The organism is Kocuria sp. UCD-OTCP, assembly GCF_000349605.1.
GTDB lineage: Bacteria > Actinomycetota > Actinomycetes > Actinomycetales > Micrococcaceae > Kocuria > Kocuria rosea.
Window position 1 is genome coordinate 1 of record NZ_AOSQ01000037.1, and the last position, 57,671, is coordinate 57,671.

General features: G+C 73.8%; 45 protein-coding genes (1 of these 45 running past the window's edge). 25 read left to right on the plus strand and 20 right to left on the minus strand.

Features of this window, described 5'->3' with window-relative positions; translation table 11 throughout:
• On the plus strand, positions 1-379 hold a 379-nt coding region (locus H488_RS37185), incomplete at its 5' end, for an ATP cone domain-containing protein (protein ID WP_017834142.1).
• A gap of 237 nt (positions 380-616) precedes the next feature.
• On the opposite strand, the gene ppgK is transcribed toward H488_RS37185, so the two are convergent.
• Both ppgK and map read right to left on the minus strand, forming a co-directional pair.
• Positions 617-1,429 (minus strand): polyphosphate--glucose phosphotransferase, encoded by an 813-nt coding sequence (gene ppgK, locus H488_RS31215; RefSeq protein WP_017834143.1) that lies wholly within the window; start codon positions 1,427-1,429, stop codon positions 617-619.
• 58 nt (positions 1,430-1,487) lie between these two features.
• Complete coding sequence (map, locus tag H488_RS31220) at positions 1,488-2,387, minus strand: type I methionyl aminopeptidase (protein WP_017834144.1); 900 nt, start codon at positions 2,385-2,387, stop codon at positions 1,488-1,490.
• Between the two features lie 131 nt (positions 2,388-2,518).
• Here map and H488_RS37190 point away from each other — a divergent pair, with 131 nt between their 5' ends.
• Complete coding sequence (locus H488_RS37190) at positions 2,519-2,695, plus strand: SPOR domain-containing protein (RefSeq protein WP_017834145.1); 177 nt, start codon at positions 2,519-2,521, stop codon at positions 2,693-2,695.
• A gap of 64 nt (positions 2,696-2,759) precedes the next feature.
• Here H488_RS37190 and panB read toward each other — a convergent pair whose 3' ends face one another.
• Positions 2,760-3,596 (minus strand): 3-methyl-2-oxobutanoate hydroxymethyltransferase, encoded by an 837-nt coding sequence (gene panB, locus H488_RS31225; RefSeq protein WP_017834146.1) that lies wholly within the window; start codon positions 3,594-3,596, stop codon positions 2,760-2,762.
• 137 nt (positions 3,597-3,733) lie between these two features.
• On the opposite strand from panB, the gene glnA (H488_RS31230) reads away from it, so the two are divergent.
• Entirely contained in the window at positions 3,734-5,074 is a 1,341-nt protein-coding gene (gene glnA / locus H488_RS31230; protein ID WP_017834147.1) for a type I glutamate--ammonia ligase, read from the plus strand.
• Positions 5,075-5,092: 18 nt separating this feature from the next.
• Positions 5,093-8,158, plus strand: a complete 3,066-nt coding sequence (locus H488_RS31235; protein ID WP_017834148.1) for a bifunctional [glutamine synthetase] adenylyltransferase/[glutamine synthetase]-adenylyl-L-tyrosine phosphorylase — start codon at positions 5,093-5,095, stop codon at positions 8,156-8,158.
• A 120-nt stretch (positions 8,159-8,278) separates the two neighbouring features.
• Here H488_RS31235 and glnA (H488_RS31240) read toward each other — a convergent pair whose 3' ends face one another.
• Positions 8,279-9,703, minus strand: coding sequence for a type I glutamate--ammonia ligase (glnA, locus tag H488_RS31240; RefSeq protein ID WP_017834149.1), 1,425 nt, complete (start codon positions 9,701-9,703; stop codon positions 8,279-8,281).
• Positions 9,704-9,899: 196 nt separating this feature from the next.
• Here glnA (H488_RS31240) and H488_RS31245 point away from each other — a divergent pair, with 196 nt between their 5' ends.
• The gene (locus tag H488_RS31245) at positions 9,900-10,346 is read left to right on the plus strand and encodes an RDD family protein (RefSeq protein ID WP_017834150.1); all 447 of its coding nucleotides are present in this window, start codon (positions 9,900-9,902) and stop codon (positions 10,344-10,346) included.
• Positions 10,347-10,454: 108 nt separating this feature from the next.
• On the opposite strand, the gene H488_RS31250 is transcribed toward H488_RS31245, so the two are convergent.
• From H488_RS31250 to lipB, 3 genes are all read right to left on the minus strand, one after another.
• Positions 10,455-11,252: a DUF4191 domain-containing protein gene (locus tag H488_RS31250; protein WP_017834151.1), complete on the minus strand. Its 798-nt coding sequence runs from the start codon at positions 11,250-11,252 to the stop codon at positions 10,455-10,457.
• Positions 11,253-11,378: 126 nt separating this feature from the next.
• Entirely contained in the window at positions 11,379-12,386 is a 1,008-nt protein-coding gene (gene lipA, locus H488_RS31255) for a lipoyl synthase (RefSeq protein ID WP_017834152.1), read from the minus strand.
• A 70-nt stretch (positions 12,387-12,456) separates the two neighbouring features.
• Positions 12,457-13,158, minus strand: coding sequence for a lipoyl(octanoyl) transferase LipB (lipB, locus tag H488_RS31260; RefSeq protein WP_017834153.1), 702 nt, complete (start codon positions 13,156-13,158; stop codon positions 12,457-12,459).
• Positions 13,159-13,253: 95 nt separating this feature from the next.
• Here lipB and H488_RS31265 point away from each other — a divergent pair, with 95 nt between their 5' ends.
• Positions 13,254-14,918 (plus strand): hypothetical protein, encoded by a 1,665-nt coding sequence (locus H488_RS31265; protein ID WP_017834154.1) that lies wholly within the window; start codon positions 13,254-13,256, stop codon positions 14,916-14,918.
• 49 nt (positions 14,919-14,967) lie between these two features.
• Here H488_RS31265 and H488_RS31270 read toward each other — a convergent pair whose 3' ends face one another.
• The 4 genes from H488_RS31270 to H488_RS31285 form a co-directional block, all read right to left on the minus strand.
• The gene (locus H488_RS31270) at positions 14,968-15,315 is read right to left on the minus strand and encodes a hypothetical protein (protein ID WP_017834155.1); all 348 of its coding nucleotides are present in this window, start codon (positions 15,313-15,315) and stop codon (positions 14,968-14,970) included.
• 132 nt (positions 15,316-15,447) lie between these two features.
• Positions 15,448-17,541, minus strand: coding sequence for a 2-oxoglutarate dehydrogenase, E2 component, dihydrolipoamide succinyltransferase (gene sucB, locus H488_RS31275; RefSeq protein ID WP_031283342.1), 2,094 nt, complete (start codon positions 17,539-17,541; stop codon positions 15,448-15,450).
• A gap of 109 nt (positions 17,542-17,650) precedes the next feature.
• Positions 17,651-19,018, minus strand: a complete 1,368-nt coding sequence (gene lpdA, locus H488_RS31280) for a dihydrolipoyl dehydrogenase (RefSeq protein WP_017834157.1) — start codon at positions 19,016-19,018, stop codon at positions 17,651-17,653.
• 143 nt (positions 19,019-19,161) lie between these two features.
• On the minus strand, positions 19,162-20,715 hold the full coding sequence (locus tag H488_RS31285) for a leucyl aminopeptidase (RefSeq protein ID WP_017834158.1): 1,554 nt from the start codon (positions 20,713-20,715) through the stop codon (positions 19,162-19,164).
• 229 nt (positions 20,716-20,944) lie between these two features.
• On the opposite strand from H488_RS31285, the gene H488_RS31290 reads away from it, so the two are divergent.
• The 4 genes from H488_RS31290 to H488_RS31305 all read left to right on the plus strand — a co-directional run bounded on the left by H488_RS31290 (position 20,945) and on the right by H488_RS31305 (position 26,504).
• Entirely contained in the window at positions 20,945-21,862 is a 918-nt protein-coding gene (locus H488_RS31290; protein WP_017834159.1) for a proteasome assembly chaperone family protein, read from the plus strand.
• 93 nt (positions 21,863-21,955) lie between these two features.
• Entirely contained in the window at positions 21,956-23,251 is a 1,296-nt protein-coding gene (locus H488_RS31295; RefSeq protein ID WP_017834160.1) for an MFS transporter, read from the plus strand.
• Between the two features lie 120 nt (positions 23,252-23,371).
• Complete coding sequence (locus H488_RS31300; protein WP_017834161.1) at positions 23,372-24,820, plus strand: DUF4192 family protein; 1,449 nt, start codon at positions 23,372-23,374, stop codon at positions 24,818-24,820.
• 187 nt (positions 24,821-25,007) lie between these two features.
• On the plus strand, positions 25,008-26,504 hold the full coding sequence (locus H488_RS31305) for an RNA polymerase sigma factor (RefSeq protein WP_031283343.1): 1,497 nt from the start codon (positions 25,008-25,010) through the stop codon (positions 26,502-26,504).
• Between the two features lie 159 nt (positions 26,505-26,663).
• Here H488_RS31305 and H488_RS31310 read toward each other — a convergent pair whose 3' ends face one another.
• A complete protein-coding gene (locus H488_RS31310) occupies positions 26,664-26,864 on the minus strand; it encodes a DUF7455 domain-containing protein (protein ID WP_017834164.1) in 201 nt (66 codons plus the stop codon).
• A 266-nt stretch (positions 26,865-27,130) separates the two neighbouring features.
• Here H488_RS31310 and H488_RS31315 point away from each other — a divergent pair, with 266 nt between their 5' ends.
• Entirely contained in the window at positions 27,131-29,239 is a 2,109-nt protein-coding gene (locus tag H488_RS31315; protein ID WP_017834165.1) for a DNA gyrase/topoisomerase IV subunit B, read from the plus strand.
• Between the two features lie 94 nt (positions 29,240-29,333).
• Positions 29,334-30,386, plus strand: coding sequence for a malate dehydrogenase (locus tag H488_RS31320; RefSeq protein ID WP_017834166.1), 1,053 nt, complete (start codon positions 29,334-29,336; stop codon positions 30,384-30,386).
• Positions 30,387-30,389: 3 nt separating this feature from the next.
• Here the strand turns inward: H488_RS31320 and H488_RS31325 are convergent, their stop codons facing one another.
• Positions 30,390-32,891 (minus strand): DNA gyrase/topoisomerase IV subunit A, encoded by a 2,502-nt coding sequence (locus tag H488_RS31325; RefSeq protein ID WP_017834167.1) that lies wholly within the window; start codon positions 32,889-32,891, stop codon positions 30,390-30,392.
• Between the two features lie 127 nt (positions 32,892-33,018).
• Here H488_RS31325 and H488_RS31330 point away from each other — a divergent pair, with 127 nt between their 5' ends.
• From H488_RS31330 to H488_RS31345, 3 genes are all read left to right on the plus strand, one after another.
• On the plus strand, positions 33,019-35,715 hold the full coding sequence (locus H488_RS31330) for a bifunctional acetate--CoA ligase family protein/GNAT family N-acetyltransferase (RefSeq protein WP_017834168.1): 2,697 nt from the start codon (positions 33,019-33,021) through the stop codon (positions 35,713-35,715).
• Positions 35,716-35,730: 15 nt separating this feature from the next.
• Positions 35,731-37,326 (plus strand): serine/threonine-protein kinase, encoded by a 1,596-nt coding sequence (locus H488_RS38250; protein WP_051063801.1) that lies wholly within the window; start codon positions 35,731-35,733, stop codon positions 37,324-37,326.
• Between the two features lie 871 nt (positions 37,327-38,197).
• On the plus strand, positions 38,198-39,364 hold the full coding sequence (locus H488_RS31345; RefSeq protein WP_017834170.1) for an alkaline phosphatase family protein: 1,167 nt from the start codon (positions 38,198-38,200) through the stop codon (positions 39,362-39,364).
• 161 nt (positions 39,365-39,525) lie between these two features.
• On the opposite strand, the gene H488_RS31350 is transcribed toward H488_RS31345, so the two are convergent.
• Both H488_RS31350 and sepH read right to left on the minus strand, forming a co-directional pair.
• Complete coding sequence (locus H488_RS31350; RefSeq protein ID WP_031283350.1) at positions 39,526-40,263, minus strand: hypothetical protein; 738 nt, start codon at positions 40,261-40,263, stop codon at positions 39,526-39,528.
• A 157-nt stretch (positions 40,264-40,420) separates the two neighbouring features.
• The gene (sepH, locus tag H488_RS31355) at positions 40,421-41,854 is read right to left on the minus strand and encodes a septation protein SepH (protein WP_017834171.1); all 1,434 of its coding nucleotides are present in this window, start codon (positions 41,852-41,854) and stop codon (positions 40,421-40,423) included.
• 299 nt (positions 41,855-42,153) lie between these two features.
• Between sepH and H488_RS31360 the strand changes: the two genes are divergently transcribed.
• On the plus strand, positions 42,154-42,453 hold the full coding sequence (locus H488_RS31360; protein ID WP_017834172.1) for a DUF4193 domain-containing protein: 300 nt from the start codon (positions 42,154-42,156) through the stop codon (positions 42,451-42,453).
• A gap of 94 nt (positions 42,454-42,547) precedes the next feature.
• Here H488_RS31360 and H488_RS31365 read toward each other — a convergent pair whose 3' ends face one another.
• Positions 42,548-43,069 carry a DUF3093 domain-containing protein gene (locus H488_RS31365; protein ID WP_017834173.1) on the minus strand — a complete coding sequence of 174 codons (522 nt, stop codon included), beginning with the start codon at positions 43,067-43,069 and terminating at the stop codon, positions 42,548-42,550.
• A 111-nt stretch (positions 43,070-43,180) separates the two neighbouring features.
• On the opposite strand from H488_RS31365, the gene dut reads away from it, so the two are divergent.
• The 4 genes from dut (at position 43,181) to H488_RS31385 (ending at position 45,542) form a co-directional block, all read left to right on the plus strand.
• Complete coding sequence (gene dut, locus H488_RS31370) at positions 43,181-43,609, plus strand: dUTP diphosphatase (RefSeq protein ID WP_031283352.1); 429 nt, start codon at positions 43,181-43,183, stop codon at positions 43,607-43,609.
• Between the two features lie 71 nt (positions 43,610-43,680).
• Positions 43,681-44,412, plus strand: coding sequence for a DUF3710 domain-containing protein (locus tag H488_RS31375; protein ID WP_031283353.1), 732 nt, complete (start codon positions 43,681-43,683; stop codon positions 44,410-44,412).
• A gap of 3 nt (positions 44,413-44,415) precedes the next feature.
• On the plus strand, positions 44,416-44,820 hold the full coding sequence (locus H488_RS31380; protein ID WP_051063802.1) for an OB-fold nucleic acid binding domain-containing protein: 405 nt from the start codon (positions 44,416-44,418) through the stop codon (positions 44,818-44,820).
• Complete coding sequence (locus H488_RS31385) at positions 44,817-45,542, plus strand: DUF3159 domain-containing protein (protein WP_017834177.1); 726 nt, start codon at positions 44,817-44,819, stop codon at positions 45,540-45,542. Before H488_RS31380 ends, H488_RS31385 begins: the two co-directional genes overlap by 4 nt.
• 15 nt (positions 45,543-45,557) lie before the next feature.
• Here the strand turns inward: H488_RS31385 and H488_RS31390 are convergent, their stop codons facing one another.
• On the minus strand, positions 45,558-46,241 hold the full coding sequence (locus H488_RS31390; protein ID WP_017834178.1) for a potassium channel family protein: 684 nt from the start codon (positions 46,239-46,241) through the stop codon (positions 45,558-45,560).
• Positions 46,241-46,987, minus strand: a complete 747-nt coding sequence (locus tag H488_RS31395) for a potassium channel family protein (RefSeq protein WP_017834179.1) — start codon at positions 46,985-46,987, stop codon at positions 46,241-46,243. Before H488_RS31395 ends, H488_RS31390 begins: the two co-directional genes overlap by 1 nt.
• Before the next feature lie 86 nt (positions 46,988-47,073).
• Here H488_RS31395 and H488_RS31400 point away from each other — a divergent pair, with 86 nt between their 5' ends.
• The 4 genes from H488_RS31400 (at position 47,074) to dxs (ending at position 55,683) form a co-directional block, all read left to right on the plus strand.
• On the plus strand, positions 47,074-49,074 hold the full coding sequence (locus H488_RS31400) for an APC family permease (RefSeq protein WP_017834180.1): 2,001 nt from the start codon (positions 47,074-47,076) through the stop codon (positions 49,072-49,074).
• Positions 49,071-50,483 (plus strand): class I SAM-dependent RNA methyltransferase, encoded by a 1,413-nt coding sequence (locus H488_RS31405; protein WP_017834181.1) that lies wholly within the window; start codon positions 49,071-49,073, stop codon positions 50,481-50,483. Before H488_RS31400 ends, H488_RS31405 begins: the two co-directional genes overlap by 4 nt.
• Before the next feature lie 167 nt (positions 50,484-50,650).
• Complete coding sequence (locus H488_RS31410; protein ID WP_017834182.1) at positions 50,651-53,476, plus strand: aconitate hydratase; 2,826 nt, start codon at positions 50,651-50,653, stop codon at positions 53,474-53,476.
• A 167-nt stretch (positions 53,477-53,643) separates the two neighbouring features.
• A complete protein-coding gene (dxs, locus tag H488_RS31415; protein ID WP_017834183.1) occupies positions 53,644-55,683 on the plus strand; it encodes a 1-deoxy-D-xylulose-5-phosphate synthase in 2,040 nt (679 codons plus the stop codon).
• 7 nt (positions 55,684-55,690) lie between these two features.
• Here dxs and H488_RS31420 read toward each other — a convergent pair whose 3' ends face one another.
• Positions 55,691-56,128, minus strand: coding sequence for a Rieske (2Fe-2S) protein (locus tag H488_RS31420; RefSeq protein ID WP_017834184.1), 438 nt, complete (start codon positions 56,126-56,128; stop codon positions 55,691-55,693).
• Between the two features lie 246 nt (positions 56,129-56,374).
• Here H488_RS31420 and H488_RS38030 point away from each other — a divergent pair, with 246 nt between their 5' ends.
• Positions 56,375-56,818, plus strand: coding sequence for a hypothetical protein (locus tag H488_RS38030; RefSeq protein ID WP_017834185.1), 444 nt, complete (start codon positions 56,375-56,377; stop codon positions 56,816-56,818).
• A gap of 130 nt (positions 56,819-56,948) precedes the next feature.
• On the opposite strand, the gene H488_RS31430 is transcribed toward H488_RS38030, so the two are convergent.
• A protein-coding gene (locus tag H488_RS31430) for an HRDC domain-containing protein (RefSeq protein ID WP_373419177.1) crosses the window boundary here: on the minus strand, positions 56,949-57,671 show its 3' portion. Its footprint extends 624 nt past the window's final position; only the last 723 of its 1,347 coding nucleotides appear in the window; its start codon lies beyond the right edge, outside the window; the stop codon is at positions 56,949-56,951.

Consider the following 57,671-nt stretch of genomic DNA (forward strand, 5'->3'; position numbering starts at 1 on the left):
CAACGGGGTGCGCAAGGCCTGCCAGGGGCGGCCGGTGAGCGAGGACGACCTCGCGATGCTCGCCCAGGAGGTCGAGGAGACGATCCGGGCGCTGGGCGCCGCGGAGATCGAGGCGCACGAGGTGGGGCTCGCGATCCTGGCCCCGCTCCGCCGGCTGGACGTCGTGGCGTACCTGCGCTTCGCCAGCGTCTACCAGGCCTTCGACGGCCTGGGGGACTTCGAGGAGGCGATCGACCTCCTGCGCCGGCAGCAGGCCGAGCAGACCGGGCAGCAGACCATCCCCGCCACCGTGGAGCCCATCGGCGCCGCCCGGAAGCGCAGCGGCCGGCGGCCGCGGGGCAAGGGCCTCGAGGGCGTGTCCCAGCCGAGGCTGCTCTGACGACCCGCCCGTGCGGTGCACCGGCTCCGGCCGCCACGTCCCGGCGTGTCCCTTGCCGCAGGCCGGATGAGGACCGTAGAGTGGGGTCCACAACAAGCTCCCGCCGGGGGCTGCGGAGGGGAAGCCGCGGCCCCCGGCGGGTTTTTTTCTGCCCCCGGCCGGATCGTTCCCGCCCGGTCACGACGACGCCCGGTCACCTCCTCGCGGAGGTGACCGGGCGTCGTCGTCGGACCGGGCTCAGCTCTCGGGCGCGTGCGGGATGCCGGCCCACAGGGCGGCGCCCACGATCCCGGCGTTGTTGCGGAGCTCGGCGACCTTCACGGGCGTGCGCAGCTCGATGAAGGGGAGGAACTTCTCCGCCTTCTTCGACACCCCGCCGCCGACCACGAACAGGTTGGGCGAGAACAGGAACTCCACGTGGCTGAAGTAGCGCTGCAGGCGGGTGGTCGCCCACTTCTTCCACGGCATGTCCTCGCGCTCGCGCGCGGCGGCGGACGCCTTCGTCTCGGCGTCGTGGCCGTCGATCTCCAGGTGCCCCAGCTCGGCGTTCGGGACGAGCTTGCCGTTGAGGATCAGGGCGGAGCCGATCCCGGTGCCCAGGGTGATCACGATGACCAGGCCCTTGACGCCCCGTCCGGCGCCGTAGACGGCCTCGGCCAGCCCCGCGGCGTCGGCGTCGTTGAGGGCCTCGACCGGACGGCCGAGCCGTTCGGTCATGAGGCCGTCGACGTCCGTGCCGATCCAGGACTTGTCGATGTTCGCCGCGGACAGGGCCACGCCCTCCTTGATGATCGCCGGGAAGACGATGCCCACGGGCGAGTCGGGAGCGGGAGCCTCGGGACGGGACTGCAGCTCCGCGACGATCTGCTGCATCACCTCCGCGACCTTCTCGGGGGTGGCCGGGCGGGGCGTGGCGATCCGGAAGCGCTCGCCGACGAGCTCGCCCGTGTCGAGGTCCACGATCCCGCCCTTGGTCCCGGTGCCGCCGAAGTCGATGCCGATGACGCGGCGGTTCGGGACGGCGGCGACGTCGCGGTCTGGTGTGGTCATGGGGCGGTCCTCTCGTGGGGCCGTGGTCGGATGATCAGTGGGCAGTCTACGGCAGGGCCTACGGAAGGGTGAGGACGTCCGCCCCGTCCTCGGTGACGGCCATGGTGTGCTCGAACTGCGCGCTGCGCCGCCGGTCGCGCGTGGTCACGGTCCAGTCGTCGTCCCACTGCTCCCACTGGATCGTGCCCAGGGTCAGCATGGGCTCGATCGTGAAGACCATGCCCGGGACCATCGGGGTGGAGTAGGACGGCGCGGCGTCGTAGTGGGGGACGATCAGCCCGGAGTGGAACTCCCGGCCCACCCCGTGGCCGGTGAAGTCCCGCACCACGCCGTAGTCGAAGCGCCGGGCGTACTTCTCGATGACGCGGCCGATGACATTGATCTCCCGGCCCGGGCGGACGGCCTTGACGGCCCGGTTCAGGGCCTCCTCGGTGCGCTCGACCAGCAGGCGGGACTGCTCGTCGACCTCGCCCACCAGGAACATCCGGTTGGTGTCGCCGTGGAAGCCGTCCTTGTAGGCCGTGACGTCCAGGTTGATGATGTCGCCCTCCTCCAGCACCGTGGAGTCGGGGATGCCGTGGCAGATCACCTCGTTGAGGGACGTGCAGATGGACTTGGGGAAGCCCCGGTACCCCAGGCAGGAGGGGTAGGCCCCGTGGTCGCACAGGTACTCGTGGGCGATCCGGTCGAGCTCGTCCGTGGTCGTGCCCGGCACGGCGGCCCGGCCGGCCTCCTGCAGGGCGCGCGCCGCGATCCGGCCCGCCGCGCGGATGAGCTCGATCTCGTCCGGGGTGTAGACGTTGCCGCCGCGGCCCTCGTCCGGCTCCGCCCGGCCCACGTACTCGGGGCGGGGGATGGACGCCGGCACGGGCCGGCCGGGGGTCACGGCGCCGGGGGCGAGGGCGCCGACGGGGGCGGTGCCGCCGGGGGCGGGAGCGGTGAGGTTGTGCGTGGGCACGGGGGTCTGGACCTCCTGGATCGGGTGGGCCGGCCCCGTCCGGGCCGGTCCGGGCCTAGGATCTACCCTAGCGCGCCGGGCACGGGGCCGGTCCGGTCACCGGGGCCCGGCGGCCGTCGAGAGGAGAGGTCATGGCCGAGTACTGGTTCAACACCTACACCCACCAGGTCGAGGAGGGCCCGCAGTCGGACTACCGCAAGCTGCTCGGGCCCTACGCCACGCGCGAGGAGGCGCAGAACGCGCTGAAGCTCGCCGCGGAGCGCACCCGGCAGTGGGACGAGGAGGACCGCGCCTTCGAGGAGGGCTGATCCGCCGCGGGCGCAGCACCCCGACGGCCGGGGCGCCCCGGAACGGTGCGCCGGGCGCGGCGGCTCAGAAGCCGTGCTCCGGGGCCGGGAAGGCCCCCGAGCGCACGTCCTCGACGTAGCGGCCCACGGCGTCGGAGACCACCCCGTGCAGGTCCGCGTACTGCCGGACGAAGCGCGGCATCCGGCCCCGGCGCAGCCCCAGCATGTCCTGCCACACGAGCACCTGGCCGGTGGTCGCGGGCCCGGCCCCGATGCCCACGGTCGGGATCTCCAGGGCGGCGTCCACGGCCGCGGCGGCCTCCGCCGGGACCATCTCCATCACCAGGCAGAAGGCCCCGGCGGCCTCGAGGGCGCGGGCGTCCTCCACGAGCGTGCGCGCGTCGTCGCCGCGCCCCTGCACCCGGTACCCGCCCAGGGCGTGCTCGCTCTGCGGGGTGAAGCCGATGTGGGCCACGACGGGCACCCCGGCCTGGACCATGGCCCGGACGTGGGGGGCGAACCACGCCCCGCCCTCGAGCTTCACCGCGTGCGCGCCGCCCTCCTTGAGGAAGCGCACCGCGGTGGCCACCGCCTGTTCGGGGGAGGCCTCGTAGGAGCCGAAGGGCAGGTCCACCACCACGAACGCGCGCTCGACGGCGCCGGACACGGCACGGCACATCGGCAGCAGCTCGTCCACGGTGACGGGCAGGGTGCTGGAGTGGCCCAGGACGTTGTTGCCCGCGGAGTCCCCGACCAGCAGCGAGTCGACGCCGGCCGCGTCGAAGATCGCCGCCGTCAGGGCGTCGTAGCACGTGAGCATCGTGAACTTCTCGTCACGGCGCTTGGCCTCGCGCAGGTGGTGCGTGCGCACCCGGCGCACGTCCAGCGCGCCCGGTGCCGGACGGGGTGTCTCCTGGGTCATGGCCCCACCCTATCGGGCGCGCCCGTCCGCGCCGTCCGGTCCGGCGGGCGCGGCGGGACAGCGCGTTAGAGTGGGCGGGACAGCAGGCGTGCCCGGGCGGCACAGCACTCCCGGGCAGGAAGACGAGGAAGACAACCATGGACCGTCAGCAGGAGTTCGTCCTCAGGACCATCGAGGAGCGCGACGTGCGCTTCGTGCGCATGTGGTTCACGGACGTCGTCGGGAGCCTCAAGTCGGTGGCCCTGGCCCCCGCCGAGGTCGAGGCGGCCTTCGAGGAGGGGCTCGGCTTCGACGGCTCCTCCATCGAGGGCCTGTCGCGGGTCTCCGAGGCGGACATGCTCCTGCAGCCGGACCCGTCCACGTTCCAGATCCTGCCCTGGCGCAGCGAGACGGAGCCCACCGCCCGGATGTTCTGCAACATCCTCACCCCGGACGGCGAGCCCTCGTCCTCGGACCCGCGCGGGGTGCTCAAGCGGGTCCTGGAGAAGGCCTCGGACATGGGCTTCACCTGCTACACGGCGCCGGAGATCGAGTTCTACCTGCTGAAGTCCGCGGACCTCGACGCCGAGGGCCGGCCCACGCCCGTGGACCACGAGGGGTACTTCGACCACGTGCCGGGCGGCGTGGTGCAGGACTTCCGGCGCAAGGCCGTGAACATGCTGGAGGCCGTCGGGATCTCCGTCGAGTTCTCCCACCACGAGGCCGGCCCCGGGCAGAACGAGATCGACCTGCGCTACGCCGACGCCCTGCAGACGGCCGACAACATCATGACGTTCCGCACGGTCATCAAGGAGGTCGCGCTCTCGCAGGGGCTGTACGCGACCTTCATGCCCAAGCCGTTCACCGAGCACCCCGGCTCCGGCATGCACACCCACTTCTCGCTCTTCGAGGGGGACACCAACGCCTTCTTCGAGGCCGGGTCCGAGTTCCGCCTCTCCCGCACGGCCGGGCACTTCATCGCCGGCATCCTGCGTCACGCCCCCGAGTTCACGTCGGTGACCAACCAGTTCGTCAACTCCTACAAGCGGCTGTGGGGCGGGGGAGAGGCCCCCTCCTACCAGTCCTGGGGCCACAACAACCGCTCCGCGCTCGTGCGGGTGCCCCTGTCCAAGCCGGACAAGGTGCAGGCCGCGCGCATCGAGTACCGCGGCATCGACTCCGCCACGAACCCCTACCTCTCCTACGCCGCGCTGCTGGCCGCGGGTCTGCGGGGCATCGAGAACGAGTACGAGCTCCCGCCCGTGGAGCTGGACGACGTCGCGGCGATGAGCTCCGCGGAGCGCCGCGCCCTCGGCCACAACCCGCTGCCCTCGAGCCTGTACGACGCCATCCGGGAGACCGAGGAGTCGGAGTTCATGGCCGAGCTGCTCGGGGAGCAGGTCTACGACTACTTCCTGCGCAACAAGCGCCGCGACTGGAACGACTACCGCCGGGTCGTCACGCACTTCGAGCTCAAGAACAACCTCGGCATCCTCTGACCCCGGACGGACCGTCCCATGACACACCCTCCCCAGTCCGCGGCCCCGGCGGGCACCGTCCCGTCCGGCCGTCTCATCAAGGTCGGCTTCGCGGACACGGGCAACGCCCAGCGCTGGCTCGGCTTCCCGGAGCTCGCCGAGGTCGACCTCGACCGGCTGCTGGAGGGTCTGGCCCTGGCGGCCTCGCCCGATGTCGCCCTGCGGCTCACCGTCCGGCTCCTCGAGGGCTCCCCGGAGCTCGCCGAGCGGATCAACGCCGGCCCTGAGGCCTCCGAGGCCATGTTCCGGCTACTGGGCTCCTCCGAGGCGCTCGGGGAGTTCCTGCTCCGGCGCCCCGAGCACCTGGACCTGCTCGCGGAGCCCGCCGCCGCCGAGCCGGCGGAGATCCCCGGCGAGCAGTTCCGCGACGCGCTGCTGACGGCGGTCGGCGCGGACCCCGCCGCCCGGACCCCGGTGGCCTCCGGGACCGGTGACGCCGCCTGCAGCGCCCTGCGCGCGGCCTACCGGCGGGAGCTGACGCGCATCGCGATCCGGGACGTCGGGGCCCTCTACCCCGCCGACCACATGCCCGCGGTGGGCCGCCAGCTCGCCGACCTGGCCGCCGCGGCCCTCGAGGGGGCGCTCGCCGTCTCCCGGGCGGAGGCGGCGGGGACCTGGGCCCCCGAGACCGTCGACCGGGTGCGGCTCGCCGTGATCGGGATGGGCAAGTGCGGCGCCCGGGAGCTCAACTACATCTCCGACGTCGACGTCGTCCACGTCATGGCCGTCGAGGACCCGGACGGCGCGGAGCCCCTGGACGGGGCGGAGGCCACCGTCATCGCCACGGCCCTCGCCACGGGCACCGCCCGGGCGCTCATGGCCCGCGGCGCGGAGCCCCCGCTGTGGGAGGTGGACGCCAACCTCCGGCCCGAGGGCAAGGACGGGCCGCTCGTGCGCACCCTGGACTCGCACGTGCGCTACTACGAACGGTGGGCCGAGTCCTGGGAGTTCCAGGCCCTGCTCAAGGCCCGGCCCGTGGCCGGGGACCCGGAGCTCGGGGCGGCCTACCGCAAGGCCATCGAGCCGTTCGTGTGGCGCAGCTCCGGGCGCGAGGGCTTCGTCGAGTCCGTGCAGGCCATGCGCCGGCGGGTCACCGACAACATCCCGGCCGCCGAGGGCGAGCGCCAGATCAAGCTGGGCCCCGGCGGGCTGCGCGACGTCGAGTTCACCGTCCAGCTCCTCCAGCTGGTGCACGGGCGCACGGACGAGCGGGTCCGGACCCAGGCCACGACCGAGTCCCTGGCCGCGCTCTCCGAGGGCGGCTACATCGGCCGCCGGGACAGCGAGCAGTTCTCCGCCCACTACCGCTGGCTGCGCCTCCTGGAGCACCGCATCCAGCTGTTCCGGCTGCGCCGCACCCACCTCATGCCGCGGGGCGAGCAGGAGCTCACGGTCATTGCCCGCTCCCTGCGCGGCGCCGCGGACACCGCCCGCCCCTCCGGCGACTCGCTGCTCGAGGAGTGGCGCAAGGTCAAGCGCAGCGTCCGGGGGATGCACGAGCGGATCTTCTACCGGCCGCTGCTGGCCGCGCTCGCCCACCTGCCCGAGACCGACACCCAGCTCTCGGCGGAGTCGGTGCGGGACCGGCTCGCCGCGCTCGGCTACCGGGACCCGAAGGCCGCCGTGCGCCACATCGAGGCGCTCACCCGCGGCGTCAGCCGGCGGGCCGAGATCCTGCGCACCCTGCTGCCCGTGCTCCTGGCCTGGCTGGCCGACGGCGTCGACGCCGACGCCGGGCTGCTGGGCTTCCGGCGGCTCTCCGAGTCCCTCGGGACCACCCCATGGTTCCTGCGCCTGCTCCGCGACTCGAACGCCGCCGCCGAACGCCTGTGCCAGATCCTCTCCAGCTCCCGGTACGTCACCGACCTGCTGGAGAACTCTCCGGAGGCGACCGCCTGGCTCGGCCAGGACGACGAGCTGTGCCCGGTGTCCTTCGAGACGCTATGGAGCGAGATCCGCGCCCAGATGGCCCGTCACCCCGACCCCGGGGAGGCCGTGCGGATGATCCGCCTCATCCGCCGCCGCGAGGAGCTGCGCGTCGCGCTCGCGGACACCTCCGGACTGCTCGACGTCGAGCAGGTCGTGGCGGCGCTGTCCGACATCGACCGGGTCTGCGTCCTGGGCGCCCTGCACGTGGCCGAGCGGGAGGTCTACGACCGGGCCGGCCGGCTCGCCGACGTCCTCGTCGTCGCGATGGGCCGGCAGGGCGGGCGGGAGATCGGCTACGGCTCCGACGCCGACGTCATGTACGTCTACGCCCCGGTGGGGGACGCGGACCCCGCCGCGGCCCGGGAGCAGGCCGAGACCCTGCTGCAGCGGATGGTGCAGCTGCTCAAGGCGCCCTGCACGCCGCCCATCGTGGCGGAGCGCGTGCTGGAGATCGACAACGACCTGCGCCCCGAGGGCAAGCAGGGGCCCATGGTGCGCTCCGTCGAGTCCTACGCCGAGTACTACGCCCGGTGGGCGCAGACCTGGGAGTTCCAGGCGCTCACCCGGGCGCTGCCCCTGGCCGGCAGCGACGAGCTGGCCGACGCGTTCCGGCGGGTCGTGGACCCGCTGCGCTACCCGGCGGAGTTCACGGAGCGCCAGCTGCTGGAGATCCGGCGGATGAAGGCCCGCGTGGAGAACGAGCGGATGCCGCGCGGCGCGGACCCGGCCCGGCACCTGAAGCTGGGCCGCGGCGGGCTCTCGGACGTCGAGTGGCTCGTCCAGACGCTGCAGCTCCAGCACGGGCACCGGATCCAGGGGCTGCGGACCACGAACACCTTGTTGGCCCTGCACGCCGCCGAGGAGGCCGGTCTCGTGAGCGCCGAGGACGCCCTGGCCCTGTCCGCCGCGTGGCGGCTGGCCACGGCGGTGCGCAACGGCAACGTCCTGCGGACCGGGCGCCGCTCCGACGCCCTGCCCGCCAAGCGGGCCGACCTCGAGGCGGTGGCCCGCTGGTGCGGGTACCCCCACGGTTGCGCCGGCCGGCTCGAGGAGGACTACCTGCGCACCACCCGCAAGGCCCGCGCCGTGTTCGAGCGGCTCTTCTACGGCCACTGATGGCTGCCATCGTCGGCGGCCACCGACGGTGTCGTCGTCGGACTGTCGGCGGCACGGGGAAGGCCCCGGACCCCTTCGTGGGGTCCGGGGCCTTCCCCGTGCAACGGTCGAATCTGTGGCTCAGACGCCGTAGTACATCGAGAACTCCAGCGGGTGCGGGACCACGGACAGCGGCTTGAGCTCGAACTCGCGCTTGTACTCGATCCAGGACTGGATGGTGTCCTCGGTGAAGACGTCACCGGCGAGCAGGAACTCGTGGTCCGCCTCGAGGGCCAGCAGCGCCTCCTCGAGCGAGGCCGGGGCCTTCTTGATGTCCTTGGCCTCCTCGGCGGGCAGCTCGTAGAGGTCCTTGTCGATCGGGTCGGCCGGCTCGATGCGGTTGCGGATGCCGTCGAGGCCCGCCATCAGCTGGGCGGCGAACGCCAGGTACGGGTTGCACGAGGGGTCCGGGGCGCGGAACTCGAGGCGCTTGGCCTTCGGGTTGGTGCCCGTGATCGGGATGCGGATGCCGGCGGAGCGGTTGCCCTGCGAGTACACCATGTTGACCGGCGCCTCGAAGCCCTTGACCAGGCGGCGGTAGGAGTTCACCGTCGGATTGGTGAAGGCCAGCACGGCCGAGGAGTGCTCCAGGAGGCCGCCGATGTACCAGCGGGCGATGTCGGACAGGCCCGCGTAGCCCTTCTCGTCGTAGAACAGCGGCTCGCTGCCCTTCCACAGGGACTGGTGGCAGTGCATCCCGGAGCCGTTGTCGTTGTAGACGGGCTTGGGCATGAACGTGGCCGACTTGCCGAAGGCGTCCGCGGTGTTCTTGATGACGTACTTGAACTTCTGCAGGTCGTCGGCCGCCCGGGTGAGGGTGCTGAACTTGTAGTTGATCTCGGCCTGACCGGGAGCGCCCACCTCGTGGTGGGAGCGCTCGACCTCGAGGCCCACCTCGTCCAGGGCCACGCACATCGCGTCGCGCAGGTCGGCCTGCTTGTCGACCGGGGAGACCGGGAAGTAGCCGCCCTTGGTGGCGGTCTTGTTGCCCAGGTTGCCGCCCTCCTCCTTGCGCCCGGTGTTCCAGGCGGCCTCGTCGGAGTCGATGGCGTAGAAGGAGCCCTGCGGCTGGATGTCGTAGCGGACGTCCTCGAAGATGAAGAACTCGGCCTCGGAGGCGAAGTTGGCGACGTCCGCGATGCCGGTCGACGCCATGTACGCCTCGGCGCGCTCGGCGACGCCGCGGGGGTCGCGGTGGTAGGGCTCCCCGGTGCGGGGGTTCACGATCGAGCAGGTGACCACGAGGGTCTTCTCGACGCGGAACGGGTCCACGAAGGCCGACGTCGGGTCCGGGATGAGCTGCATGTCGGACTCGGCGATGCCCTGGAAGCCCCGGATGGAGGAGCCGTCGAACAGCTGCCCGTGCTCGAAGAAGTCGTCGTCCACGGACTTGGCGGGGAGGTTGAAGTGCTGCTGCACGCCGGGCATGTCCGTGAACCGGACGTCGACGAAGACGATCTCCTCGTCCTTGATGAACGTGAGGACTTCCTCGGGTGTCTGGAACATGTGCTGTTCTCCTTGTTAGGTGGGCTGGACCGCCGTGCCGGGAATGCTCGTGCGGCGTCCGTTTCCGGGGACAACGCTACGGACCGGGCATTAAGGCTCCGTGTCCCGGGTGTTTCCTCGGTGTTACGCGGAGGACCGCCGGGGAGCCACGGTCTCCCGTCAGTCTAGGGGAGTCCCGCCCCGATACCCTGAGGGGATGATCGACAGACGTGACGTGGGCTCGTGGCTCGAGGGACCGGGGACCGGCCGGCAGCAGTACCCGGGGCAGCGCCTCGGGCGACCGGAGCACGGGCCGGGCTCCGTGGGACGCGTGGGGCGGCGGATCGTGGCCCTGGTGGTGGACTGGTTCCTGTGCTGGGGCCTCGCGGAGTGGCTCGTGCCCCAGTGGAACGAGCAGGGCCTGATGACCCTGGCGTTCCTGTTCGTGCTCAACGTGCTGCTGGTCGGCGCGACCGGTCACACCCCCGGGCACCTGCTCCTGGGCTTCCAGGTGCAGGCGCTGGCGGGTCGCCCGGCGGGGTTCGCCCGCGCCGCGGTCCGCTCCCTCCTGCTGTGCCTCGTGATCCCGGCGGTCGTGTTCGACCCGGACCAGCGCGGCCTGCACGACCGGGCGGCAGAGACGATCCTCGTCCGCACGCGCTGAGCGCAGCGCCGGGCGCGGCACCCGGCACCACGACGACGGAGCCCCCCGCCTTCCGAGGAAGGCGGGGGGCTCCGTGCGTGTCGTGATGCGTGACGCGGGGCCTGCGGCTCAGCGGCCGCGCATGGCCCGGCGGTCCGGGCGGGCGCGCATCGGGTCCACGCCCTTGGGGATCGGCAGGCGGTTGCCCAGGGTGCTGATCCGCTTGTGCACGGTCTGCACCTCCTGCTGGGTGAGCTTCTTGTCGAGCTTCTTCATCCGCTTGGACAGCTCCCGCAGCGGGACCTGCCCCTCGCCCTTGCCGGTCTTGATGACGTGGATCGGCACGTTCTGGATCACGGGGCCGATCCGGCGGCGCTCCTTGGCGACGAGCTTGTCGACCCGCCCCGCGGGGCCCTCGGTCACGAGGACCACCCCGGGCCGGCCGATGGCCCGGAAGATGAGGTCGCGGGTGCGCGGGTCCATGGCGGCCGGCTTGTCCTCCACGATCCAGCCGCGACGCAGCGCGGACAGCGCGGCGCCGGCGGCCCCGGGCTGGTCCTCGATCCGGGCGAACGCGGCGCGCTCGGCCCGCCGGGACAGGTAGAAGGAGGCGGCCAGCAGGGCGAACGGCAGGCCGATGAGCAGCCCGGTGATCCAGTTGCCGAGGAGCGCGCCGATGAGCAGGAAGACCAGCAGCACCCCGAGGCCGATCAGCAGCATCCACCAGCCGATGTTGGGCTCGACCTCGCGGGTCATCTTGAAGACCTGCTTGATCTGGCCGAGGAAGCCGGGCCCCTTGGTCGCCTTCCGCTGCTTCTTCGCCTCGCGCTTCTGCGCCCGGGTGGGCTTCCCGGCCGGCTTGCCCGCCGGCTTCCCGGGGGAGGTGGATCGCGACGCGGGGCGCGACTTGGCGTGGGAAGGTGACACGGTGAGACCTCGTCCTGTGGTGCGGTGGCGGTGTTCCGGGGGACCCGCGGCGTCAGGGCGTCAGGGCGCCCGGCCGTGGTCCGTCCTCCAGTTTAGCGGGTGGGCGGGGCCGCGCCCCGCCGGACCTCAGCGGAGTCGCTGGACGAGCGAGGAGGCCTCCTGGGAGGCGCTGCCGGTGTCCTCGATGTGCGCCAGGTGCTCCGGGATCGCCCGGCCCGACTTCTCCATGGCGCGGGCCCACAGCCGGCCGGCGCGGTAGGAGGAGCGGACCATGGGGCCGGCCATGACGCCCAGGAAGCCGATCTCCTCGGCCATCTCGGAGAGCTCCACGAACTCCTCGGGCTTGACCCACCGGTCGATCGGGTGGAACAGCGGGGAGGGGCGCAGGTACTGGGTGAGCGTGATGATGTCGCACCCGGCGTCGTTGAGGTCGCACAGCGCCTCGTAGATCTCCTGGTTCGTCTCGCCCATGCCGAGGATGAGGTTGGACTTGGTGATCATCCCGGCGTCCTTGCCCTGGGTGATGACGTCCAGGGAGCGCTCGTAGGTGAACGCGGGCCGGATCTGGCGGAAGATGCGCGGGACCGTCTCGACGTTGTGCGCGAAGACCTCCGGCGCGGCGTCGATGACCTGCTGCAGCCGGTCCGGCTTGCCCTGGAAGTCGGGGATCAGGATCTCCACACCGGTGTTCGGGTTCAGCGTGTGGATCGCGCGGATGGTCTCCGCGTAGAGCCAGGCGCCGCCGTCGTCGAGGTCGTCACGGGCCACGCCCGTCACGGTCGCGTAGCGCAGGCCCAGCTCCTTGACGGACTCGGCCACCTTGCGGGGCTCGGTGACGTCCAGCAGGTCCGGCTTGCCGGTGGCGATGTCGCAGAAGTCGCAGCGGCGGGTGCACTTGGATCCGCCGATCAGGAACGTGGCCTCCCGGTCCTCCCAGCACTCGTAGATGTTGGGACAGCCAGCCTCCTCGCACACGGTGTGCAGGCCCTTGCCGCGGGCCAGCGACTTCAGCTCCTGGAACTCGGGGCCCATCCGTGCGGTGTTCTTCAGCCAGGACGGCTTCTTCTCGATCGGCGTCTCGGCGTTGCGCGCCTCGACGCGCAGCAGGCGGCGGCCCTCGGGGGCAACGGTCATGGTCGGTCTCCTTGTCGAGATGTCGACGGTGGTGCGCTCACGGTCCCGGCGGTCCCGGGGGCGGCGCAGGTCAGCTGACGGCGGTGGGCCAGGGCAGCGGACCCGGGGTCCCTGACGGGACGAACTGTTCGCACAACTCGTCCCGGCGGGCGGATATTTCCTGCTCCACGCGCGCGACCACCGTCTCCGGGGTCACGAGCCGGCCCGTCTCCTGCGAGAGGCTCGTGACGGAGGCGTCCGTGATGCCGCAGGGGATGATCCTGCCGAACGGCCGCAGGTCGTTGGAGCAGTTCAGGGCGAAGCCGTGCATGGTGACCCGCTTGGAGACCTGCACGCCGATGGCGGCGATCTTGCGGTCCGGCCCGTGCTCGTCCGCGAGCACCCAGGCCCCGGAGCGTCCCGCCACGGTGGTGGCCTCCACCCCGAGGTCCGCGACGACAGCGATGATGATCTCCTCGAGCAGGCGCACGAAGCGCACGACGTCGATGGGCGTGGTCAGCCGGACGACGGGATAGCCCACGAGCATCCCCGGGCCGTGGTAGGTGAGCTTGCCCCCGCGTCCGATCTCCACGACCTCGGTCCCGTCGGTGGGGTACTCGTGGGGCTCGGCGCGCCGTCCAGCCGTGTAGACCGGGGGGTGCTCCAGCAGCAGCACGGTGTTGTCCCGCTCGCCCGCGACGACCTCCCGGTGCACGTTCTTCTGCAGCTCGAGCGCCGAGCGGTAGTCGACGAGGTGCGGGTCGAAGCCGAGCCGTTCGAAGCAGATGGACATGTCCCCAGCCTATCGCGCGGCGGGGACAACGCGCGCCGGGCGGGGGCTGTGGACGGCGCCCACGGCCCGGGGCGACGGGCGGGCATGCTGGGGGCATGGAGCAGCGCCCCGCCGCGCACGGCGGCCACCACGAGCCCTCCCGGGCCCCGTCAGTCTCCGCCCGGGCGCGGCTCGCCGCGGCCGTCCGGGACGACGGGCCGGGCCCCCTCCCCGGCACGCGGATCGAGGACACGCCTCCGCGGCTCCCGCCGGAGGACGGCCTGGAGCCGGTGCGCCGCCTGGGCGGCCGATCGTGGCTGGTGCGGGAGGCCCGGTCGGGGGAGCACTTCGTCCTGCGGCCCTGCCCGGAGGAGCCCGCACCGGAGCGCGACCGGTCGAGGACCGCGCTCCGGTCGCTCGCGGTCGCCCTGGCGGGCCGGGACGAGGCCTGTCTCGTGGCCGTGCGCGGCCTGCTTGGCCCGGCGGCGGCACCGGCCGGGCTGGTCGAGGACTTCCTGCGGGGCGGCTCCCTCGCCGACCGGCTGGCCGAGCGCGGCCGGCTGGCGCCCGCCGAGGCCGCCGCGGTGCTGCGGGACGCCGCGACCGGCCTGGCCGCCCTGCACGCCCTCGGCCGGTGCCACGGGGAGCTCTCCGCCCGGCAGGTCCTGTTCCGCGGCACCGTGGCCCCTCCGGAGAGCCCGGCCGCGGGCCCGGCGGAGAGCACAGGGGAGCGCACGGCGGCCGCGGACGGCGCGGGGCACGTCGCCGCGGTGCGCGCGGGCACCGCGGCGGGGAGCCCGGAGGAGGACGTCCGCGCTCTCGGGGCCCTCGGGTGGGCGGCGCTCACCGGGCGGGCCCCGGCCCGGGAGGCGCGGCGGGCGCCCCTGTCCCTGCTGTGCCCCGGCGCCCCGCCCGGCCTCGTGCGGGCGGTCGAGGCGGCCCTCGACCCCGACGCCTCGGCCCGGCCCACGGCGGCGGAACTGGCCGACCGGTTCGCGCGGGCCCAGGAGCCGGACCCCGGCGGGCGGCGGGTCGCCGCCGCCCGTCCGGAGCCGGTCCGGACGGGCGGCGGCCGCCGGGCCGTGCTCGTCGGGGCAGCGCTGCTGCTGGCCGCCGGGGGCGCGGTCCTGCTCCCCCTGGGCGGGGCCGGCCCGTCGCCGGACCCGGCGGCCGATCCGGCGAACGCGCCGGCGGCCACGACGCCCCCGGCGCGGTTCCCCTCTGCGGCGCGGTCGGGCCCGGTGGCGCCGGGGTCCGTCGTCGACCCGCCGCAGGACGCCGTCGAGGACGCGGACCCCCGGCGGGCGCTGGGAGAGCTGGTGGCGCGGCGGGGAGAGGCCCTGCGCACCGGTGACGCCCGGCTGCTGGACGAGGTGTACGCCCCCGGCGCCCGGGCCGCGGCGGCGGACCGGGACACCATCGCCCGGGCGGACGGCGGTTTTCCCGGCCTCGTCCTCGAGGCCGAGAGCGTCCGCGACGGGCCGGCGGGGTCCGCGCCGCCGGGCGGGGTCGTGCTGGTGGCCGAGGTGCGGGTGGACGGCCACCGCGGCGGGCCGGGCACGGTCCCGTCCGTGGTGCCGGCCGGGGACGGATGGGTGCAGACGGTCCTCGTCGAGCTGGTCCACGGGGAGCAGGGCTGGCGGCTGGCCGAGGTGGAACCTGCGGCGGGGGCGACGGCCCCGCCGGGAACCGGCTCGGACGGGCAGCTGCGGAACGGACGGGGGCCGGACGGGCAGGAGCCGGACGGACCGGAACCGGCACGGCAGGACCCCCGGGGCTGACGGGCAGCGCCGGGGGTCCGGTCCTCGATGGTGCGGTGGCGGGCGGGGCTCACCAGAGGGTGGCGACCGCCATGTTGATCAGCGCCAGCCCGCCCACGGCGTGGGCGAGACCGGTCGAGACCGTCTCCCCGCGCCTGGTCCTCCGCTGGCCCACGAAGGCGGCGACCGCCACGGCGAGGGCGACCAGCAGCTTCACGGCGACCTTGGCGTGGTTGACGTCAGCCTCGCCCATCTCGTAGACCGCCACGAGCAGAAGACCGGTCACCAGGCTCAGCAGCGAGGCGTGGAACTGCCCGGGGGACACCGTCGGTCGCTTCATGGTGTAGATCCAGGTGCCCACGATGATCGCGGCGCCGACGAGGTGCAGGAAGACGAGGAGTCCGGTCAGGAAGGTCATGCCGTCGAGCCTATCGGAGCGCCGCCGGCGGACGCCGAGAGGGCGTGCCCCTGTGACCAGGAACACGCCCTCTCGGCGTCCGCCGACCCTCCGCAGGTGCTCAGCGGGGGCCGTGGACCGGCACGGGGCCGGTCAGAGGCCGACCTCGGACTCGAAGCGGCCCTCCTCCAGGCGCGCCTTGAGCGCCTGGAGGAAGCGGCCGGCGTCCGCGCCGTCGACCAGGCGGTGGTCGTAGGTCAGCGACAGGTAGCACATCTGGCGGATGGCGATGGTGTCGTTGCCGTCGGCGTCGGAGACCACCATGGGGCGCTTCACGATCGATCCCGTGCCGAGGATCGCGACCTGCGGCTGGTTGATGATCGGGGTGTCGAACAGGGCCCCGAACGACCCGAGGTTCGTGATCGTGAAGGTGCCGCCGGTGAGGTCGTCCGGCGTGATGTTGCCGTCCTTGGCCCGGGAGCCGAGGTCCGCGATCTGCTTGGCCAGGCCGCCGAGGTTGAGGTCGCCGGCGTTCTTGATGACCGGCACCAGCAGGCCCTTCGGGGTGTCCACCGCGATGGCGATGTTCTCCGAGCCGTTGTAGACGATCTCCTTCTCGGCCTCCTTGAAGGTGGCGTTGAGCTTCGGGTGGGCCTGCAGGGCCTCCGCCACGGCCTTGGCGAAGAACGGCAGGTAGGTGAGCTTGGCGCCCTCCCGCTCCTGGAACTTCGCCTTCGCCCGGCCGCGCAGCACGGCCACCCGGGTCATGTCGACCTCGGTCACCTGGGTCAGCTGAGCGGCCTCCTGCAGCGACTCGCGCATGCGCTGGGCGATCGTCATCCGGATCCGCGGGGCCTTCTCGGTGGTCCCGCGCTTGGCGTCCGCCTTCGGCGCGGCCGGGGCGGCCTCCTTCGCCGGGGCGGCCGCGGCCGTCTCGGCCGGGGCCTCGGCGGCCGGTGCGGCCGCGCTCTTCTGCTGCTCGGCGGCGGCGAGCACGTCCTGCTTGCGGATGCGGCCGCCCACACCGGTGCCGGTGAGCGCGGAGAGGTCCACGCCCTCCTTCTTGGCGAGCTTGCGCACCAGCGGGGTCACGTAGGACGAGTTGTCGCCCGTCGGCGCCTCCGCGTTCTCGGTGCGGGCGCCGTCGCGCTGGGCGGCGTCCTGCTGCTCGTCCCCGGAGGTGTCGGCCAGCACGGGCTCGTCGGTCTCGACCAGGGCCTCGTCGCGGGACGGCGCCTTCTCCTGCTTCCCGGAGGAGGAACCCTCGTAGCCCTCGCCGCCGGCGGAGGACTGCTTCGCCGGCTTCTCCTCGGCGGAGGTGTCCGCGGCGGGCTTCTCGGCGGGCTTGTCCCCGGACGGGGCGGAGCCGGAGCCGATGACCGCCAGGACCTGGCCGACCTCGGCGTCCTCGTCCTCCTGCACCCGGATCTCCAGCAGNGCGGAGGTGTCCGCGGCGGGCTTCTCGGCGGGCTTGTCCCCGGACGGGGCGGAGCCGGAGCCGATGACCGCCAGGACCTGGCCGACCTCGGCGTCCTCGTCCTCCTGCACCCGGATCTCCAGCAGGGTCCCGGCCACGGGGGAGGGGACCTCGGTGTCGACCTTGTCGGTGGAGACCTCCAGCAGCGGCTCGTCGACGGCGACCTCGTCACCGACCTGCTTGAGCCACCGGGTCACGGTGCCCTCGGTCACGGACTCGCCCAGGGCGGGCAGGGTGATCTCGCTGCCCTCGCCCGTCTGCTGGGCCTCGGCCTGCGGGGCCTGCTCCTGACCGGAGGACTCCTGGCCGGAGGACTTCTGCTCGGCGGCCTCGTCGGTCGCCTCGGGGGTCTCGGCCTCGGTCGCGGCGTCCTCGGCCTCCTNGGAGGACTCCTGGCCGGAGGACTTCTGCTCGGCGGCCTCGTCGGTCGCCTCGGGGGTCTCGGCCTCGGTCGCGGCGTCCTCGGCCTCCTGGGCGGAGGTGTCCGCGGCGGCCTCGTCCTGGCCGGACCCGCCGCCGGAGCCGGAGCCCGAGCCGTCACCGATGACGACCAGCGGCGCGCCGACCTCGACGTCCTCGTCCTCCTCGACGAGGATCTCCTCGATCACGCCCGCCACGGGGGAGGGGATCTCGGTGTCGACCTTGTCGGTGGAGACCTCGACCAGGGGCTCGTCGACGGCGACCTCGTCACCGACCTGCTTGAGCCACCGGGTCACGGTGCCCTCGGTCACGGATTCGCCCAGTGCGGGCAGGTTTACGGTTTCTGACATGGTCCGACCGTCTCTCTTTCGGTGCCTTCGATGGTGCGGTCCGGGCGCCGGGCCCGGGTCCGGGGTAGTGGGGGAGGCCCCGCCCGGGAGGGGCGGGGCCTCGACGCGGTCAGCCGTGCAGCGGCGTGCCCGCGAGTGCCATGGCGGCCTCGCCGATGGCCTCGTTCTGGGTGGGGTGCGCGTGCACGAACGCGGCGACGTCCTCGGGGTAGGCCTCCCAGTTGACGATGAGCTGGCCCTCGCCGATCTGCTCGCTGATGCGCTTGCCGATGGCGTGGAAGCCGATGATCGGCCCGTCCTTCTCGCGCACCAGCTTGATGATGCCGCCGGTGCCCAGGATCGAGCTCTTGCCGTTGCCGGCGAGGTTGTACTCGGCGACCTCGACGTTGTCCTCGCCGAACTTCTCCTTCGCCTTCGGCTCGGTGTAGCCGACCGAGGCGATCTCCGGCTCGGTGAAGGTCACCTTGGGGATGTTCACGTCGTCGACGACGGCGGGGTTCAGACCGGCGATCTCCTCGGCCACGAACCGCCCCTGCTGGTAGCCGCGGTGGGCGAGCTGGACCCCGGGGACGATGTCGCCGATCGCGTAGATGTTGCCGACGCCGGTGTGCAGGCGCTCGTTCGGGGTGACGAAGCCGCGGTCCATGGGGATGCCCTGCTCCTCGTAGCCCATGTCGGCGGTGTTCGGGCCGCGGCCCACGGCGACCAGCACGATGTCGGCCTCGAAGACCTTGCCGTCGGCCAGGGTGACCTTCGCCCCGTTGTCGTCCTGCTCGACCTTCTCGAAGAAGGTGCCGAGGCTGGACTTGATGCCGCGCTTCTTGAACTCCCGCTCGAGGATCTTGATGAGCGCGGGGTCCTCGTTGGCGACCAGGTGGGGGAGGCCCTCGATCACGGTGACGTCCACGCCGAAGGACTTCCACATGGAGGCGAACTCGCAGCCGATCACGCCGCCGCCGAGGACGATGGCGCTCTTGGGCACAAAGTCGATCTCCAGCGCCTCGGTGGAGGTCATGATCCGTCCGCCGATCTCGACGCCCAGGGTCTTGGAGATCGAGCCGGAGGCCAGCACGATGTGCTTGCCGGTGTAGGTGGTGCCGTCGACCTCGACGGTGTTCTCGCCCGTGAGCTTGCCGACTCCCTCGATGACCTTGATCTTGCGCATCTTCATCAGACCCGTGAGGCCCTTGAACTTGCCGGCGACGATCTTGTCCTTGTACTCCCGCACGGCCGCCATGTCGATGGAGTCCAGCGTGGTGTGGATGCCGTACTTGGAGCTCTCGCGGGCGTCCTCGGCCAGCTCGGCGGAGTGCAGGTACGCCTTGGTCGGGATGCACCCCCAGTGGAGGCACGTGCCCCCGAGCTTGTTCTTCTCCACCAGCGCCACGGTGAAGCCGAGCTGGACGGCCCGCAGCGCGGCGGCGTAGCCGGCACTCCCTCCGCCGAGGACGAGGATGTCGAATTCGTTGTCGGCCACGTGTTTGGCTCCCTTGCGCGTTGACGTCGTTCCGGGTGGGTCGCACCCGTCCCGTGACGGGTTCGTTTCGTACATACCTTAGCCCTACGCCGGAGGGAGCGACCAGGCGGGCGCTCCCTCCGGCGCAGGGGTGTCGCGGGACCTCAGCCGCGGTCGGCGGCCGCGTCCTCGAGCAGCCGCACGAGCGTGCGCACGCCCGCGCCGGTGCCCTCCGCCGGGGTGTAGCCGTAGGGCGATCCCTCGTTGAAGGAGGGGCCGGCGATGTCCACGTGCGCCCAGGGCACCCGTGCCCCGTCACCCCCGCCGACGAACTCGCGCAGGAAGATCCCGGCGACGAGCATCCCGCCGTTCTTGTCCCCGATGTTCTTGAGGTCGGCGACCTTGGAGTCCAGGGACGGGCGCAGGTGCTCGGGCAGCGGCATGGGCCAGCCGTCCTCGCCGGCGGCGCGGGCGGCCTCGGCCACGGCGGTGCGCACTGTCTCGTCGCCCATGATCCCGAACGTCCGTGCGCCGAGGGCCACCATCTGCGCGCCGGTCAGCGTGGCGATGTCGACGACGGCGTCCGGGGCCTCCTCGCACGCGGCCACGAGACCGTCGGCCAGCACCAGGCGCCCCTCGGCGTCGGTGTTGAGCACCTCGACGGTGCGGCCGCCGCGGATGGTGATGACGTCGCCGGGGCGGGTGGCGGTCGACGAGGGCAGGTTCTCGGCCAGGCACAGCCACCCCGTGACCTTCACGGGCAGGCCCAGCTCGGCGGCGGTGAGGACGGTCGCGAGCACGGCGGCGGCGCCGGCCATGTCCGACTTCATGGTCATCATCGAGGCCGGGGGCTTGAGGGAGAGGCCGCCCGAGTCGAAGGTGATGCCCTTGCCCACGTAGGCGTAGTGCTTCGCGGCCCGCGCCGGGGCGTACTCCAGCTTGACGAGGCGCGGGCCGTGCACGGAGCCCTGTCCCACTCCCAGGAGCCCCCCGTAGCCGCCCTTGGCGAGCTCCTTCTCGGCGAGCACGGTCACGGAGACCTTGGTGCCCCTGGCGGCCCGGCGGGCGTAGTCCGCCACGGCCTCCGGGTACATGACGTTGGGGGAGAGGTCCACGAGGGTGCGGGCCGCGCGGACGCCGCGGCCCAGGGCAGCGGCGCGGTCGAGGCACCGGCCCAGCGCGGCGCGCGCCACGCCCGGGGCGTGCACGACGGCGGAGGCCAGCGGGTCCTGCACGGCACCGGCGGTCGCCGCGCGCTGGTGGGCGAAGGCGAAGGCGCCGAGGGCGGCGCCCTCGGCGACCGCCGCGGCGTCCTGCTCGGAGTCCACGGGCAGGGCGAGCACCGCGGAGTCGGTGCCGGCGAGCCGCCGCACGGCGGCGCCCACGGCCCGGCGCAGCACCTCGGCGCGCTCCGCGGTCCCGGCGGGCAGGGCGCCGACCCCGGTGAGGACCACCACGGCGAACGGCAGCCCGGACGGGGCCGGCACCACGGTCACCTCGTCGGCGGCACCCTTCACGCGCAGCGCCGCCGCGGCCTCCACCACGGGGGCGAGCCGTCGCTGCTCACCGGCGGGGAGCAGGACACGGCCCGAGCCGTCGCCGTCCTGTCCCTTCGCCACCCCGAGCACGAGCGCGTGGGCCGGCGTCCGGCCCAGGGCCTTGTGCGTGGCGGTGAGCTCGATGCCACGGGGTTCGAGCAGGTCCTGTACGTCGGGCATGGATCGTCCTTTCGCTGAGGTCTGGACCGGCCCAGCAGGCGTGCTGTCGATCCTATCCTCGGCCGGCGCGCCGCCGGGGCCCGGACGCACGGGGCGGGCCCCGCGGGATCGGCGGGGAATAACGCGGTGCCCGCGGACGGTTGACATGATCCGGGCCCGCCGTAGCAGGCGTGCTCCCACCGGTCTCCCCACGGACGCCCGGAACCGACCCACCCCAGGAGGAAGAGCTGTGCTGGACCCCACCTCGCTGTACCTGAGCAACCCCGCTCTGCTCGAGGACGCCCGGGTTCGCGGACTGCCGCTGATCGTCGCCCTGTCCGGCTACGCGGAGGCGGGGCACGTGGCCGTGCAGATCGAGCACACCATCACCGAGGCCCTCCCGCACGAGGTCGTGGCCCGTTTCGACCTGGACCAGCTCTACGACTACCGGGCCCGCCGCCCGCACGTGAGCTTCGTGGAGGACCACTTCGAGGGCTTCCAGACCCCCGAGCTGTCCCTCCGGCTCGTCACGGACGGTCTGGGGCGCAGCTTCGCGCTGCTGACGGGCCCCGAGCCGGATCTGCAGTGGAACCGGTTCACCGAGGCCGTCGTGGGCCTGGCCCGGCGGATGGACGTGTCCCTCGTGGCCATCGTCTCGGGAATCCCCATGCCCGTCCCGCACACCCGTCCGTTCATCGTCTCGGTGCACGGCAACCGGGCCGACCTGCTGCCCGCCGAGCACGCGTGGAAGCCGGTCGTGGAGATGAGCTCGTCGGCCGCGCAGCTCCTCGAGATCCGGCTGGGCGAGGCGGGGATCGACAACATCGGCTTCACCGTGCACGTCCCGCAGTACCTGGCCGAGGCGCACCTGCCGCACGCCGCCGTGGCCGCCCTCGAGCACATCAGCGCCGTGACCTCGCTGACCCTGCCCTCGGACGAGCTGCGCGAGGCGGCCCGCGAGATCGAGCGCCAGATCGACCAGCAGGTCGGCGCCTCGCCCGAGGTGCAGGCGGTCGTGGCAGGACTGGAACAGCGCTACGATGACGTCGTCGACGCCTCGGTCCCGCGCTCCCTGCTGGTGGGGGACGAGTCCGAGCTCCCCGACGCCGACGAGATCGGCGCCGCGGCCGAGGCCTTCCTCGCCGCCCAGGAGGACGACCAGGACTGAGCCCGGCCGGCGCGCGGGGCGGTCCGGCGCCGTCCGGGGCGGCCCCGCCGTCCCGGGTCCCGGCCCGGCCCCGTCCCCCCGAGAGCGAAGTGCATGCCGTCCGACCGGTACCGGGCCCACGAGCCCGGCAAGGACTCCCGCCGCGCCTACCTGGTCTTCGCGATCGGCACCTTCGCCTACTTCAGCGCCGTGGCGCAGCGCACCAGCTTCGGCGTGGCGTCGGTCGACGCGGCCGAGCGCTTCGGCACCGCGGCCTCCGCGCTGTCGATGTTCTCGCTCATGCAGGTCCTCGTCTACGCGGCGCTGCAGATCCCCGTCGGCGTGCTCGTGGACCGCTTCGGCTCCCGCGTCATGGTCGCAGCCGGGGCGCTGCTCATGACGGCCGGGCAGGTCCAGCTGGCCCTGGCCGACACGGTCGGCGAGGGCGTGGCCGCCCGCGTGCTCGTGGGCGCGGGCGACGCGACCACCTTCGTGTGCGTGATGCGCCTGATCCCCGCCTGGTTCTCCGCGCTGCGCGTGCCGCCGCTGACCCAGTTCCTGGGCGTGGTCGGCAACCTCGGCCAGCTGGTGTCCGTCATCCCGTTCGCGTGGCTGCTCGAGCTCACCGGGTGGTTCCCGTCCTTCGCGGCGCTGGCCTCCCTCGCGCTGCTCGCCGCCGTGCTCGCCGCGACCCTGCTGCGCAACGCGCCCCCCGGGGTGGAGGTCCTGAACCCGGCGCTGGGCCTGCGGCGGACCGGCCGGGTGCTCCGGGAGAGCGTGGCCGAGCCCGGCACCCGGCTCGGCTTCTGGGTGCACTTCACCACCCAGTTCGCGGGCAACACGTTCGTGCTGATGTGGGGCTACCCCTATCTCGAGTACGCCCAGGACCTGTCGGACACCACGATCTCCCTGGTGATGACCTCCTTCGTGGTGACCAACCTGGCCGTGGCCCTCGGCCTCGGCGGGCTCTCCGCCCGCCACCCGCACCGCCGGGTGCGGCTGTCGCTGGGGGTGACCGCCGTGATCTTCGCGGCGTGGACGGTCCTGCTGGTCTGGCCCGGGACGGCCCCCGTCCCGGTGGTGCTGGCCGCCGTGTGCGTCATCGCGATCAGCATGCCGGCCTCCATGATCGCCTTCGACATCACCCGCAGCTTCAACCCGGCCCGCCGCTCGGGCACCGCCACGGGCATCGTCAACGTCGGTGGCTTCACGGCCTCGGTGCTGGCCATCTTCGTCACCGGCTTCGTGCTCGACGTGCTCCACGCCGCGGGCTTCCGCGACGAGCTGTACGCTCCCGACGCGTTCCGGGTCGCGATCGCGGCGCAGTTCCTGGTCGCTGCGGCGGGCGCCGCGGGCGTGCTGGCCACCGTCCGGCGGGTGCGCCGGCAGCACGGGCACGACGCCGCCTGACCGGCCGGCCGGTCCCGTCGGCACTGCACCGCGCCGGGCGCCGGGCCCCCGACCCGCCGGCCGTCCACAGACCGCGCCCCGGCGCGTGCCCCTGTACCGGCCGGTGCCCAGGCTGGGCACATGAGACAGCACCCCATCCGAGACCCCTTCGTCCCCGTCGTCCGGTGCGCGGCCGACCTGCTCGCCGTCGTGCCGCACACGCTCGGCTACTGGCCCGCCGACTCCCTCGTCCTGTTCGCCGCCGGCGGCGGGACGGCAGGGGCGTGCGTGCGCGTCGACCTCCCGGCCGGCCCGTCCGACGAACGCCTCGGGGAGGCCTTCGTCGCCGAGCTCGCCGACCTCGTCGCCCACGACACCCTGAGCGACCGGGTCTTCGTCATCGTGTACACGTCGCCGCCGCCCGGGGACCCGTCCGGGGCCGCGGCGCCACCCGCCGCGGTGGACGGTGTGCTCGCCGTCGTGGACGAGGCCGCCCGACGCGCGGGGCGGGCGGTGGCGGCGCGCTGGATCGTGGCCGGCGACCGCTGGTGGCCGGCCGAGGACCCGGCCGACGTCCAGGACGTCGCGGACATCGAGGACAGCGCCGTCAACGCCGCGCTCGTGGCCTCGGGCAGCTCCTACGCGGCCGCCCCGCGGCTCGCCATGGACCAGGAGTACGGGGCGCTGCCCGCCGGCACCGCCCGAGCCGCCGGGCAGGCCGCGGTCCGCTGGGCACGGGCCGGTGCGGACGCATGGCACCACCTGGACCGCCTCGGGCCCGCACTGTCCGTCTGGACCGACGTGCTCGCCACGGTCCGGGGCGCGCCGGGGGATGCGGTGCCCGCGGTGCTGGACCACGACGACGACCTGCTCGGCTTCCTGGCCGCGAGCCTGGCCGACCCCGTGCTCGCAGACCTGCTCCTGGCCGCCTGCGCCACGGACGACCTCGACGGCGTCCTCGCGGCCGCCGCGATGTGGGCCGAGCTGTGCGACGACGTCGACGACCGGGTGGACGGACCCGACGCCCCGGGCGTTCCGATCGGACCGACCCGGGCGCCCCTCCCACCGGGCGTCCCGCCGGTGCCCCGCCGACCGGCGGCCGGTCGCGGCGGCACCACGTCCGGCCCGGCCGCCGCCCGGGTGCCCGTGCCGGACGCGGGGGAGCTGGTCCGGCTCTCCCGCGTGCTCTCCGGCGAGTGGGCGGAGACCCCGCACTGGTCGCTGCTCGACACCCTCTACCGGGTGCTCCAGGTGCTCGGCTGGCTCTTGGAGCCCACGGGGCTGGGACCGGGGCCCGGACCGGGGCCCGGTGCGGGGGCGGCCGGCGGAGCGGCCGAGGACTCCGCGGGGACGGGCGACGCGGCGCGGACGGACGACGAGGCGCGGGGCCGGGCCGTGCTCGCGGGCGTGCTGGTCGAGCTCGCGCAGCTCAACCGGTTCCGGGCGCGCGGCTCCCACACCGCGCACTTCGTGCGCCGGGCCACGGCGCTGCTCCCCGGACACCCGCCCGCGCTGCGCGTGCTCCGCCTCGCCGACGCCCGGCCCGTGCCGCTCTGGGCCCGGGACCGTACCACCGCCTGGCACTCCTGAGCCCCGCGCGACGAGCTTTTTCGGGTCCGTCCGGTCGAGCGGGAACAAATCCCGCCCACGGGTGGTTCCGGCTGTCAGGACCCTTCAAGCCCGCCGCGCCGGACACTGCCCGGCGCACGGACTTGACAGGGTCATAGGCGTGTTGCCCCGAGGGCGGACGCCGTGACCGCTCAACGAAAGGCTCTCAGTGTCACCTGCCGCCAGCAACAAGACGACGGACACCGCCGCCGAGACCCCGGGCACCGGGGACGCTCGGTCGCCGTCCGGCACCACGGGCACGTCGCCGCGGGCGAAGACCGCCGCTGCGAAGTCGACCGCGACCAAGAAGACCGTGGCCGCGAAGAAGACCACGGCGGCGAAGTCCACCGCCGCGAAGTCCACCGCTCCCAAGAGCGCCACCGCGGCCGCCTCGACGAAGTCCACCGCCGGCCGGTCGACCGCGACCAGGACCGCCGCGAGCAAGCCCCCGGCCGCACCGAAGGCCGCGGGCCGCAAGAAGGCCGCGGCCCCGGCGGACAAGGACGCCCTGGCCGTCGCCGGGGAGCCCGAGGAGGACGTCGTCGTCACCGACGACGCCGACATCGAGACCGCCCTGACCGACGAGGCCGGGGTGATCGAGCCCGACGTGGACGAGGACGCCGACGCGGAGGAGGAGGCCGCGCCCGAGGACGCGCCGGCCGTCCCAGCGCCCAAGGACGAGAAGACCTCCGGCTTCGTCATCACCAACAACGACGACGACGACGCCCCGGCCCAGCAGGTCGTCTCCGCCGGCGCCACCGCCGACCCGGTCAAGGACTACCTCAAGCAGATCGGCAAGGTCGCGCTGCTGAACGCCGAGCAGGAGGTGGACCTGGCGCTGCGGATCGAGGCCGGCCTGTACGCGGAGCACAAGCTCGCGGACGGGAAGGACAGCCTCGACCCGCAGACCCGCAAGGAGCTGCGCTGGGTCATCCACGACGGCAAGCGCGCCAAGAACCACCTGCTCGAGGCCAACCTGCGCCTGGTCGTCTCGCTCGCGAAGCGCTACACCGGTCGCGGCATGCTGTTCCTGGACCTCATCCAGGAGGGCAACCTCGGACTGATCCGCGCGGTCGAGAAGTTCGACTACACCAAGGGCTTCAAGTTCTCCACGTACGCCACCTGGTGGATCCGCCAGGCCATCACCCGTGCCATGGCCGACCAGGCCCGCACCATCCGCATCCCGGTGCACATGGTCGAGGTCATCAACAAGCTCGCCCGCGTCCAGCGCCAGATGCTGCAGGACCTCGGCCGGGAGCCCACCCCGGAGGAGCTGGCGAACGAGCTCGACATGACGCCCGAGAAGGTCGTCGAGGTGCAGAAGTACGGCCGTGAGCCGATCTCGCTGCACACCCCGCTGGGGGAGGACGGCGACTCGGAGTTCGGCGACCTCATCGAGGACTCCGAGGCCGTGGTCCCCGCGGACGCCGTGAGCTTCACGCTCCTGCAGGAGCAGCTGCACTCGGTCCTGGACACCCTCTCCGAGCGGGAGGCGGGGGTTGTGGCGATGCGCTTCGGCCTGACCGACGGCCAGCCCAAGACGCTCGACGAGATCGGCAAGGTCTACGGCGTGACGCGTGAGCGCATCCGGCAGATAGAGTCCAAGACGATGTCCAAGCTGCGCCACCCGTCCCGCTCGCAGGTGCTGCGCGACTACCTCGACTGACCGGCCGTCCCCGCGCCCGGAGATCCTCCGGGCGCGGGGCGACCACGTCCGGGACCCGCGCACCGCTCCGGTGACCGGGGCGAGGACCGGACACGCAGGAGGGCCCCGACACCAGGTGTCGGGGCCCTCCTGCGTCGACCGCCCTGGGCGGCCGCCCGGTCAGGAACCGATGCGCTCGGTCTCGTCCTGCCAGGTGGCGGCCAGCGGCCGCAGCTTCTGCTCGTTCTTGCGCGCGTGGTGAGCGCAGAACAGCAGCTCACCGCCCGTCGACTCGAGGATCACTCGGACGTAGGCCTGGGCGCCGCACGCGTCGCAGCGGTCGGTCGCATTGAGCTCTCGGCTCTCCAATGTTGCGTTCACGGGATCCTCCTCCTGGGTCGTACTCGTTGCACGGGGCACGGGGCCGCCGGTGCGGGTACCCGGGGTCTCGTGGACGCGTCGGGGTACTGCTCTATACAACCACGACCCTCGGACAATCGATTCCGGCGGAGGCCGTTTTTCGCCCCGGGCGTAGGTCACGGTGCCGGCCGGGGTCGCGTCCGCGTGACCCGCGCCCGGGCCTGCGGTGTCCGCCGCCGGGACTACAGTGGTGGGGAATCCCGCCGTCCCCCAGGAGTCGTATCCCCGTGACACCGTCCCGTTCCGAGTACAACGCCCGCCACCTCTCCGTCCTCGAGGGCCTCGAGGCCGTCCGGAAGCGGCCGGGCATGTACATCGGCTCCACCGACTCCCGCGGGCTGATGCACTGCATGTGGGAGATCATCGACAACTCCGTGGACGAGGCCCTCGCCGGCTTCGGCCACCAGATCACGGTGGTCCTGCACGCCGACGGCGCCGTGGAGGTCCACGACGACGGCCGCGGCATCCCCATCGACCTCGAGCCGCGCACCGGGCTGACCGGCGTGGAGGTCGTCTTCACCAAGCTGCACGCGGGCGGGAAGTTCGGCGGCGGCTCCTACAGCGCCTCCGGCGGCCTGCACGGCGTGGGCGCCTCGGTGGTCAACGCGCTCTCCGCCCGCCTGGACGTCCAGGTGGACCGCGGCGGGAGGACCTACCAGATGTCCTTCCGGCACGGCGAGCCCGGCCGTTTCGTGGACCAGGGCCGGCCCTCCCCGCACGCCCGGTTCGAGCCGTTCGTGGAGGGGTCGGTGCTCGACGTCGTCGGCAAGGCCAAGCGGGGCGTCACCGGCACCCGGATCCGGTACTGGGCGGACGAGCAGATCTTCACGGCGGACGCCCGGTTCAGCTACGAGGAGCTCGCCAAGCGCGCCCGCCAGACCTCGTTCCTGATCCCCGGGCTGCGCATCACCGTGCGCGACCAGCGGGGCCTGCCCGGCACGCCGGGGGAGTTCGGGACCCACGAGGAGGTGTTCCAGCACGACGGCGGGATCTCCGAGTTCGTGGAGTACCTCGCCGCCGACAGCTCGGTCACCGACGTGTGGCGGTTCCAGGGCGAGGGCCGGTTCAAGGAGAACGTCCCGGTCCTGGACGAGAACGGCCGCTCCAAGCTCACGGAGCTGGACCGCACGTGCGAGGTCGACGTCGCCCTGCGCTGGGGCATCGGCTACGACACGTCCCTGCGCTCGTTCGTGAACATCATCGCGACCCCCAAGGGCGGCACCCACCAGGCCGGCTTCGAGGCGGCCCTGCTGAAGACGTTCCGGAAGCAGATCGAGGCCAACGCCCGCAAGCTCAAGGCCGGCAGCGACAAGATCGAGAAGGACGACGTCCTGGCCGGGCTCACGGCCGTGCTCACGGTGCGGCTGGCGGAGCCGCAGTTCGAGGGCCAGACCAAGGAGGTCCTCGGCACCCCGGCCGTGCGCCAGATCGTGAGCCGGGTGATCGAGAAGGAGCTGACCGCCAAGCTCACGGCCACCGGCCGCCACGACAAGCAGCAGGCCGGGCAGCTGCTCGAGAAGGTCGTGGCGGAGATGAAGTCCCGCATCTCCGCGCGGGTGCACAAGGAGACCCAGCGGCGCAAGAACGCCCTGGAGACCTCCTCGATGCCGGCCAAGCTCGTCGAGTGCCGCTCGAACGACGTGGAGCGCTCCGAGCTGTTCATCGTGGAGGGCGACTCCGCGCTCGGCACGGCGCGGCTGGCCCGGTCCTCCAACTATCAGGCGCTGCTGCCGATCCGCGGCAAGATCCTCAACGTGCAGAAGGCGTCCATCACGGACATGCTCGCCAACACGGAGTGCGCCGCGCTCATCCAGGTCATCGGCGCCGGCTCGGGGCGCACCTTCGACCTCACCGCCGCCCGCTACGGCAAGGTCATCATGATGACGGACGCCGACGTCGACGGCGCGCACATCCGCACCCTGCTGCTCACGCTGTTCTACCGCTACATGCGCCCGCTCGTGGAGGCCGGGCGGGTCTACGCGGCGGTGCCCCCGCTGCACCGGGTGGAGATCGTCAACGCCGGCGGCAAGGCCAACGAGATGGTCTACACGTACTCCGAGCGCGAGCTCACGGACCTGCTCGCCCGGCTCGAGGCGGAGGGGCGGCGGTACAAGGAGCCCATCCAGCGCTACAAGGGCCTGGGCGAGATGGACGCGGACCAGCTCGCGGAGACGACCATGGACGTCCGGCACCGGATGCTGCGCCGGATCCGGGTGGAGGACGCCGAGGCCGCCGAGCACGCCTTCTCCCTGCTCATGGGCTCCGAGGTGGCCCCGCGCAAGGACTTCATCATCGAGGGCGCCACGCACCTGGACCAGGAGCGCATCGACGCCTGAGCGCGCGGGACGGCGGGCGCACCGAGGGCCGGTGCCCTGGTGCGGCCGCTACGCTGGGCAGGGACGAGCGACCGTCCCCGAGGAAGGACCCCGCATGACCGCCACCGGCCCGCACACCCCGTCCCCCGCACCCGGCCGGCCCCGGCCGGTCACCGTTACCGTGACCGGTGCCGCGGGCCAGATCGGCTACGCCACCGTCTTCCGGGCCGCGGCGGGCGACCTCCTCGGCCCCGGCACCCCCGTCCGCCTGCACCTGCTCGAGCTCCCGCAGGCGCGGCGGGCCGCGGAGGGCACCGCCCTGGAGCTGCAGGACGGGGCGTTCCCGCTGCTCGACGGCGTGGAGGTCTTCGAGGACGCGGACGCCGCGTTCGACGGCGCCTCGGTGGGGCTGCTCATCGGGGCCCGCCCCCGGTCCCAGGGCATGGAGCGGGCCGACCTGCTCGAGGCCAACGCCGGGATCTTCTCGGTCCAGGGGCGGGCCGTCAACCGCGGCGCCGCCGAGGACTTCCGGGCCGTGGTGGTCGGCAACCCCGCCAACACCAACGCCTACATCGCCGCCTCGCACGCCCCGGACGTCCCGCGCGAGCGCTTCACCGCCCTCACCCGGCTCGACCACCACCGCGCGCTGGCCCAGCTCGCCGCGGCCACCGGGGCCCGCGTCGACGAGATCGACGGCGTGGCCGTGTGGGGCAACCACTCGGCGAGCCAGTACCCCGACCTGACCCACGCCACGGTCGGGGGCCGGCCGGCGCTCGAGGTGCTGGCCGGGGGAGGCCACGACCTCGCCTGGGTGGACGACACCTTCATCCCCCGGGTGGCGCGCCGCGGCGCGGAGATCATCGACGTGCGCGGCGGCTCCTCGGTGGCCTCGGCGGCCCACGCGGCCCTGTGCCACGTCCGCGACTGGGTCCTGGGCACCCCCGAGGGCACGTGGACGTCCATGGCGGTCGCGTCCGACGGCTCCTACGGCGTGCCGGAGGGACTCGTCAGCTCGTTCCCGGTGGTCTGCCGGGACGGCCGGGCCGCGATCGTGCCGGACCTCGAGCTGGACGAGTTCTCCCGCGCCCGCATCGACCGCTCCGTCCGGGAGCTCGAGGAGGAGCGGGCGGCGGTGGAGCAGATGGGGCTGCTCGGGCCCCGCCGCTGAGCCTCAGCCGTAGGCCGGACCCACCGCGTCGATCACCTGGTCGGTGGGCACGCCCGAGCCGTCCCGGCGCCCGTGCTCGGTGGGCAGGGCCCGGGCCACGCCCGAGGCCGCGACCGCCTTGGCCGGTCCGTGCCCCACCCAGGCCAGGGCCAGTCCCGTCTCGCCCTTGAGGAACCGGTGCGCGCGCACCCCTCCGGTGGCCCGGCCCTTGGGCGGGTACTCCGAGAACGGGGTGACCTTCACCGAGTACTGCGACATGCCGGGGAGCACCTCGTCGGCTCGGGCGAGGGTCACGACCACGGGCGTCTCGTCCGCGGCGCGGACCGCCCCGAAGAAGACCACGGCGTCCCCCGCGACCAGCTTGACCCCGGCGACGCCGCCCGCGGTCCGGCCCTGGGGGCGCACCGCACCGGCCTCGAAGTGCAGCAGCTTCCCGTCCCGGGTCACGAACACCAGCTCGTCCTCCGCGGCGGCGGACTCGGCGAGGCCGACCACCTCGTCGTCGTCCTTGAGCGTGATGACCTCCCAGTCCTCGCGGTTGAGCGGATACTCGGGGCTGACCCGCTTGACCACGCCGTTGCGGGTGCCCAGGGCCAGCACCGCGTTGAGCGGCGCGAGCCCCACGAGCCGCTCCCCGCGGCCGAGGGTGAGGAAATCCTTGACCGGGACGCCGTCGCCCAGCTTCGGGGTGCCCTCGAAGGCGGTCAGCACGGGCACGTCCATCACCTGGACGCGCAGCATGCGCCCGGTGGACGTGACCGCCCCGATCTCCCCGCGGGCGGTGGCGCGCACCGCGGAGACCAGGGCGTCGTGCTTGATCCGCCGGGGCGGGTCCACCAGCGGGACCTGGGAGGGCGTGCGGGCGAGCTGGCCCGAGGTGGACAGGAAGACCCAGCAGGGGTCGTCGGCGATCTCGAGCGCGAGCCCGCCCGCCGCCGTCCGCCCCGGTGCGGGGGCCGCCGCCGCGGCGACGGGCGCCGGCAGGGCCTCCGACTCCAGCAGCTCGGTGCGCCGGTCGTCGCCGTGGACCTCCGCGACCTCCGCGAGCTCCGCGGAGACCAGGGCCCGCAGCCGCGAGTCCGAGGCGAGGGTCTCCTCGAGCTCGGCGATCTCCCGGCGCAGCTCCTCCTGCTCCTTCTCGAGCTCGATCCGCGAGTACTTGGTCAGCTGCCGCAGCCGCAGCTCGAGGATGTGGTCGGCCTGCACGCGGCTGAGGTCGTACACGGCCATGAGCCGTTCCCGGGCCACGGCGGTCTCGTCGGAGGAGCGGATGATCTGGATGACCTCGTCGATGTCGACGATCGCCACGAGCAGGCCCTCGACCAGGTGCAGGCGGTCGCGCCGCTTGGCCAGCCGGAAGCCGGTGCGCCGCCGGACCACCGACAGCCGGTGCTCCACGTAGACCCGCAGCAGCTCCAGGAGGCCCATGGTGCGGGGCCGTCCGTCCACGAGGGCAACGTTGTTGATCCCGAAGGAGTCCTCCATGGGCGTGTACTTGTAGAGCTGCTGGAGGACGGCCTGCGGGTTGAAGCCGTTCTTGACCTCGATGACCAGCCGCAGGCCGTTCTTGCGGTCGGTCAGGTCCACGACGTCGGAGACGCCCTGGAGCTTCTTGGCCTGCGCCGCCTCCTTGATCTTCTCGGTGACCTTCTCGGGCCCCACCATGTAGGGCAGCTGGGTGACGACGATGCCCTGCTTGCGGGGGGAGATCTGCTCGACCGAGACCTTCGCGCGGGTCTTGAAGGAGCCGCGCCCGGTCCGGTAGGCGTCCCGGATCCCGTCGAGGCCCACGATCCGCCCGCCCGAGGGCAGGTCCGGGCCCGGGACGAAGCGCATGAGCTCCTCGAGCGTCGCCTCGGGGTGCTCCACGAGGTGCCGGGCGCCCGCGACGACCTCGCGCAGGTTGTGCGGGGCCATGTTCGTGGCCATGCCCACCGCGATGCCGGAGGAGCCGTTGACCAGCAGGTTGGGGAACGCCGCGGGCAGCACGCCCGGCTGGGTGAACTGGTTGTCGTAGTTGGGCACGAAGTCGACGACGTCCTCGTCGAGGTCGGCCGTCAGCGCCAGGGCGGCCGGGGCCATCCGGGCCTCGGTGTAGCGGGAGGCGGCGGGGCCGTCGTCGAGGGAGCCGAAGTTGCCGTGCCCGTCCACGAGCGGCAGGCGCATCGCGAAGGACTGGGCGAGCCGGACCATCGCGTCGTAGATGGCGGAGTCGCCGTGCGGGTGCAGCTTGCCCATCACCTCGCCCACGACGCGGGCGCTCTTGACGTGGCCGCGGTCCGGGCGCAGCCCCATCTGGTTCATCATGAACAGGATGCGCCGCTGCACGGGCTTGAGCCCGTCCCGGGCGTCGGGCAGGGCGCGGGAGTAGATGACGGAGTACGAGTACTCGAGGAAGCTCGTCTCCATCTCGGAGGTCACGTCGATGTCGACGATGTTCTCCCGGAAGTCGGGGGGCAGCTCGTCCTCGGCGGACGGGCGGGAGGGCGCACGGCGGCGTGCCATCACAGCGGGGGGTCCTTCGGTCGTGGGTCGGTCCGGGGCGGGCCCGGCGGCTCGGCGTTCGAGATCGTGCGGGGACGCACCGGGACGCACCGTTGACGGTGCAGGTTTGTCTACTAGCCTGAAGTCTATGGTTCCAGAGACCGCGGACACGGACGACGCCGGGCAGTACCCCGAGTACTGGGAGGCCGACGTCATCCTCCGCGACGGCGCGACGGCGCAGCTGCGCCCGATCTCCCCGGAGGACAAGGACGCGCTCCTGGCCTTCCACCAGTCGCAGTCCGAGAACTCCATCTACCTGCGTTTCTTCTCCTACAAGCCCACCCTCTCCGCCCGGGAGCTGGAGCGGTTCACCCGCGTGGACCACCGGGACCGCGTCTGCTTCGTGCTGGTGCTGGCGGACCGGATCATCGGCGTGGGCCGCTACGACCGCACGGACCGGCACGACGACGCCGAGGTCGCGTTCATGATCTCGGACGCCCACCAGGGGCGGGGCATCGGCTCGATCCTGCTGGAGCACCTCGCCGCGGCCGCGCGCGAGAACGGGATCGACCACTTCTCCGCGGAGGTCCTGCCCGAGAACCGCAAGATGCTCCGCGTGTTCGCGGAGGCGGGCTACGAGCTCACCCGCAAGTTCGACGACGGCGTGGTGGTGGTCGGCTTCGACATCGACCCGACCGAGAAGTCGCTGGCCGTGATGGCCGCGCGGGAGCACCGCGCCGAGGCCCTCTCCATGGCCGACCTCCTCTCCCCGTCCTCGATCGCCGTGATCGGGGCGTCGCGGGACCCCGGCCACGCCGGGCACGCGCTGGTCGAGCACCTCGTCGCCTCCGGGTTCGCCGGCCGGCTCAGCGGGGTGAGCCCCACGCCCTTCGAGCGGGAGGGCATGACCCACGCCACCTCGATCGGGGAGGTCCCCGAGCCCGTGGACCTCGCCGTGGTCGCCGTGCCCGTCGACCAGGTGGCCGACGTCGTGGACCAGTGCGGCGCGGCGGGCGTGCGCGCCGTCGTGGTGGTCACGGGCGGGTACGCCGAGGCCGGCGCGGCGGGCCGGGCCCGGCAGACCGAGCTGGTGCGCCGCGCTCGCTCCTACGGGATGCGCGTGGTCGGCCCGGCGAGCCTGGGCCTCTACAGCACGGCCCCGGAGTCCCGCTTCAACGCCTCCATCCTGCCCACCGTGCCGCGGGAGGGCCCGCTGGGGCTGTTCAGCCAGTCCGGGGCCATCGGCATGATGCTCAACGCGGCCGCGCTGCGCCACGACGTGGGCGTGTCCACGTACCTCTCCGCCGGCAACCGGGCCGACGTCTCCGGCAACGACATGATGCAGTACTGGGAGGACGACGCCGCGACCCGCGCGTGCGGGCTCTACCTGCAGTCCGTGGGCAACCCGCGCAAGTTCTCTCGGATCGCCCGCCGGCTGTCCCTGACCAAGCCCGTGATCGTGGCCAAGAGCGAGGTCACCGGTCTCCGGCTGCCGCCCGGCCACACCGGGCGCACCACCCAGGCCCCGCCGGGGGCCCTGGACGCGATGTTCCGGCAGGCCGGCGTGATCCGCGCGGACACGAGCGAGCACCTCATGGACGTGGCTGGGATCCTCGCCGGCCAGCCCCTGCCCGCGGGCGCCCGCACGGCCCTCGTCTCCAACGCGCTGGCCCTGGGCCAGCTCATGGAGGACCGGTGCATGCAGCTGGGGCTGGACGTCGCGGTGACCCAGGCGGGGGTCCGGACCGCGGACGGCGGGGAGGACGCCCTCGAGGCGCTGCGGGCGGCCGTCGACAGCTGCCTCGGCGCCGAGGCCGTCGACTCCGCCGTGGTCACGCTGATGCCGATCCCGGGTGCCACGCCGGAGCGCGTGGCCGAGCTCGTGGGCCGGGTGGGGCGGGAGCACGGCAAGACCGTGGTGGTCGTCTTCACGGGCAGCACCGAGCCCGGAGCGGTCTCCGCCCTGCACCACGCCGAGGACGGACTGGACGTGCCCTGCTTCGACTCCCCGGGGGCGGCCCTGCGCGCGCTCGCCAAGGTCGTGGACTACACCCGGTGGCGCGCCCAGGACCAGGGCAGCCTCGCCGAGCCGAAGGGCATCGACGCGGAGGCGGCGGAGACCTTCGTGGAGAAGATCCTGCCCAGCGTCACCGGCGACGAGCTGCTCGAGCTGGACGGGGACCAGGCGCGGGAGCTGCTGGAGACCTACGGGGTGGGCCTGCTGCCCAGCGAGCGGTTCACCGATCCCGAGGACGCCCTGGCCGCCGCCGACCGGCTCGGCTACCCCGTGGCCCTCAAGACCACCGACCCCAACCTCCGGCACCGCCTGGACCTGGGCGGCGTGCAGCTCAACATCCAGGACGACGCGCAGCTGCGGGCGGCCATCGAGACCATGCACCGGGCGCTCGCCCCCTTCGGCACCTTCGACCTCGAGGTGCAGGCCATGGCCCCCACCGGCCAGTCGGTGGTGCTCCGGGCCATCGAGGACCCCCTGATCGGCCCCGTGGTCTCGTTCGGGATGGCGGGGGACGCGGTGAACCTCCTCGAGGACTGGGCCCACCGGGTCCCGCCGCTCACCGACCAGGACGTGCGGCGGATGGTCCGCGAGCCCAAGGCCTCGCGCAAGCTCTTCGGCCACCAGGGGGTCCCGGCCGCGGACGTCGACCGGCTCGAGGACCTCGTCGCCCGGGTGGCGCTGCTCAAGGACCGGCACCCCGAGATCGCCCGCGTGGAGCTGAACCCCGTGCTCGTCTCCAGCGGCTCCGTGACCGTGCTGGGGGCCTCGGTCGGCATCGGCAACGCCCGGCAGCGGACGGACAGCGCGCGCCGGGCCATGCGCAGCTAGGCGGGCCCGGACTTCGTGGCGGACACCATAGCCGGTCGGTACACCCTCATCGACCCCATCGCGCGCGGCGGCAGCGGCTCCGTGTGGCGGGCCTGGGACGGCCGGCTCCAGCAGCTGTGCGCGGCCAAGGTGCTGCGCCAGCGCGACTCCGCGGACCTGCTGCGCTTCGCGCGGGAGCAGTCGGTGAAGCTGGACCACCCGCACGTGCTCGCCCCCTACGGGTGGGCCGCGGAGGACGCGCACGTGGTCATCGCGATGCCCCTCGTGCACGGCGGCACCCTGGAGTCCGCGCTGCTCGACAACGGGGCCGCCTCGGTGGAGCTGACCGAGGAGGTTCTCGCCCAGCTGCTCCAGGCCCTGCAGTTCGTGCACGCCCAGGGCTGGGTGCACCGGGACGTGAAGCCGGGCAACCTCATGCTGGACAGCACCGGGACGGGCCGCCCCCACGTCCTCCTCTCCGACTTCGGCATCGCCGTGCGCGTCCAGGACGCCCGGCTGACCCGGACGGGCACCGTGGTGGGCACGCCCGGCTACCTGCCCCCGGAGGCCTACGAGCTCACCGACCCGAACCCCGCGCAGGACCTCTACGCGGCGGGCATCACCGCGCTGCGGATGCTCGACCCCTCGCTGGAGCCGCAGGAGAGCCTGGGGCCCAACGATGCGCGCGCCGTGGTGGGGGAGCAGGGCGACCTCGCGGAGCACCTCGCCGCCCTCCTCACCCCGGACCCCGCCCAGCGCCGCGACGCGGCCGTCACCGTGCTCCACGAGCTCACCGCGGGCGCGGCGAGACGGCGCTTCGACCCTGCCCGCACCCGGGACGGCGAGCCGTTCGAGGTCTTCGACGTCCTCGAGCCGCTGCCGGAGCCGTGGGCGAGCCGGGTGCTGACCGGGTGGGACGGCACGGAGGGGACGGACGGGACGACCGGCGCCGGGCTCGGCGGCGGAGCCGCCGCGGGCGCGGAGGCCGGCGGCCGGTTCCCGGACGGCCCCGACACCCTGGACGCCGGCTCCGGGAGCACCGACTCCGCCGGCACCGCTCCCGGCAGCACCGGGCAGCGGACGGCCGGGACCACGGTGGGCGGCGGCGGGCTGGCCGACGCCGGCGGCGCCGGCAGCGGGACGACCGGCAGCGGGAGAACCGGTGCCGGGGGAGTCGACACCGGGGGAGTCCACACCGGGTCGGGCGACGACGAGGTGCCGGACCCTGCCGGGTCCGGGCGCGACGGCTCCGGGCACGGCGGGTCCGGCGACGGCGACGGCGGGGGCACCGGGAACGACCCCGGGCGGGACCGGGCGGGCCGCCGGCCCGCCGGGGGGAGGGCCACGGAGGCGCTCCCGCGGCCGGCGCGGACCGGGCGGCGCCGCGGCGGCCGAGCCGTGACCGGCGTGTTCGTGGTCCTCGTGGGGATGACTGCGCTGCTGAGCGGATATCTGCTGCTCGATCCCCTGGGCTCCGCGGAGCGGGTGCCCGGTCCCGGGAGCTCGCCCACGGTCACGCGCAGCGCCGACACGACCCCGAGCCCGGCGCCGGAGGAGAGCCCCGTGGTGCTGGAACGGGTCTGCGAGGACGTGGGCGGCGGGGAGGAGCGGTGCTACTTCCGGGTGCCCTGAGGGCCCGTGTTGGGCACTGGCGCGGCCGTGGGGGAAAATGGCCCCCATGACGTATTCAGGTGAGCGCGGCCAGCGGCTGGTCGAGGACATCAACAAGGCCGGCTTCTACCCGCAGCTGGTGATCGACGTGGTCCAGGACTCCCTGGACGGCCGGTCCCCGGTCTCCCACCTCGTGCAGCTGGAGACCCACATCGACCGGACGGAGGTGCACCGCCACACCACCGTGCTGGTGCTCGCCGAGGACGTGCTGCACGTGACGCACGTGGACGACGAGGAGTTCGACGAGGGCGGCCGGGACGTGGTGGCACGGGTCTCCACGGAGACGGTCGGCATCTCGCAGATCCGCTCGGTCACGCTGAGCTACTCGTACTACCAGCCGGCCAACTACCGGCCGGACAGCCCGATCTCCGAGGTGACGCTCGCCATCGCGTGGACGGGCACCCTGCACGTGGACCTGGCGCCCGCACTGTGCGAGGACCCCCAGTGCCAGGCCGACCACGGCTACACCGGCACGGCCGCCCGGGAGGACATCGTGCTGCGGATCAGCGCGGAGGCCGACGGCCCGACCGCCGTGGAGGGCGCGCGGGAGTTCGCGCGCACACTGCGCCGGGCCAACCTCTCCCCGCTGACCGACGGCGCGCAGATCGCCCAGCCAGATCGGAAGAGCACACGTCTGAACTCCAGTCACGTCCGCACATCTCGTATGCCGTCTTCTGCTTGAAAAAAAAAACTGTGGAACTGCGAGCGGCCTCTGTTCCCCGGCTGTTGCCACCGGCTCTCTAGCGTGGGAACCGACCACCNACGGACGTCGAAAACGCCCCCGAAAAGACCGGTTCACCGGCCGGGACAGCGGCGCCGCCCGGTGAGGGCGGTGCAGGAGGTCCTGCCCGCGCTGCCCGCCGACCTGCCGGGGCCGCCGCGCTACGGCAGCCGCTCGGTCGCGGAGGTCATGTCCTCGGCCGCGGCGTCCCTGGGCGTGCCCGGCTTCCGGGACGCGCTGGGGCTGCCCGCCGCCCGGAGGGTCGTCGTCGTCATGGTGGACGGCCTGGGACGGGCCCAGCTGCGGGCCCGCGCCGGGCACGCCCCGGGCCTGGCCGGCGCGCAGGGCCTGGCCACCCTGGACGCGGCGTTCCCCACGACCACGGCGGCCTCGCTGGCGTCCCTCGGCACGGGCGCGGCCCCCGGGGCGCACGGACTCGTGGGCTACGACGTGCTGGACCCCGACCGGGACCGGGTCGTGAACCTGCTCGGCGGCTGGGACGCCGCCGTGGACCCCCGGGCGTGGCAGCCGCTGCCCACGGTGCTCGAGCGCGCCGCCGAGCACGTGGACGTGGTCACGGTCAGCCGGCAGCGCTTCGCCGGCTCCGGGCTCACCGACGCGGCCCTGCGCGGGGGCCGGTTCGTGGCCGCGGAGGGGCCGGCCGCGCGGGTCAGCACCGCGCTCGACCAGCTCGCGGCGGGACGCGACGCCCTCATGTACTTCTACTGGGACGAGCTCGACCGCACCGGCCACGCCCGGGGCTGGGAGTCCTGGGAGTGGACGGCCCAGCTCGAGGAGCTCGACGCGTCGCTGCGCCGTCTGGTCGCGCGCGTGCCGGCCGGCACCACGGTGCTGGTGACCGGTGACCACGGCATGGTGGACGTCCCGCGGGACGCGCGCGTCGACTTCTCCGAGCTCCCGGGGCTGCTGGACGGTGTCCGGCACACGGCCGGCGAGCCCCGCGCGGTGCAGCTGCACCTGGAGCCGGACGCGACGGCGCAGGACGTCCGGGCGCTCGTGGCCGCCTGGCGGGAGCAGTTCGGGTCCCGCGTGTGGATCCTCTCCCGGGAGGCGGCCCTCGACGCGGGCTACTTCGGCCCGCCGGCGCTCGTGCGCGACGCGGTGCGCGGGCGCATCGGCGACCTCCTCGTGCTGGGGCGGGAGCCCCTGGCGCTGTTCGACCTGGGCCGGGTCCGCCCGAGCGTCCTGTCCATGGTCGGCCAGCACGGCTCGCTGACGCGCGCCGAGCGGGAGGTCCCGCTGCTGCGCCTGGCCTGAGCGCCCGCCCACCGCGAGCCGGCGCAGGGACGCCGCGACCGGGGTGCCGCGGCCGGGTGAGCCGCCTCCGGGGTGCCACGCCGGGTGAGCCGCCACGGGGCCGCCGCGCAGCGCGGCGATCCGGCCGCCGCGCCGGGTGGACCGCGGCCGGGGGATTGCGCTCAGGGTGCCGGCGAGGCGTCCTCGGCCGCGTCCTCCGTGGTGGCCCCCTCGGTCCCCGCCTCTGCGGCGGCCGGGCCGGCGTCCTCCTCGGCCGCGTCCTCCTCGTCCGGGTCGACGTCCTCCGCGCCGGCCTCGTCGTCCTCCGCGGGCGCTCCCGGGGTGGTCGGACCGGGATCTGCCGGGGCCGGTGCGGACGGGGCCGGCGCCGGCGGCGGGGGCGCGGGGACCACGGGCTGCGGCGGGACCGGGGCGGGCACCACGGGTTCGGGCACGACGGGCTCGGGGACCACGGGTGCCGGGGGGACGTACGGCGCCGGGGGCGCCACGGGCTCCGGGGCCGGGGGTGGCGGTGCCGGCTCCTCCGCCGAGGGGCTCGGCGTGGGGGAGGGCGTGCGCGAGCGCGACGGCGTGGGCGACGCGGTGGGCGTGCTGGTGGGCGTGGCGGACGGCGAGCTGGTCACCGCAGGGGCCGGGGTGAACTCGGCCTCCCGGCCGGCGCCGAAGAGGTCGCGGCCCACGCCGCCCAGGTAGAGCGCACCCGCGCCGACCAGGACCACGAGCACGACCGCGCCGAGGACCAGCCCGGCGACGAACCGTCCCGGCCCGGAGCCGCGGACCAGCTCGGCCGGCGCCTCCGGAGCGGCGGAGGCGCCGCGGACACCGGGGTCGCCGGGGTCCGGGGCGGCGGCGTCGCGCTCGTCGTCCCCGAAGAGGTCGTCCTGGATGGAATTGCCCATGTCGTGCTGCCCCTGACGTGGTGTCGTCCGTCCGGGCCGCGCGCGGGATGGGGGAGCGCACGAGCCCGGAGGGACGGCGCGGAGCCGTCCCCTGCTGCGTGCACTCTAGCGCGTGCCGGGCCGGCGGCGCCGGACGGCGCGCACCGGCGCCGGGGGCTCAGTCGGACGAGCTGCCGAAGACGATCTCGTCCCAGCTGGGCACCGAGGACCGCGCGGGGCGCCGTGCCTTGGCGGTCTTGTTGCGCGGGCGGGGCCGTTCGGGCGCGGTCTCCTCGGCGGGGCCGGAGTCCTCGGGCTCCTCGCCGGGGACCGCGGGGGCCGGGCCGGCGGAGCGGTCGCCCCGGACGTCGTCGTCCCGGGAGCTCCCGGTCGCGGAGTCCTGGGTCGCGGAGCCCTGGGGCGCGGAGTCCTGGGCGGCGGAGTCCCCGGCCGCGGGCGCCTCGTCCCGGGAGGCGGCGGTGTCCGGTCGCGCCGCGGACCGCTCGGTGCCGTCGTCGACGCCCCGCTCCCGTCCGGCCTCCCGGAAGGTCTCCGAAGCCCTCTCCTGAACGGTGTCCCGGGCGCCGGCGCGAGCGGCGGGCGCACCGGGCGCGGTGGGCTCGACGACGGGATCGTCGGCGGGCTGCACGGTGGCGGGCCCGTCCGTCCGGGGCGCGGGCTCACCGGCCGGTGCCGGCTCCGGTGCGGGACCTGGCTCGGGGAACCGGGTGGCCGGCTGGAAGGGGCGGTCGAAGACGGAGCTGTCCTCGGGTGCGGCCAGGGGGCGGGGCCGCCGCTCGACGTGCCCCATGCCGCGGCCCAGGATCTCGGCGAGGGCGTCGTCCCCCTCGGCGTCCTCCCCGATGCGCTGCCCGCGGCGGGCCTGCAGGACGTCGAGCAGGTCGTCGGCCTCCACGGCGGACCGGCGCAGCTGCGTGAGCTCGGGGTCGAGGCCACCGTCCAGGACGCCGAGGCCCGTGCCGAGCGGCGTGTCCGGGGTGCCGGCCTCCGTGAGGGCCTCCGCCCACGCGTTCGTGGGACGGACGCTCTGGTTCGCCGGGTTGTAGAACCACTCGGCCAGCGGCTCGTCGTGGGCGGGCGCGGCGGCGCGGTCGACCACGGAGAACCGGGCGACCACCGCCCACAGGTGGTCCTCCCGCTGCCAGGAGTCCCACTCCAGGGAGGAGGGGTCCACCCCGAGGTCGGCGGCCCGGTGGGCGACGGCGCGGCCCAGGGTGAGGGGTTCGCCCTCGAAGACGGAGTGGTAGCCGCGGTGCGCGGAGCGGTCCTCGATCTCGACCTTCTGGGCCTCGGTGGCGATGTGGGCCCGCTCGGCGAGGATCGGCCACTCGTAGCGGCGGACCCGGGAGGCCTCCCACCCGCTCTCGGCCACGATCTCCTCGACCGTGGCCCCGGAGCGGAACCGGGCCTGGATCTCACGCGGCCCGAACTGGCCCGTTCCCCGCTGGCGGGCGCCCGGCAGCCGCCGGGCGCGCTGGACGGCCAGGCGCAGCTCCTGGTCGATCCGCAACAGGTGGCGGGTGCCTGCCTCGTCCTCGACGACCAGGTGCTCACCGTCGTCGTGCACACCTGCCAGGCGCAACTGCTCCATGCTGTCATTCCTCCGGGTGGTTCTCGGGTGCGCTCGGGGTCGTCGAGCGGGCGCTGCGGGGCGGGTCCGTCGGTCGCGGCCGACGTGCCGGCCCGGACCCGCCCCCAATCCTACTGGCCGTCGCGCGCCCCGGCCGGAGGCCGCCCGCGGACGGGCCCGGCCGCGTGTTCGCGGGCCCGGGACGGGGTTGGATTTTTGCCCACGGATGGTGAACAATCTACGCGACACAGAGCCCGGAGGGCGGCGCACGGCCGCGCCGGAGCCCGCCCTCGGACCCCGCATTGGAGCGAAGACCGGACATGGCCACTGATTACGACGCGCCGCGCAAGCAGGAGGACGAGCTCAAGGAGGACTCGATCGAGGAGCTGCAGACGCGCCGCACCGATGCGCAGTCCGGCACCGTCGACGAGGACGAGGCGGCCGCGGCCGAGAGCTTCGAGCTGCCGGGCGCGGACCTCTCCAACGAGGAGCTGTCCGTCGTCGTGCTGCCGGCCCAGGAGGACGAGTTCACCTGCGGCTCGTGCTTCCTGGTGCGCCACCGCTCCCAGATCGCCGAGGAGCGGGGCGGGGTCAAGTACTGCGTCGAGTGCGTGGGCTGAGCCCCGCAGGGCCGAGCTCGTCCGGAGGACCGGAAGAACCCCGTCGCGACGGTCGTCGCGGCGGGGTTCTTCCGTGCGGTGGCGGCGGGCGCGCTCACGGACGCGCGGACAGCACCTCGACGATCCGCTCCGGGTGCCGGGTGGAGGTGAGCCAGTACGGCGTGGGGTCCACGGGGTCGGTGATCCGGATCCGCACCACCGGGCCCACGGACGCCCGGAAGTTCATGAAGGCCCGCCCGTCCAGCTCGGGGCCGCGGACCCGGCGGACGTCGTCGCCGCGGAAGGCCTCGGCCTCGCCCACGAACCGTCGCTCGATGCGGGCCCGGCCGACCTGCAGGGACTCGTCGGTGACGACGATGGTGGTGCTGGAGGCGACGAGGGCCACGGCCGTGCCGCCGCCGACCACGACGGCCGCCGCTCCGGCCACCCACGGGTCGATGGGGGCGAGCGCGACGAGGGCGACGACGCCGGCGAAGAGCACGAGCAGCCACATCCACCACGCGGGGGTGAGCTTCTCCTGGTAGAGGATCTCGGCGCCGGGCCGCTCGGAGGAGGACCGGCGGGGTTCGCGGGGGCCGTCGGCCGGGGACGCACTGGAGGACGCAGGACGGGACATGCCTCTAGCGTCTCACGACTGCGCCCGGGGTCCGGCGCGTTAGAGTGGGGCACTGTGAACGACCAGTCGACAGGCCACCGGCCGCCGTCGGGCAACGGGCGCCCGCTCAGCATCGCGCTGCAGGCCCTCGACCCGGACCTTCCCCTGCCCGTGTACGCGAAGCCCGGAGACGCGGGCGCCGACCTGCGCTCGCGCGAGGACGTGGTCCTCGGCCCCGGTCAGCGGGCCCTGGTGCCCACGGGGGTGGCGATCGCGCTGCCCGAGGGGTACGCCGGGTTCGTGCACCCCCGCTCGGGGCTGGCGGCCCGGCACGGGATCACGGTGGTCAACGCCCCGGGCACGGTGGACTCCGGCTACCGGGGCGAGATCATGGTCACCCTGCTCAACACGGACGGCGCCGAGCCCTTCACCGTCCGCCGCGGCGACCGCATCGCCCAGCTCGTCGTCCAGCGCGTCGAGCAGGCCGTCTTCGAGCTCGTCGACGTGCTGCCCGGCTCGGCGCGCGGCGGGACGGGGTTCGGCTCCAGCGGCACCGCCTGAATCCACGAGCAGACCCCCCACGAGCTCACGCCACGAGCCGGCACCGCGTGCCGGCGGAGGAGAACGACACCATGTTCGGTCGCAAGAAGAAGAAGGCCGCGGCGCAGGACGCCGCCCCGCAGCAGCCGGAGGCCGCGCCGAGCGCGGAGGACGCCGCGGCGGCGCGGCGGCGCGAGCCGCAGGGCCCGCTCGACGTCTCCCAGGTGGAGGACCGGGACGGCTACCTCGATCTCGGCGCCGTGCTCGTGCGTCCCCGCCCGGGGCTGGGGGTGCGGCTCGAGGTGGACGAGCGCACGCAGCGCCCCCGTGCCGTCGCCCTCGACCTCGACGGCGGCTCGGTCCAGGTCCAGGCGTTCGCCGCGCCCCGCTCCGAGGGGCTGTGGGACGAGGTCCGCCGCGAGCTGGTGCAGTCGCTGCGCTCGAGCAACGGCGAGCCGACGGTCGAGGAGGGCCCGTTCGGGCTACAGGTCGTCACCCGGTTCCCCGCCACCGCCTCCGACGGGACCCGCGGCTTCCGCCTCGCCCGCTTCGTGGGCGTCGACGGGCCGCGCTGGTTCGTGCGGGCCGTGTTCACGGGCACCGCCGCGGTGACCGCGGAGTCGGCCGCGGCCCTCGACGAGGTCGTGCGCGAGCTCGTGGTGGTGCGCGGCGACCGGCCCATGCCCCCCCGGGAGCTGCTGACGCTGGTCGTGCCCGAGGACGCGGTCCGTTCCCCCGCCCCGGACACGGAGCCGGAGCCGGAGCCGGCGCCGGAGCCCGTGCGGCCGCCGCGGCGCGGACCCGAGATCACCGAGATCGGCTGAGCCATGACGAGAACAGGCACCGGCGAGTTCCGGCCGACACCGGGAACCGGGTCCATCGACGTGGTCGCCGAGGCGCCCGTGTGCGCGGGCGACCTCGACCCCTCGACCGCCGCCGGGAGCCGGCGCCGGGTGATGGCGACCGGTCTCGTGGTGGAGGTGACCGTGCCCCCGGTGACCGGCGCGCAGAACTACACCGCCCTGCTCGCCCCGGACTGCCCGCAGGCGCCGGGGGACGAGAGCGTGGCCGCCCCCCGGCCGCTGCGCCTCGTGTGGCACGGCCAGCGCACCGTGCCGGGCGTCACCGCGGGGACGCGGCTGCGCTGCGTGGGCGTGGTGAGCTTCCGGGACGGGCGCCCCTCGATGTTCAACCCGCGCTACGAGATCATCGCGAAGCAGGTCAGCAGATGACGGATCCCCAGGAGCCCGGGAGCGCCGCGGACGGGCCGGGGCGCGGCCACGACGTGGAGCGCTCGATGGCCGCCTACGCCGCGCGCTCGGGCATGCGCCGCAAGGACAACGGGCAGCTCGACGTGCTGCACGCCGTCGGCGGCTGGCGCGGTCTGGCCGAGACGATCCTGCCGGGCTTCGTGTTCCTCGCCGTGCTGCTCGTCGGCAACACCCTCGGGGTCGCGCTCGCCGCGTCCCTGGGCACGGCCGCCCTGTTCACCGTGCTGCGCCTGGTCCAGCGCCAGAGCCTGGTCCAGGCCGTGTCCGGGTTCGTGGGCGTGGGCGTCTGCGCGCTGTTCGCGCGGGCCACCGGCGAGGCGCTGGACTACTACGTCCCCGGCTTCTGGATCAACGCGGCCTGGTTCGCGGGCCTGGGCGCGTCCCTGCTCCTGCGCTGGCCGCTGCTCGGCGTCTTCTACGGCTACATCCGCGGGGAGGGCGCGCAGTGGCGCGACGTCCCGGTGCGCCGTCGCGCCTACCAGGTGGCCACGGTCATGCTGATGGCGATGTTCGCGGCCCGCCTGCTCGTGCAGGTGCCCCTGTACTTCGCGGAGAACCTCACCGGCCTGGGCGTGGCGCGGCTGGTCATGGGCGTGCCGCTGTACGCGCTGACCCTGTGGCTCGCCTGGCTCGTCTCCCGGCCCCCGGAGCAGATCGCCGCCCAGGAGCAGGACACCCCCTGAGGCCCCGGCCCGCGCTCAGCTCCGGTGCGGCTCGTGCCGGCCGGCCGTCGTGAACATCGCGCGCAGCTGCGCCTCGCCCTCCGTGGTGGAGACGAAGAACAGCTGGTCGGCGCCCTCCACCACGTCGTCCCCCGAGGGGGTGATGGGCACCCCGTCGCGCAGGATGGCCACGAGGGTCACGTCCGGCGGCCACGGCACCTGGGAGACCATCGTGGCGATGATGGGGTGCTCGTGCGGCACCGTGTAGGCGGAGAGGGTCGCCCCGCCCGTCTGCAGGGTCAGCAGGCGCACCACGTCGCCCACCTCGACCGCCTCCTCCACGAGCGCGGTCATCAGCCGCGGCGTGGACACGGCCACGTCCACCCCCCACGCGTCGTCGAAGAGCCACTCGTTCTTCGGGTTGTTGACCCGGCCCACCGTGCGGGGCACGCCGAACTCGCTGCGCGCCAGGAGGGAGACCACCAGGTTCGCCTTGTCGTCGCCCGTGGCGGCGACGACGACGTCGGTCTCCTCCAGCCCGCCCTCCCGCAGCGTGGAGAGCTCGCAGGCGTCACCGATGATCCACTGGGCCCCGCGCAGGTCCGAGCGGCCGATGACCTCGGGCTTCTCGTCGAAGATCACCACCTCGTGCTGGTGGGACAGCAGCTCCCGGGCGATCGAGGCGCCCACGGCGCCCGCGCCCACGATGACCACGCGCATCAGGATCCTCCCCGGGAGGTGTCGTCGGAGCCGGGCGCGTCGTCGGACTCCCGGCGCAGGGAGTTGGCGAAGTCGAGCACGTCCGGGCCGGGCGGGCGGGACAGGACGCGGGACACGGCCTCGACGTCGTCGGTGCGCATCATGGCGTGCACCACGTCCCCCTGCTGGTAGCTCATGTCGGGACCCGGCAGCACGCCCTCCCCGAAGCGCGTCACGAACGCGATCCGCACCCCCGTGGCCTCCTGGATCGCGTCCAGGTGCAGCCCGGACCACGAGTCGTCCAGGGACAGCTCGCCCAGCTGCAGACGTCCCGAGGCCTCGCGGAAGTCGGCCGTGATCGTCTGCTCGGGCAGGATCCGGCGCAGCGCCTGGTCGGCGCTCCAGCGCACGGCGGCGACGGTGGGGATCCCCAGCCGCTGGTAGAACTCGGCCCGGGAGGGGTCGTAGATGCGGGCCACCACGTGGCGGACCTTGAACGTCTCGCGCGCCACGCGCGCCGCGATGATGTTGGAGTTGTCCCCGCTCGAGACGGCCGCGAAGGCGTAGGCCTCCTCGATCCCGGCCCGGCGCAGCACCTCCTGGTCGAAGCCGAGGCCGGTGACCTTCTTGCCCTCGAAGGACTTGCGCAGCCGCCGGAAGGCGCGGTCGTCCTGGTCGATCACCGCCACGGTGTGCCCGGAGTCCTCGAGGGTGTGGGCGACCATCACGCCGACGCGCCCCACTCCCATGATCACGAAATGCGCCATGCCTCTCAGCCTAGGTCACCCCGGGGGGCGCGGCCCGCACGGGGCGCGGCGGACAATCGGTGCGGGACGGACTACCGTGGGGAGCCGTGCAGAGCATTCCCCGGGCGCTGAGGCGAGCCCTCGTCGGCAAGCCCATCCACAACGAGCGGTTCAGCGACGCCGTGCTGCCCAAGCGCACGGCGCTGCCGGTGTTCTCGGCGGACGCCCTCTCCTCGGTGGCCTACGCCCCCGACGAGATCATCCTCACCCTCGCGCTCGCGGGGACCACCGCCGTGGCGGTCTCCCCGTGGGTGGGCCTGGCCGTGCTCGTGGTGCTCACCGTGGTGATCACCGCCTACCGGCAGAACGTGCGCGCCTACCCCTCCGGCGGCGGCGACTACGAGATCGTCTCCAAGAACCTCGGCCGCACCGCGGGGGTGGGCGTGGGCGCGGCCCTGATGGCCGACTACGCCCTCGTCGTGGCGGTGTCCATGGCCACCGCCGCCCAGTACGTCACCGCGGCGCTGCCCGCGCTCGCCGGGCGGCGGGTGGAGCTGGCCGTGGCCGGGATCCTCTTCGTGGGGCTGCTCAACCTGCGCGGGCTGAAGTTCATGGGCCGGGCCGCGGCCGTGCCCACCTACTTCTTCCTCGCGGTCCTGACCGCGCTGCTGCTCGTGGGCCTGGGCCAGGACCTCACCGGCTCCCTGGGGGACGCCCCCAGCGCCGGCCGGGAGGTCCTGCCGGCCGCCGGCTTCGACGCGGGGCTGGCCGGTCTCGCGGGGGCCCTGCTGGTGCTGCGGGCCTTCTCCTCCGGGGCCGTGGCGCTGACCGGCGTGGAGACCATCACCAACTCGGTGCCCTACTTCCGCAAGCCCCGCGCCGCCAACGCCGCGGCCACCCTGGGCGTGCTCGGGGCGATCTCGGCGGCCCTGCTGGCCGGGGTACTGTACCTCGCGGACCGCACGGACGTCGTGGTCGTCGGCGACCCGGAGGAGCAGCTGCTCGTCGACGGCCGGCTCCCCGGCCCCGACTTCTTCCAGGACCCCGTGCTGGGCCAGCTCGCGAAGACCGTCTTCGGCACCGACTCCCTGTGGTTCTTCGTGCTCGTGGCCGCGACGGTGGGCGTGCTGATCCTCGCCGCGAACACCGCCTTCTCCGGCTTCCCCACGCTGGCGTCCCGGCTGGCGCGGGACGCCTTCCTGCCCCGGCAGCTGCAGGCGCGCGGGGACCGCTTCGCGTTCACCAACGGCATCCTGCTGCTGCTGCTCGTCGCCGTGGTGCTCACCGTGGCGTTCGGGGCCAACGTCAACAGCCTCATCCAGCTCTACATCGTGGGCGTGTTCGTCTCCTTCACGCTCACGCAGGCCGGCATGGTCCGGCACTGGGCGCGCGTCCGGCGGATGCGCCCGCACCCCGGGGTCCGCCGCGAGCTGTTCGTGCGCCGGGCCGTGGCCCTGGTCGCCTTCGTGCTGTGCGCGGCGGTGCTCGTCGTCGTCCTCGTCACCAAGCTCACCCAGGGCGCGTGGATCACCATCGTGGCCATCGTGGTCCTCAGCGCGGTCATGGCGGGGGTCCGGCGGCACTACGACGCCGTGGACGCCGAGCTCGCGCTGCAGCCCGACTCCCCGGTCCGGGCCCTGCCCTCGCGGGTGCACGCCATCATCTACGTCTCCTCCGTCCGCAAGCCCCTCATGCGCGCCCTGGCCTACGCCCGGGCGTCCCGGCCCTCGACCCTCGAGGCCGTCGTCGTGGACACGAACGCCGCCGCCACCCGCCGGATCCTCGACGAGTGGCGCCGCCTCGAGATCCCGGTGCCCGTCACCGTGCTCCACGCGCCCTACCGGGACACCATCGGCCCGGTCCTCGACCACGTGCGCGGGGTGCGCCGCAAGTCGCCCCGGGACCTGGTCGTGGTGTACCTGCCCGAGTACGTCGTGCGGCACCGGTGGGAGCGGCTGCTGCACAACCAGGCCATCCGGCCGCTGCGGGCCCGCCTGCACCAGGAGCGCGGGGTCATGACGGCCTCCGTGCCCTGGCACCTGTCCTCCGCCTCCGGCCAGGACACGGGCCCCGAGTCCGCCCCCGAGCAGAGAGCGTCCCGCCCGTGACCCCGTCCCACCCCCCGGCCCCCGCCGAGCCCGCCGCCCCCGTCGAGCTCGAGCTGCGCCTGGGCCTCGTCGCCCACGGCGGCCACACCGTGGCCCGCACCGGCGAGGGCCGCGTGGTGTTCGTCCGCCACGGCCTGCCCGGCGAGCTCGTCCGCGTCCGCCTCACCGACAGCGGCCCCGAGGCCCGGTTCTGGCGCGGCGACGTCGTGGCCGTCCTCGAGGCGGACCCCCACCGGCGGACCGAGCACGTGTGGGCCCCGGCCGACCCCCTGCTGACCTGGCGGCGCGGCGAGCCGCCCGTCGGCGGCGCGGAGTTCGGCCACGCCGAGCTGGAGGCCCAGCGCGCCCTCAAGGCCGCGGTGGTGACCGAGCAGCTCACCCGACTGGCCGGGCTCGAGACCGAGCTCGTCGTCGAGGCCGTGCCGGGGGAGGACCCGCAGGGCCGCGGCTGGCGGACCCGGGCGCACTTCGCGGTCGATCCCGCGGGGCGGATCGGGATGCACCCCCACCGCAGCGCGGCCGTCGTCCCGGTGGACGGCTTCCCGCTCGTGGTCCCCGCCATCGACGCCCTGCGGCTCGGGCGGCTCGACCTGCGCGGGGCGGAACGGGTCGACGTCGCGGCCCCCGCCGACGGCGGGACGCCGCTGGTGCACCTGAGCCTGGCCGCCGGGGCCGACCCGCACCGGCTGCGCCGCGAGCTGGCACGGCTCACCGCGGACCAGGACGTCTCCGTCACCGCCCGCGCCGAGGGGCAGCGCGAGCCCGAGACGTGGGCGGGCCGGCCGTCGGTCGCCGAGCACGTGGGCCCGCACCGGTGGGAGGTCTCCGCCGAGGGGTTCTGGCAGATCCACCGCGCGGCCCCCGCCCTGCTGCACCGGGAGGTGCCCGCGGCCGCCGCGGCGCGCCCCGGGGAGCACGCCCTCGACCTCTACGCCGGCGCCGGACTGTTCACGGCCGCGCTCGCGGACGCCGTGGGGGAGACGGGCACGGTCCTGGCCGTCGAGGGCTCGCCGGTCACCAGCGCCGACGCCCGCCGCGCCTTCGCCGGCCGGCCGGGGGTCCGTGTCGAGCGCGGGAGCGTCGACAAGGTGCTCGCCCGGACCTGGCCGCAGGCGGCGCCGGCCCGTGGCCGCCGGCCGGCGCGGGGCGGCCGCCCGGCCCGGAGCGGCGCGGCCCGCCCCGACGTCGTGGTCCTGGACCCGCCCCGGGCGGGCGCCGGGCGGACCGTCGTGGACCAGCTCGTGGCGCTGGCCCCGCGCCGGATCGTCTACCTCGCGTGCGACCCGGCCACGCTGGCGCGGGACCTGGGCCGGTTCCGCCGCGCCGGGTGGCACGTGCGGTCGGTGCGCGCCTTCGACATGTACCCGAACACCCATCACGTCGAGACGCTGGCGGTCCTGGAGCCCTGACGGACGCCGCCGCCCGCTGCGTGACGGCGACCGCCGGGAGTCGTTCGGAGTCATCGGGCTCACACGGGCTACACTGGCGGATGACTGTTCACGGGAGAACCTCCGGCCCTTCGCCGGTGTCCTCCCGCGGGCGTTTCCAAGACGGTGGCGAGAGGAGTTCCACGCATATGAGCACAGTGGACAGCTTCGGGGCCAAGGGCGTACTCGACGTCAAAGGCACCGAATACGAGATTTTCCGACTGAACACGCTGGAGGGTGCGCAGAAGCTCCCGTACAGCCTGAAGGTTCTGCTCGAGAACCTGTTGCGCACCGAGGACGGCGCCAACATCACCTCCGAGCACATCGAGGCCCTGGCCAACTGGGACCCCACGGCCGAGCCCAGCATCGAGATCCAGTTCACCCCGGGTCGCGTGATCATGCAGGACTTCACGGGCGTGCCCTGCATCGTGGACCTCGCGACGATGCGCGAGGCCATCGCGGACCTCGGCGGCGACCCCGCCCGCGTGAACCCGCTCGCCCCGGCCGAGCTCGTGATCGACCACTCCGTGCAGATCGACTCCTTCGGGACCTCGGACTCGATCGGGATCAACATGGACATCGAGTACCAGCGCAACGGGGAGCGCTACCAGTTCCTGCGCTGGGGCCAGACGGCGTTCGACGACTTCAAGGTCGTCCCCCCGGGCATGGGCATCGTCCACCAGGTCAACATCGAGAACCTGGCGCGCGTCGTGATGACCCGCGAGGTCGACGGCGTGCTGCGCGCCTACCCGGACACCTGCGTGGGCACCGACTCGCACACCACCATGGAGAACGGCCTGGGCGTGCTCGGCTGGGGCGTGGGCGGCATCGAGGCCGAGGCCGCGATGCTCGGCCAGCCCATCTCCATGCTCATCCCGCGCGTGGTCGGCTTCAAGCTGACCGGCCAGATCCCGTCCGGGGCCACCGCCACCGACGTGGTGCTGACCATCACGGAGATGCTCCGCGAGCACGGCGTGGTCGGCAAGTTCGTCGAGTTCTACGGCGAGGGCGTCGGCGCCGTGCCCCTGGCCAACCGCGCCACCATCGGCAACATGAGCCCCGAGTTCGGCTCCACCGCCGCGATCTTCCCGATCGACGACGTCACCCTCGAGTACCTGCGCCTGACCGGCCGCTCCGACGAGCAGATCGACCTCGTCGAGGCGTACGTCAAGGAACAGGGCATGTGGCACGACCCGTCCGAGGAGATCACCTTCTCGGAGTACCTCGAGCTGGACCTCTCCACCGTGGTCCCCTCGATCTCCGGGCCGAAGCGGCCGCAGGACCGCATCTCGCTCACCGACGCGAAGGCGCAGTTCCACGAGGACATCAAGAACTACGCCACGCACGTCGACGACAACGCCTCCGGCGACACCGTGGACGACGTCGCGGCGCAGTCCTTCCCGGCCTCGGACGCCCCCGGCTACACTGCGGACGACCACCAGTCGGAGGCGGACCGCCCGCGCGAGCACCACGCCTTCGCCGAGGACGGCCGCCCGAGCAAGCAGGTCCCCGTGACCATGCCCGACGGCCGCGAGTTCGAGCTCGACCACGGCGCGGTCTCGATCGCGTCGATCACCTCGTGCACCAACACCTCGAACCCGTCGGTCATGATGGCCGCCGCGGTGCTGGCGCGCAACGCCGTCGAGAAGGGGCTCAAGGCCAAGCCCTGGGTCAAGACCTCGATCGCCCCGGGCTCGAAGGTCGTCACCGACTACTACGAGAAGTCCGGTCTGGTGCCGGCGCTCGAGGAGCTCGGCTTCTTCATCGTGGGCTACGGCTGCACCACCTGCATCGGCAACTCCGGTCCCCTCGAGGACGAGATCTCCCAGGCCATTCAGGACAACGACCTGGCCGTGACCTCGGTGCTCTCCGGCAACCGCAACTTCGAGGGCCGCATCAACCCGGACGTGAAGATGAACTACCTGGCGTCCCCGCCGCTGGTCATCGCCTACGCCCTGGCCGGCAACATGGACTTCGACTTCGAGAGCGAGTCCCTGGGCCAGGACGCCGACGGCAACGAGGTGTACCTCAAGGACATCTGGCCGGACCCGGCCGAGGTGCAGAAGATCATCGACGCGTCCATCGACACGGAGATGTTCACCCGCGAGTACGGCACCATCTTCGACGGCGACGAGCGCTGGCAGAACCTGGACACCCCCACCGGAAAGACGTTCGAGTGGAACCCCGAGTCCACCTACGTCCGCAAGCCCCCGTACTTCGAGGGCATGACGATGGAGACGACCCCGGTCGAGGACATCACGGGCGCCCGCGTGCTGCTGAAGCTGGGCGACTCGGTCACGACCGACCACATCTCCCCGGCGGGCTCGTTCAAGTCCGACACCCCGGCCGGCAAGTACCTCATCGAGAACGGGGTCCAGCGCAAGGACTTCAACTCGTACGGCTCCCGCCGCGGCAACCACGAGGTCATGATCCGCGGCACCTTCGCCAACATCCGGATCAAGAACCAGCTCCTGGACGGCGTGGAGGGCGGCTACACCCGCGACTTCACGCAGGAGGGCGGCCCGCAGGCCGCCGTCTACGACGCCTCGATCAACTACCAGGAGGCCGGCGTCCCGCTGGTCGTGCTGGGCGGCAAGGAGTACGGCTCCGGGTCCTCCCGCGACTGGGCCGCGAAGGGCACCTCCCTGCTGGGCGTCAAGGCCGTCATCGCCGAGAGCTACGAGCGCATCCACCGCTCGAACCTCATCGGCATGGGCGTGCTCCCGCTGCAGTACCCGGCCGGGGAGTCCGCGGACTCCCTCGGCCTGGAGGGCACGGAGACCTTCGACATCCAGGGCGTGACCGGGCTCAACGAGGGCACCACCCCGAAGACGCTCAAGGTCACCGCCACGAAGGAGGACGGCTCCACCGTCGAGTTCGACGCGGTCCTGCGCATCGACACGCCGGGCGAGGCGGACTACTACCGCAACGGCGGCATCCTGCAGTACGTGCTCAGGAACATCGCGAAGTCCTGATCCCAGGGCGTTCGCAGCACGCAGGGGCCCGGTCCGGGAACGGACCGGGCCCCTGCGCGTCGTCGGCCCTGTCGGGGCGAACGAGTAGGATCGGGGGAGCGCGCCGCCCCGGCCCCCCGGGACCGACGGCGCGAGCGACCACGACGCCGAGGACTGCGGGAGAAACCATGAGCGTGCTGGAGCGGGTGTCCGGGCCCGAGGACCTCGCGGGACTGAGCCGCGCGGAGCTGGGCCGGCTGGCCGAGGAGATCCGCGAGTTCCTCGTCACCCACGTCTCCGCGACGGGCGGCCACCTGGGACCCAACCTGGGCGTCGTCGAGCTGACCCTCGCGGTGCACCGGGTCTTCGACTCGCCCAAGGACTCCGTCGTCTTCGACACCGGGCACCAGTCCTACGTGCACAAGCTGCTCACCGGCCGCAAGAACTTCGAGACCCTGCGCCAGGAGGGCGGTCTCGCCGGCTACCCGGACCGGCGCGAGTCGGAGCACGACATCGTCGAGTCCTCCCACGCGTCCTCCTCCCTGTCCTGGGCCGACGGCATCTCGCGCGGCTACGCGATGACCGGTCAGCACGACCGGCACACGGTGGTGCTGGTGGGGGACGGGGCGCTCACCGGCGGGATGGCCTGGGAGGCCGTCAACAACATCGCCTCCGACCGCGACCGCAAGGTCGTCATCGTGGTCAACGACAACGGCCGCTCCTACGCCCCGACCGTCGGCGGCTTCGCCAACCACCTCGCGGAGCTCCAGGCCAGCGTGCAGCAGGGCGTGGACGCCGTGCGCACCGACCGCCGCTACGAGCAGACCCTCGAGACCGTGAAGGACCTGCTGAAGCACTCCGGCCCCGTCGGGGAGATGTTCTACCGCGGTCTGCACGGGATGAAGCAGGGCATCAAGGACGTCGTGGTGCCCCAGGGCATCTTCGAGGACCTCGGCATGAAGTACGTCGGCCCCGTCGACGGGCACGACCTCGAGGCCGTCGAGCAGGCCCTGGGCAACGCCAAGAACTACGGCGGACCGGTCATCGTGCACGCGATCACCGAGAAGGGCCACGGCTACGGGCCCGCCACCGCGAACGTGGACGACCAGTTCCACGCCGTGGGCGTCATCGACCCCGTCACCGGCCGCTCCACGGCCACGAGCTCCGAGCGCAGCTGGACGGCCGTGTTCCGCGACGAGATCGCCCGGATCGCCGACGAGCGCGAGGACGTCGTCGGCATCACCGGCGCCATGCTCATCCCCGTGGGGCTGCAGAAGATGCAGGCCGCCCACCCCGACCGGGTCGTGGACGTGGGCATCGCCGAGCAGCACGCCATCGCCATGGCCGCCGGCATGGCCTACGGCGGCCTCCACCCCGTGGTGGCCCTCTACGCGACGTTCCTCAACCGCGGCTTCGACCAGCTCCTCATGGACGTGGCGCTGCACCGGGCCGGCGTCACGGTCGTCCTCGACCGGGCCGGGGTCACCGGCCCGGACGGCCCCAGCCACCACGGCATGTGGGACCTCGCGCTGCTCCAGATCGTGCCCGGGCTGCACCTGGCCGCACCGCGCGACGAGCCCACCCTGACCGAGGAGCTGCGCGAGGCGGTGGCCGTCGACGACGCCCCCACCGTCATCCGGTACCCCAAGGGCGCCGTGGGCGCCCCCGTCCCGGCCGTCGAGCGGCTGGCGGACGGGGTGGACGTGCTCGCGCGCCGCGGCGGCGAGAGCGGGACCGAGGGCGCCCGCCGGGACGTCCTGCTCGTGTCCGTCGGCGCCATGAGCGCTCTGGCGCTGGACGTGGCCGACCGGCTCGAGGCCCACGGCGTCACCTCCACCGTGGTCGACCCCCGCTGGGTGCTGCCCGTGCCGGCCTCGGTCATCGAGCTCGCCGCCCAGCACCGGATCGTGGTGGTCGTCGAGGACGGCGTGCGCGCCGGCGGGATCGGCTCCCGGATCCGCCAGGAGATGCGGGCGGCGGGCGTCGACACCGCCCTCAACGAGGTGGGGCTGCCCACGGAGTTCCTCCTGCACGGCTCCCGCTCCCAGGTCCTCGCGCGGGTCGGCCTGACCGCCCAGCGCGTCGCCCAGGACACGCTGGCCTCCGTGCTCGGCACCCGGGTGCCCTACGCGCGCCCGGTGCAGGGCGCGGCCGCGGGCCAGGGTGCCGTGCCCGACACGGCCGAGGACGCCCGCGGGGCGTCGCTGCCGCGGTCGCACCGGGGCTGAGCCCCGCTCAGCCGAGCAGGATCCGCCCGTCCGCCACGCTCGCGGGGTACGGCTCCAGCCCGGACTCGGCGGGTCCGGCCAGGACCTCGCCGGTCGTGAGGTCGAACTGCGAGGAGTGGCACGGGCAGACGTAGAGCTCCTCCTGCGGGGCCACCATGCACCCCTGGTGCGGGCACACGGGAGAGAACGCGACGACCGTGTCCGGGTCCGGGCGGCTCACGACGGCCTGTACGTCGTCCCGGTCGAACTTCACCGCTGAGCCCACCGGCAGGTCCTCGAGGGCGCCCGCGTCCACGGGGCCGGACGCTGCGGGGGCGGGGCCGCCGCCCGTCGACGGCGGGGCGTCGGCGGCGCACGCGGTGAGCGCCGCGGTCGAGCCGGCCCCGGCCAGGCCGAGGACCGTGCGCCGGGACGGGGCGGACGGGGTGGTCGGGCGCTCGGGCATCGGGGTCCTCTCGACGGCGGGGTGCGGGTCCGCCGTCAGTCTAGGCGCCGGGCCCCACCCCCGGGTGCTGCCTGCCCGAGGGCGCCCCGTGCGGTGATCGCTGTGAGCGGAGCCGCACGGGGCCGGTGTCCGCCGCGCCGGTTCATCAGTAGGATGATGAAGACATCAGTCAGCGGGACGGTCCGTGCACGACCGGCTCGTCCTCGGGCCCGGCCGCCGCGCCGGGACGGACGGAAGGACAGCACCATGATCAAGCGACTCATCTTCGTCACCGGATTCGGGGTCGGCTTCGTGGTCGGCTCGGCCTCGGGCCGCAAGAGCTACGAGGCCCTCAAGCAGAACGCCGTGAAGACGTGGCACGACCCCAAGGTCCAGGAGAAGGTCTCCGAGGGCACCGACTGGGTGAAGTCCGAGGTGCCCGTGGTCGGCGGGAAGCTGGCCGACAGCGCCAAGAAGGCGGCGGACACCGTGGGCACCAAGGCCGCCGACGCCTCCTCGTCCGTCAAGGAGAAGGTCTCCGGGTCCTCGGCCGGCACGGGATCCTCCAGCGGTGCCGCCGCCACGGGGGCTTCGACCGCCGGGACCTCGACCACCGGTTACGCCGACCTGCAGGACGCGAAGCCGGTGACCCCGGAGAGCCCCCTGGACCCGGCCGAGCCGCACCCGGCCCCCGGCGACACGCAGCACTGACCCGCCGGCGCCCGCCCGCAGCACCGCTGCCGCAGGGCGCGGGCCGCGGGGCGAGCGGAGCCCGGCCCGCACAGGAGGAAGGGCCCCGGCCGTCGGCCGGGGCCCTTCCTCCGTCCCCGGAGGGAGCGGCTCACGCTGCGGGCTCGTCCTCGTCCCCGGCCGGCGGCTGGTCGCGCTCCACCTGGCGCGCCGCGCGCTTGCGGGCCCGCAGCTCCCGCCAGGCCGGGCCGAGGACCGGGGCCGTCAGCTCGACCTGCCACCGGCGCGCCCCGAGGTCCCGCAGGCGGTCCGCCACCGCCTGGTCGGTGGTGCTCTTCGGCGGCTGCCAGCAGAAGCGCCGCAGGTGCTCGGGGGTGAGCAGGTTCTCGGTCGGCAGCTCGTGCGCCTCGGCGAGCTCGGCCACGAGCGGCTTCAGGACCCGCAGCCGTGCTGCGGCCTCGGGGCGCTTGACCTCCCACGCCTTCACGGGCGGCAGGGCGTCGGACTTCACGGTGAAGGGGACGAGCTCCGTGGCCGTGCGGGCCTCGGCGATCGCCCGCAGCCACCGGGGCGCCTCCCGCGCCGCGAGCCGGCCGTGGAAGCCGGGGGTGTCGAGGAGCTGCGGCACGGTGCGCGGCATGGCGGCCGCGGCGGCGACCAGGGCGGCGTCGGGCAGCAGCCGGCCGGGGGCGACGTCCTTGTGCTGGGCGAGCCGCTCCCGCTCCTCCCACAGCCCGCGCAGCGCGGTGAGCTGGCGCCGGCCCTTCACCTTGTTGATCCCCGACGTCCGGCGCCACGGGTCCTGGCGCGGGGGAGCGGGCTCGGCGGTGCGCACGGCCTCGAACTCCTGGAGCGCCCAGTCCAGCTTGCCCTT

Excerpts from the sequence above, each read along its gene's own strand:
- panB (WP_017834146.1), bottom strand. The coding sequence starts at position 3,596 with ATGACCCAGGAGACACCCCGTCCGGCACCGGGCGCGCTGGACGTGCGC.
- H488_RS31295 (WP_017834160.1), top strand. The coding sequence starts at position 21,956 with ATGCCGTCCGACCGGTACCGGGCCCACGAGCCCGGCAAGGACTCCCGC.
- H488_RS31300 (WP_017834161.1), top strand. The coding sequence starts at position 23,372 with ATGAGACAGCACCCCATCCGAGACCCCTTCGTCCCCGTCGTCCGGTGC.
- H488_RS31410 (WP_017834182.1), top strand. The coding sequence starts at position 50,651 with ATGAGCACAGTGGACAGCTTCGGGGCCAAGGGCGTACTCGACGTCAAA.
- H488_RS31360 (WP_017834172.1), top strand. The coding sequence starts at position 42,154 with ATGGCCACTGATTACGACGCGCCGCGCAAGCAGGAGGACGAGCTCAAG.
- H488_RS31420 (WP_017834184.1), bottom strand. The coding sequence starts at position 56,128 with ATGCCCGAGCGCCCGACCACCCCGTCCGCCCCGTCCCGGCGCACGGTC.
- H488_RS31390 (WP_017834178.1), bottom strand. The coding sequence starts at position 46,241 with ATGCGCGTGGTCATCGTGGGCGCGGGCGCCGTGGGCGCCTCGATCGCC.
- H488_RS31285 (WP_017834158.1), bottom strand. The coding sequence starts at position 20,715 with ATGCCCGACGTACAGGACCTGCTCGAACCCCGTGGCATCGAGCTCACC.
- lipA (WP_017834152.1), bottom strand. The coding sequence starts at position 12,386 with ATGACCGTTGCCCCCGAGGGCCGCCGCCTGCTGCGCGTCGAGGCGCGC.
- H488_RS31395 (WP_017834179.1), bottom strand. The coding sequence starts at position 46,987 with ATGGCGCATTTCGTGATCATGGGAGTGGGGCGCGTCGGCGTGATGGTC.
- H488_RS31330 (WP_017834168.1), top strand. The coding sequence starts at position 33,019 with ATGGTTCCAGAGACCGCGGACACGGACGACGCCGGGCAGTACCCCGAG.
- dxs (WP_017834183.1), top strand. The coding sequence starts at position 53,644 with ATGAGCGTGCTGGAGCGGGTGTCCGGGCCCGAGGACCTCGCGGGACTG.
- glnA (WP_017834149.1), bottom strand. The coding sequence starts at position 9,703 with ATGTTCCAGACACCCGAGGAAGTCCTCACGTTCATCAAGGACGAGGAG.
- H488_RS31265 (WP_017834154.1), top strand. The coding sequence starts at position 13,254 with ATGGAGCAGCGCCCCGCCGCGCACGGCGGCCACCACGAGCCCTCCCGG.
- H488_RS31235 (WP_017834148.1), top strand. The coding sequence starts at position 5,093 with ATGACACACCCTCCCCAGTCCGCGGCCCCGGCGGGCACCGTCCCGTCC.
- H488_RS31350 (WP_031283350.1), bottom strand. The coding sequence starts at position 40,263 with ATGGGCAATTCCATCCAGGACGACCTCTTCGGGGACGACGAGCGCGAC.
- H488_RS31320 (WP_017834166.1), top strand. The coding sequence starts at position 29,334 with ATGACCGCCACCGGCCCGCACACCCCGTCCCCCGCACCCGGCCGGCCC.
- H488_RS31270 (WP_017834155.1), bottom strand. The coding sequence starts at position 15,315 with ATGACCTTCCTGACCGGACTCCTCGTCTTCCTGCACCTCGTCGGCGCC.
- H488_RS31375 (WP_031283353.1), top strand. The coding sequence starts at position 43,681 with ATGTTCGGTCGCAAGAAGAAGAAGGCCGCGGCGCAGGACGCCGCCCCG.
- glnA (WP_017834147.1), top strand. The coding sequence starts at position 3,734 with ATGGACCGTCAGCAGGAGTTCGTCCTCAGGACCATCGAGGAGCGCGAC.
- H488_RS37190 (WP_017834145.1), top strand. The coding sequence starts at position 2,519 with ATGGCCGAGTACTGGTTCAACACCTACACCCACCAGGTCGAGGAGGGC.
- H488_RS31385 (WP_017834177.1), top strand. The coding sequence starts at position 44,817 with ATGACGGATCCCCAGGAGCCCGGGAGCGCCGCGGACGGGCCGGGGCGC.
- sepH (WP_017834171.1), bottom strand. The coding sequence starts at position 41,854 with ATGGAGCAGTTGCGCCTGGCAGGTGTGCACGACGACGGTGAGCACCTG.
- ppgK (WP_017834143.1), bottom strand. The coding sequence starts at position 1,429 with ATGACCACACCAGACCGCGACGTCGCCGCCGTCCCGAACCGCCGCGTC.
- H488_RS31365 (WP_017834173.1), bottom strand. The coding sequence starts at position 43,069 with ATGTCCCGTCCTGCGTCCTCCAGTGCGTCCCCGGCCGACGGCCCCCGC.
- lipB (WP_017834153.1), bottom strand. The coding sequence starts at position 13,158 with ATGTCCATCTGCTTCGAACGGCTCGGCTTCGACCCGCACCTCGTCGAC.
- H488_RS31380 (WP_051063802.1), top strand. The coding sequence starts at position 44,416 with ATGACGAGAACAGGCACCGGCGAGTTCCGGCCGACACCGGGAACCGGG.
- H488_RS31325 (WP_017834167.1), bottom strand. The coding sequence starts at position 32,891 with ATGGCACGCCGCCGTGCGCCCTCCCGCCCGTCCGCCGAGGACGAGCTG.
- H488_RS38030 (WP_017834185.1), top strand. The coding sequence starts at position 56,375 with ATGATCAAGCGACTCATCTTCGTCACCGGATTCGGGGTCGGCTTCGTG.
- H488_RS31245 (WP_017834150.1), top strand. The coding sequence starts at position 9,900 with ATGATCGACAGACGTGACGTGGGCTCGTGGCTCGAGGGACCGGGGACC.